This is a genomic window from Vibrio sp. 10N.247.311.12, assembly GCF_041467515.1.
In the GTDB taxonomy this organism is placed as follows: domain Bacteria; phylum Pseudomonadota; class Gammaproteobacteria; order Enterobacterales; family Vibrionaceae; genus Vibrio; species Vibrio crassostreae_C.
Map to the genome: position 1 here is coordinate 1 of NZ_JBFSUV010000034.1, position 52,487 is coordinate 52,487.

At 44.3% G+C, this 52,487-nt stretch carries 41 protein-coding genes, 2 pseudogenes and 1 riboswitch; of the genes and pseudogenes, 22 read left to right on the forward strand and 21 right to left on the reverse strand.

Annotated features, from left to right (window positions below; genetic code table 11):
• Positions 1–95: 95 nt before the first annotated feature.
• The 4 genes from AB6E30_RS15180 to AB6E30_RS15195 form a co-directional block, all read right to left on the reverse strand.
• On the reverse strand, positions 96–1,571 hold the full coding sequence (locus AB6E30_RS15180; protein WP_372056477.1) for an aerolysin family beta-barrel pore-forming toxin: 1,476 nt from the start codon (positions 1,569–1,571) through the stop codon (positions 96–98).
• Positions 1,572–2,131: 560 nt separating this feature from the next.
• A complete protein-coding gene (locus AB6E30_RS15185; protein WP_372104203.1) occupies positions 2,132–2,593 on the reverse strand; it encodes a hypothetical protein in 462 nt (153 codons plus the stop codon).
• Positions 2,590–3,402, reverse strand: coding sequence for a transcriptional regulator (locus AB6E30_RS15190; protein ID WP_372104205.1), 813 nt, complete (start codon positions 3,400–3,402; stop codon positions 2,590–2,592). The genes AB6E30_RS15185 and AB6E30_RS15190 overlap by 4 nt, the downstream gene beginning before the upstream one ends.
• Positions 3,403–3,786: 384 nt before the next feature.
• Positions 3,787–5,157: a sodium:alanine symporter family protein gene (locus tag AB6E30_RS15195; RefSeq protein ID WP_017059726.1), complete on the reverse strand. Its 1,371-nt coding sequence runs from the start codon at positions 5,155–5,157 to the stop codon at positions 3,787–3,789.
• Positions 5,158–5,285: 128 nt separating this feature from the next.
• A riboswitch (glycine riboswitch) is annotated at positions 5,286–5,405 on the reverse strand.
• A 609-nt stretch (positions 5,406–6,014) separates the two neighbouring features.
• Between AB6E30_RS15195 and AB6E30_RS15200 the strand changes: the two genes are divergently transcribed.
• Complete coding sequence (locus AB6E30_RS15200; RefSeq protein WP_017059725.1) at positions 6,015–6,749, forward strand: chromosome segregation ATPase; 735 nt, start codon at positions 6,015–6,017, stop codon at positions 6,747–6,749.
• A 322-nt stretch (positions 6,750–7,071) separates the two neighbouring features.
• Positions 7,072–7,311, forward strand: a complete 240-nt coding sequence (locus AB6E30_RS15205) for a hypothetical protein (protein WP_017063799.1) — start codon at positions 7,072–7,074, stop codon at positions 7,309–7,311.
• A gap of 143 nt (positions 7,312–7,454) precedes the next feature.
• Here the strand turns inward: AB6E30_RS15205 and AB6E30_RS15210 are convergent, their stop codons facing one another.
• The 6 genes from AB6E30_RS15210 to AB6E30_RS15235 all read right to left on the reverse strand — a co-directional run bounded on the left by AB6E30_RS15210 (position 7,455) and on the right by AB6E30_RS15235 (position 14,906).
• Positions 7,455–8,996 (reverse strand): alanine/glycine:cation symporter family protein, encoded by a 1,542-nt coding sequence (locus AB6E30_RS15210; protein ID WP_372104208.1) that lies wholly within the window; start codon positions 8,994–8,996, stop codon positions 7,455–7,457.
• A 571-nt stretch (positions 8,997–9,567) separates the two neighbouring features.
• Complete coding sequence (locus AB6E30_RS15215; protein ID WP_372104211.1) at positions 9,568–10,740, reverse strand: ABC transporter permease; 1,173 nt, start codon at positions 10,738–10,740, stop codon at positions 9,568–9,570.
• Complete coding sequence (locus AB6E30_RS15220) at positions 10,737–12,038, reverse strand: ABC transporter permease (protein ID WP_065583586.1); 1,302 nt, start codon at positions 12,036–12,038, stop codon at positions 10,737–10,739. Before AB6E30_RS15220 ends, AB6E30_RS15215 begins: the two co-directional genes overlap by 4 nt.
• Positions 12,039–12,045: 7 nt before the next feature.
• Positions 12,046–13,020 carry an HlyD family secretion protein gene (locus AB6E30_RS15225; protein WP_017070946.1) on the reverse strand — a complete coding sequence of 325 codons (975 nt, stop codon included), beginning with the start codon at positions 13,018–13,020 and terminating at the stop codon, positions 12,046–12,048.
• A 3-nt stretch (positions 13,021–13,023) separates the two neighbouring features.
• Complete coding sequence (locus AB6E30_RS15230) at positions 13,024–14,463, reverse strand: TolC family protein (protein WP_372104214.1); 1,440 nt, start codon at positions 14,461–14,463, stop codon at positions 13,024–13,026.
• 215 nt (positions 14,464–14,678) lie between these two features.
• Complete coding sequence (locus AB6E30_RS15235) at positions 14,679–14,906, reverse strand: hypothetical protein (protein ID WP_009846577.1); 228 nt, start codon at positions 14,904–14,906, stop codon at positions 14,679–14,681.
• 621 nt (positions 14,907–15,527) lie between these two features.
• On the opposite strand from AB6E30_RS15235, the gene AB6E30_RS15240 reads away from it, so the two are divergent.
• From AB6E30_RS15240 to gnd, 5 genes are all read left to right on the forward strand, one after another.
• Positions 15,528–17,180, forward strand: a complete 1,653-nt coding sequence (locus tag AB6E30_RS15240; RefSeq protein WP_372104216.1) for an ATP-binding protein — start codon at positions 15,528–15,530, stop codon at positions 17,178–17,180.
• A gap of 66 nt (positions 17,181–17,246) precedes the next feature.
• Positions 17,247–17,942: a response regulator gene (locus AB6E30_RS15245; protein ID WP_017063807.1), complete on the forward strand. Its 696-nt coding sequence runs from the start codon at positions 17,247–17,249 to the stop codon at positions 17,940–17,942.
• A 410-nt stretch (positions 17,943–18,352) separates the two neighbouring features.
• The gene (gene zwf / locus AB6E30_RS15250) at positions 18,353–19,855 is read left to right on the forward strand and encodes a glucose-6-phosphate dehydrogenase (RefSeq protein WP_017059714.1); all 1,503 of its coding nucleotides are present in this window, start codon (positions 18,353–18,355) and stop codon (positions 19,853–19,855) included.
• Entirely contained in the window at positions 19,852–20,586 is a 735-nt protein-coding gene (gene pgl, locus AB6E30_RS15255) for a 6-phosphogluconolactonase (RefSeq protein ID WP_017066266.1), read from the forward strand. Before zwf ends, pgl begins: the two co-directional genes overlap by 4 nt.
• 28 nt (positions 20,587–20,614) lie before the next feature.
• Positions 20,615–22,063: a decarboxylating NADP(+)-dependent phosphogluconate dehydrogenase gene (gene gnd, locus AB6E30_RS15260; protein WP_017059712.1), complete on the forward strand. Its 1,449-nt coding sequence runs from the start codon at positions 20,615–20,617 to the stop codon at positions 22,061–22,063.
• A 138-nt stretch (positions 22,064–22,201) separates the two neighbouring features.
• On the opposite strand, the pseudogene AB6E30_RS15265 reads toward gnd, so the two are convergent.
• A pseudogene (locus AB6E30_RS15265) lies at positions 22,202–22,408 on the reverse strand (metal-dependent phosphohydrolase); the annotation flags it as partial.
• A 239-nt stretch (positions 22,409–22,647) separates the two neighbouring features.
• On the opposite strand from AB6E30_RS15265, the gene AB6E30_RS15270 reads away from it, so the two are divergent.
• On the forward strand, positions 22,648–23,061 hold the full coding sequence (locus AB6E30_RS15270) for a VF530 family DNA-binding protein (protein WP_010438513.1): 414 nt from the start codon (positions 22,648–22,650) through the stop codon (positions 23,059–23,061).
• A 132-nt stretch (positions 23,062–23,193) separates the two neighbouring features.
• Here the strand turns inward: AB6E30_RS15270 and AB6E30_RS15275 are convergent, their stop codons facing one another.
• The 5 genes from AB6E30_RS15275 to AB6E30_RS15295 all read right to left on the reverse strand — a co-directional run bounded on the left by AB6E30_RS15275 (position 23,194) and on the right by AB6E30_RS15295 (position 27,811).
• Positions 23,194–23,385, reverse strand: coding sequence for a hypothetical protein (locus AB6E30_RS15275; RefSeq protein ID WP_102333370.1), 192 nt, complete (start codon positions 23,383–23,385; stop codon positions 23,194–23,196).
• Between the two features lie 226 nt (positions 23,386–23,611).
• Complete coding sequence (locus tag AB6E30_RS15280; RefSeq protein WP_102333369.1) at positions 23,612–24,370, reverse strand: sulfite exporter TauE/SafE family protein; 759 nt, start codon at positions 24,368–24,370, stop codon at positions 23,612–23,614.
• A 195-nt stretch (positions 24,371–24,565) separates the two neighbouring features.
• Positions 24,566–26,086: a tripartite tricarboxylate transporter permease gene (locus tag AB6E30_RS15285; RefSeq protein WP_136982895.1), complete on the reverse strand. Its 1,521-nt coding sequence runs from the start codon at positions 26,084–26,086 to the stop codon at positions 24,566–24,568.
• Between the two features lie 10 nt (positions 26,087–26,096).
• Complete coding sequence (locus AB6E30_RS15290) at positions 26,097–26,597, reverse strand: tripartite tricarboxylate transporter TctB family protein (protein WP_136982896.1); 501 nt, start codon at positions 26,595–26,597, stop codon at positions 26,097–26,099.
• A 242-nt stretch (positions 26,598–26,839) separates the two neighbouring features.
• Positions 26,840–27,811 carry a tripartite tricarboxylate transporter substrate binding protein gene (locus AB6E30_RS15295; RefSeq protein WP_136974310.1) on the reverse strand — a complete coding sequence of 324 codons (972 nt, stop codon included), beginning with the start codon at positions 27,809–27,811 and terminating at the stop codon, positions 26,840–26,842.
• 499 nt (positions 27,812–28,310) lie between these two features.
• On the opposite strand from AB6E30_RS15295, the gene AB6E30_RS15300 reads away from it, so the two are divergent.
• From AB6E30_RS15300 to AB6E30_RS15350, 11 genes are all read left to right on the forward strand, one after another.
• Positions 28,311–31,484 carry an HD domain-containing phosphohydrolase gene (locus AB6E30_RS15300; protein ID WP_136982897.1) on the forward strand — a complete coding sequence of 1,058 codons (3,174 nt, stop codon included), beginning with the start codon at positions 28,311–28,313 and terminating at the stop codon, positions 31,482–31,484.
• Positions 31,485–31,877: 393 nt separating this feature from the next.
• On the forward strand, positions 31,878–32,597 hold the full coding sequence (locus AB6E30_RS15305) for a GntR family transcriptional regulator (RefSeq protein ID WP_108152223.1): 720 nt from the start codon (positions 31,878–31,880) through the stop codon (positions 32,595–32,597).
• A gap of 96 nt (positions 32,598–32,693) precedes the next feature.
• Positions 32,694–33,590, forward strand: a complete 897-nt coding sequence (prpB, locus tag AB6E30_RS15310) for a methylisocitrate lyase (protein ID WP_017062292.1) — start codon at positions 32,694–32,696, stop codon at positions 33,588–33,590.
• Between the two features lie 146 nt (positions 33,591–33,736).
• Positions 33,737–34,939, forward strand: coding sequence for a 2-methylcitrate synthase (gene prpC / locus AB6E30_RS15315; protein ID WP_372104219.1), 1,203 nt, complete (start codon positions 33,737–33,739; stop codon positions 34,937–34,939).
• Positions 34,940–35,040: 101 nt separating this feature from the next.
• The gene (gene acnD / locus AB6E30_RS15320; RefSeq protein WP_372104222.1) at positions 35,041–37,677 is read left to right on the forward strand and encodes a Fe/S-dependent 2-methylisocitrate dehydratase AcnD; all 2,637 of its coding nucleotides are present in this window, start codon (positions 35,041–35,043) and stop codon (positions 37,675–37,677) included.
• 9 nt (positions 37,678–37,686) lie between these two features.
• The gene (gene prpF / locus AB6E30_RS15325; RefSeq protein WP_372104248.1) at positions 37,687–38,859 is read left to right on the forward strand and encodes a 2-methylaconitate cis-trans isomerase PrpF; all 1,173 of its coding nucleotides are present in this window, start codon (positions 37,687–37,689) and stop codon (positions 38,857–38,859) included.
• 118 nt (positions 38,860–38,977) lie between these two features.
• Entirely contained in the window at positions 38,978–40,882 is a 1,905-nt protein-coding gene (locus tag AB6E30_RS15330; RefSeq protein WP_372104225.1) for a propionyl-CoA synthetase, read from the forward strand.
• A 147-nt stretch (positions 40,883–41,029) separates the two neighbouring features.
• Positions 41,030–41,476: a hypothetical protein gene (locus AB6E30_RS15335; protein ID WP_050648228.1), complete on the forward strand. Its 447-nt coding sequence runs from the start codon at positions 41,030–41,032 to the stop codon at positions 41,474–41,476.
• A 236-nt stretch (positions 41,477–41,712) separates the two neighbouring features.
• Positions 41,713–42,114 (forward strand): glycine zipper domain-containing protein, encoded by a 402-nt coding sequence (locus AB6E30_RS15340; protein ID WP_017062298.1) that lies wholly within the window; start codon positions 41,713–41,715, stop codon positions 42,112–42,114.
• 215 nt (positions 42,115–42,329) lie between these two features.
• Positions 42,330–42,809 (forward strand): N-acetyltransferase family protein, encoded by a 480-nt coding sequence (locus tag AB6E30_RS15345; RefSeq protein ID WP_372104228.1) that lies wholly within the window; start codon positions 42,330–42,332, stop codon positions 42,807–42,809.
• A gap of 86 nt (positions 42,810–42,895) precedes the next feature.
• Positions 42,896–44,308, forward strand: a complete 1,413-nt coding sequence (locus tag AB6E30_RS15350) for an NUDIX domain-containing protein (RefSeq protein ID WP_372104230.1) — start codon at positions 42,896–42,898, stop codon at positions 44,306–44,308.
• A gap of 101 nt (positions 44,309–44,409) precedes the next feature.
• Here AB6E30_RS15350 and AB6E30_RS15355 read toward each other — a convergent pair whose 3' ends face one another.
• Positions 44,410–45,219 (reverse strand): Cof-type HAD-IIB family hydrolase, encoded by an 810-nt coding sequence (locus AB6E30_RS15355; RefSeq protein ID WP_102428957.1) that lies wholly within the window; start codon positions 45,217–45,219, stop codon positions 44,410–44,412.
• A gap of 184 nt (positions 45,220–45,403) precedes the next feature.
• Here AB6E30_RS15355 and queE point away from each other — a divergent pair, with 184 nt between their 5' ends.
• Together queE and queC are read left to right on the forward strand one after the other, a co-directional pair.
• Positions 45,404–46,072, forward strand: a complete 669-nt coding sequence (queE, locus tag AB6E30_RS15360; protein WP_346762947.1) for a 7-carboxy-7-deazaguanine synthase QueE — start codon at positions 45,404–45,406, stop codon at positions 46,070–46,072.
• Positions 46,073–46,130: 58 nt separating this feature from the next.
• Positions 46,131–46,826, forward strand: a complete 696-nt coding sequence (gene queC / locus AB6E30_RS15365) for a 7-cyano-7-deazaguanine synthase QueC (protein ID WP_372104233.1) — start codon at positions 46,131–46,133, stop codon at positions 46,824–46,826.
• Here queC and AB6E30_RS15370 read toward each other — a convergent pair.
• From AB6E30_RS15370 to AB6E30_RS15385, 4 genes are all read right to left on the reverse strand, one after another.
• A complete protein-coding gene (locus tag AB6E30_RS15370; RefSeq protein ID WP_372104236.1) occupies positions 46,786–48,813 on the reverse strand; it encodes a diguanylate cyclase in 2,028 nt (675 codons plus the stop codon). The genes queC and AB6E30_RS15370 overlap by 41 nt on opposite strands.
• A gap of 162 nt (positions 48,814–48,975) precedes the next feature.
• Positions 48,976–49,326, reverse strand: coding sequence for a DUF2750 domain-containing protein (locus tag AB6E30_RS15375; protein WP_372104239.1), 351 nt, complete (start codon positions 49,324–49,326; stop codon positions 48,976–48,978).
• A 135-nt stretch (positions 49,327–49,461) separates the two neighbouring features.
• Positions 49,462–50,079 (reverse strand): OmpA family protein, encoded by a 618-nt coding sequence (locus tag AB6E30_RS15380; protein ID WP_010438560.1) that lies wholly within the window; start codon positions 50,077–50,079, stop codon positions 49,462–49,464.
• The gene (locus tag AB6E30_RS15385) at positions 50,079–51,344 is read right to left on the reverse strand and encodes a TolC family outer membrane protein (RefSeq protein ID WP_010438562.1); all 1,266 of its coding nucleotides are present in this window, start codon (positions 51,342–51,344) and stop codon (positions 50,079–50,081) included. Before AB6E30_RS15385 ends, AB6E30_RS15380 begins: the two co-directional genes overlap by 1 nt.
• 443 nt (positions 51,345–51,787) lie before the next feature.
• On the opposite strand from AB6E30_RS15385, the pseudogene AB6E30_RS15390 reads away from it, so the two are divergent.
• A pseudogene (locus tag AB6E30_RS15390) lies at positions 51,788–52,487 on the forward strand (hypothetical protein); the annotation flags it as partial.

Consider the following 52,487-nt stretch of genomic DNA (forward strand, 5'->3'; position numbering starts at 1 on the left):
CTTGTACGGTGGTGTGAGAGGACGGAGGCCGTGAGGCCTCCTCCTACTCGATTAATACTGGTAGATCTTTGTACCGATCTTATTCAACAGCGCAGTTATTCAACGACGCTAATGTTCATCTCAGCACCTTCGAAACCTAAGTCACTCAACTCATCGGCATTAAAGTTGGTGGTAACTTCGATGTCGCCAATGCGCTCAGTAGATTCGTTGACGGAATCAGTACTTCTTTTGCTGCGTAGATTGTTAGTGATTGGTGTTGCTTGTCCAATTTCGATAGTACCTGCAAATTGAGATTCAGCGTAGAAATCACCAGACACGTAAGAGTGGAATGGGCGCAAGCTTCCGCCAGTCGCGTATTGCATGCTTGATAAACCAGCTTCTTTAATCGCCCAGCCCCAATCCCACCATTTTGTTTCACCTGGGATGTAACGGTGATCCCATTGGTAGCGAATGTCGGCAGATTCACTGCTGCCACGACCCATGGTGAAGGTATGAGCCTTGTATGGGCGGTTATCTGGATGGGAGTGCCACGCGTTGCCACCCCAACGAAGGAAGCCGTTGAATTCAACATCGTAGCTAATATCGGCGTTGAATCGGTACGGGTAAGAAATGCTTGAACGATACAGCTCAACTCGAATCGGTAGCTCTGAGTTTGCTGGAACCATAGGACGCGCTTGAAGTGTTACTTGCTCGCTAGTGGAGTTGCCATTTGTTTCCGCGAAGCTTTGGTTAGCCTCGAACTTAACGGTGAGCTTAGTTTCGCCAACCAAAGGCCACTTGAAGGTGTTCTCTGTTTGAACGCTCTGTGAGAACCCATAACTGTTCGTTTTCGACCAGTTTGTTGATTCGTCTACTTTTAGGTCGACCACCACTTGTTGCGCGATATTGCTGTTGTTTCTTGCCGTCGCGTAAACCGTCTTCACTAGTTCACGGTCCGACTCGACAACATCACCATGCCAAAAGTTGTCATCGTTAACGGTGTAGGCAAAATTGTCGACGGTGATTTTGGTTTTTTCATCACAGCGATACCCACTACAAGAGCCATTGTTATTTCCCTGTATCACCCAGCTGTTGCCAGAGCGCTTTATCGTCATGTCTTCGCCAACGTACTGACTGTTATTACCGCCAACCCATGCGTAACCTAGGTTGTGGGCTAAATAGCTTAATGGGCGAACAAAGTCGTTACGGTTGTTCACTAATTCATACTGAACATCGATTTCGCTGCCTTCCTGAACCGATTTGGCGGAATAGTTAGGGATTTCAGATTGGTCGTTGTTTGGGTAACAGAACGTTGACCCACTGCTTGATTGCTTAATTTCGCCATGATAACCCGGCCCCATGATTACCCAGTTTCCTTTTAACCCGGTGATCTGCCAAGTGCCCATACGAGCGACCAAAGCACTCTTCTGCTCTTCGGCTTCATAACGGTCTATAGGACGATAACCAGAGCGACATACATCTTCACCAAGTTGGTCAAACACTATTTGGTCTGGGTAAATCTTCGCATTTACACCGGTTGATAGAACAGACAACACTGCGGTTGCTAAGAGACTTCTGTTTACTGTGATCATTAACAATTCCCTCATTTGTAATTTTTCTATTTTGATAATGTTTTGTGTGCCGTGCAGTTAACAAGACAAGTTCACTTTTTCATGTTGATAAATAGATAGATACTGAAAAGGGTTGAATTAAATTGCCAAATTAATTCAATGACTTGTATTGTCATTAGTGTTTTTACGGTGAAAGAGTATGCAACTGAACGTAAATTGTTTGATGGGGCTCAAACCGTTTTTAGAAAAATGAAGGCCCATTATTCGGGCTTAGACGTCAAAATTATTTGACGTTATTTTTGGCGTTTGTATGAATGGTTAATTAGAAGAACAGGTATAACCATTCACAATACTCGTAGTTTTAAGGTGGGCAGGTAGTGAGTGACAAAGAGTAAAAATCTAACTTGAATATTTTGCTTTGCTATCGGTTTTAAAATGCAAACACTTAAAGTAAGGAAGACTGTAATAATTGTATTACTGATAAAATAATGAAAATAACCATCCGTTTTTTATGTGTAATATCGGAAAAGCTTGCTACTTGATAATAGGGCACTTGTTGCTAGTGGTTAAACTATCTCTAATTATCGTTTGGCCAGAAGTTGCGTTCGGCCTGTATTACACGTTTTAATGATGGCAAATAAATCATTCGAACTTAAGATATCAATCTTTACCGTTAATGGGTCATTGTTGATTAACAGGTAAGGCGCCAATCGGCTGTCATTCATTGTTTTATTTATTTTTTGCACAGAGACTAAGTCAATGGTGCCAGAAATAGAAAAGAAAAGTGATTGAGAAGGACGGGCTGTTCCTCTGAATCGCAGAACAAGTGGGTCGGGCATGTTGTCGTCTTGAACGGACATCAGGTGCAGCACCTTGTTGTTACTTATTTTCGTTAATCCGTCGGTACGTAATACATTGTCATCCACTATCAGGTCCACCACGCTATGTTGGTAGCGATGCTCTTCTTTTGGTTGGGGCGAAGGGATACTCCATATGCCAACCAATAAAACGAATGCAGAAATGAGCGCAACGATTGGCATCATAATTGACCTCTTTCTAGGAATAGGGCCAGTTCGGTACTGGCTTGATCTAGTTGGGTTGGCGTGTAAAAGATGTTGACGGACTGGCGTGTGGCTTTGTTCAGAATAGAGAGCTCAGAATATTCCGCTTCTTCGCTAATGTACGCCACGCAATCACATTGATACTGATCGAGAATGCTTTCTAGCTCTGGCGTCATCGCCATTTCAGGGGCTTGGAAAACTTGTATTTGACCTATCCATTGCTCTCTGAGCCGGTTAACGGGGTTGATATCGCTGAGGTTTCTCTCATTAACCTTAGCAAAAGCCAATAACGCTGATGCCAACAGTAAGCAGCCAGTGGTGAAGTAGCACAACTTGTTTCGGTTTTCAGCAGTGGGAAAGTAAGCCGACGAACTTTGTTTAGGGTTAGGCTTAGGTTCGACTGCAACAGCTGCACCGATAGCAATACCGTTATTGCCGACGGGTATCAGGTTGCTCGCATCAGCAAGGGGAGTTGTGGCTGCATTATTGATGGGGGAGTCGATTACCACGCACTCATCGATAAGGCGATAGCCCACCTTAGGAACGGTGACGATTGGGGTTTCTTTGATGCCTAATCTAACGAACCCTTGGCGCAGTAAACTTATACTTTTCGCTAGTGACGTATCCCCTATGAACTCGTTTCCCCAAGCGAAGCTAATAATATCTTGTTTGTTAACAATATCGGGTGAATTTTTATGTAATAACTCCAGGACCCGAGTTTCACGGTATCCTACTTTAATAGAACGTTCATCGTTATAAATACGGTTTTTAATCGGGTCGAATCTGATCATATAGCCAACGTTTTATTTTTATTATAATTCTCTCTACAATGTAGATGACTATAAACTGACTAATATATGAATTAAAGTCACATGTTTTATTCTTCTGGTTTTTTGTGTCGTTGAAACGAAAAGAAATTTAATATGTTTGTTACAAAACGCCTGACACCAACGCACAATCTGTTAAATATAAGTAATATCTAATTAAGTGTTGGTTTTATTAGTGTCCTTTTTAGTAGTCTACTATTCGCTTTATTAAATCGCATAGTAGTCGATTTAATATTCTTGTTATTTATAAGGGCATATGTGCTGCATAATAATTTAAGACGTTTCGCTATGTGATGAAAATAAAAAAGCCCGCAGTTGAGTGCGGGCTTGGTATTCAATCACTTCAGTTTACGCTTTAACTGCTTCACAATCATTTGAAGACGTCAACGGTTTGAAGAATAGCTTGGTTTCTTCGATAACAACGTGGCGCAGCAAGATAAGCCCGATTAGGTTCGGAATTGCCATTAGGCCGTTCACGATATCAGCCATTATCCAGATCATGTCGAGCTTTAAGAATGCACCAGAAGCCACCAACGCAATGAAGATGATCTTGTAAGGCAATACAGCTTTGGTACCTAGCAAGAACACAACACAGCGCTCACCGTAGTAGTTCCAACCTAAAATTGTTGTAAACGCAAAGAAGATTAAGCCAACAGAAACCAACATAGGTCCAAGGGTATCTGCATTCAGACCAACAGCGAATGCGTGAGTGGTCATCGCAGCGCCTGAAAGATCAGTCTGCCAAGCACCCGTTAAGATAAGCGCCAAACCTGTCATCGTACAGATGATGATGGTGTCGAAGAAGGTACCTGTCATAGAGACAAGTCCTTGTTTCACACATGAGTCTGTTTTAGCCGCTGCTGCAGCCATTGGTGCGCTACCTAGGCCAGATTCGTTCGAGAACACACCACGAGCGATACCTGATTGGATAGCAAGCATGATGCTCGCGCCAAAGAAACCACCGGTTGCTGCTGTGTTGGTAAACGCAGAAGTCACAACAAGGGTAATGGCATTCAGTAGTTGGTCGGCATTTGAAATCAGAACGCTTAAACACGCGACGACGTACATAACCGCCATAGTAGGAACAACTTTCCCTGCCACTTTAGCGATAGATTGGATACCACCAAGGGTAACCACTGCCACTAATATCGTAAGAACGACAGCAGACATCTCACGCGAAGCGCCAAATGAGATTTGAGTTGCGTCCAAGATAGCGTTGACTTGTGGGAAGGTACCGATACCGAAGCAAGCAACGCCGAGCGCGAAGACAGCGAACATTACCGCTAAGATTCTTGAGCCGACACCGTATTGCAGGTAGTACATTGGGCCGCCAACCATTTCGCCATTGCTATCGGTTCTGCGGTATTTAACGGCGAGTAGACATTCTGCGTACTTGGTCGCCATACCAAATACAGCGGCAAGCCACATCCAGAATAGGGCACCAGGGCCACCAATCTTGATTGCGGTCGCTACACCAACGATGTTACCTGTACCAATGGTTGCTGAAAGTGCAGTACACAAAGCCGCGAAACTCGATACGTCACCCGTACCAGATTTGTCTTTGCTGAACACCATTTTCAGTGCAGTTGGGAGGTGTCTAAACTGGAGTAAGCCTAAGCGAAAAGTAAAGTAGATACCTGTACCCACTAGCAGAATAAGCAGTGGTGGTCCCCAAACGAATTGGTTAATGGTTTGTAGTGTAGCTTGTAGGTGGTTCATAGATTCCCCTTAATAAATTAAAAATTTAAGGAGAAGAGGGAAGGCAGTGCAGATCTCAGGGATCGGGGGCACTACTTAATACATACGGATTTCTAGATAGAATTCTTGTGTTAATTAAGGCTGTTGCTTTCCACTCCTCTGTCCTTTTGCCTGAGAGTTTCACTTAGCGAATCACTTATAGATAAGTAACGGGCACTAAGCTTGCTCCTTCGGCGACCGATCTAACGGTTCTCTCCAGAGGTTCCTCCAACGACAGTCCTCACTTTTCTGGATTTCTCCAGCATAAAGCACCTGAAAGATTTACTTCTTCGGCGGGTCAATCTAACTAAATGTTAATGTTTAGTTAAAAACCACTCTCCTGCAGTCTTCATCGGAACAATTACCTAAATAATTAGGTAATCTGTAGGCGTATCCTAGATCATATAAAATGTGATGTCAGCTACAAAATATCTGTTTGCACAAATGTTGTTCAACTAAATGATCAAACAACGAGTCTCTGACGTAACTTGCTTATTTAAATGGTATAAAATAGAGAAACAAGGAGGAGTTATGACTCGACTAATAGCGATTGTTTTTTTATTGGCTTTGGCATTTGTACTATTTCGTTACCGGACAAACGAAAAACTGCAAAAATGGGTAGTGACAGTTATCGTTAGCAGTTTCCTTTTGTATACTGCCAGCTTGATGATTTCGGAGTTAACTCGTTAAGCCTGCCTGTAAACAGGTGGGATGAATGTGTTAGTAAAGCTTAAGTGCTTCTGGCTTGAGCGATAGGTTTAACTGAGCCTTCACAATCAGTATTGGCATTCGTGTCAGTGACCGCGTAACGTTAAATAAATTTTTGGGAGTACCCGCTAGTGAACCAGCAATCTGGACAAAGCGAACAAGATGAAGTGGTTGTTATAGAAGAACGCGATAAGCGCAGTCAGCTCTATATCGGCATTGCTGCGGTTATAGGTTTAGCACTGGGTGGCTTAATTGGTTCTACAGTTACGGCTTCTAAGTGGGAGTCCACTTACCAGGTACTCGAAACTCGTTATCAAGAACTGCATGACAGCAGAGCACAGTTGATGACATCCGTTGAAACTAAAGTGGCAAAAGTTGATACCGAAATCGATGCGAAAGTAGAAGCCGCTCTAGTGAAACAAACGGAAGAGCATCAAAAAGAGCTCCAGGAATTAGCGAAGCAGTCTTCGGTTTTAGAGAAGGCGAACTACTCGTTAGAGCAACAGCTAAATGAACAGAAGCAAACGTTAGAGCAAACTCAGCAAGACAACCAGAAACTTAATCGTCAGGCTGACATGCAATCGACTTTGTTTGAGCGTGCGCGTGAAGTTTTCCGAAAAGAATTACAGATTTCTCAAGAACTTGAAAAACTTGAGAAAGAAAGAGATCAACTCGAGCAGAATCTTGGTTCTCTTAAGAAAGCGTGTGATGTTTACTTAGATGGCACATCATGGGATGCGAAATCTGACGCGTGTGAGAAGCAAGATAACGCTAACTCTCGACTGAGTGATATAAGACAAATGATTGAAGTCCACACCATGGACCTCAAACAGATCAAAACTCTCACTGAAGAGATGGGTCTATAAGCCGAAGGCTTTACCAACCTAACGTTAGTTTTGCACTAAATATTGAAACGCCCACATCACACACGTGATGTGGGCGTTTTGCGTTTGTCGAGAGCATAGATCCGGTGCTTTCTCATTATTGATTATTTGCGTGTTTTCATTGTTTGCTTAGATATTTGTGAATAGTTACGTATATCCACAATGATATGTTACTTGTTGTCTATTAAATGACTTTGCATACATATTTTCAGCTCAGAGTCGCTGCATAATAGTGTTGTTCAGGATGAACACGCAGTCGATTGCTAGCTCGCATTTGGCTGCTTTGACGACAAGGGATGGAGTGATGCCAGAGTATCTTTGTGAGAACTGCACCATAGCTTATTGTTTCGATGATTGTCGCTCGCCATTAGCGCAAAAAGAGATGATCAAAGTAGAAGAGTTGGTTCGTCGTGTCGATGTTGAACACGATGTTGAACACGATGATGAACAGAGTGAAAAGGGTGAAAAGAGTGAGCAGGGCATTGAAGGTAGTTATTCGCCTAATCGTTCAGACATAAAAAATCCCCACAAGCCAAGCTGGTAGGGATTTTGGATAAGTTGCAGTCCTGTTCTCGCTTTCTCAAGCAAAGGGTCTTACAAAAATTTTTAGAACAGTTTCGTTTTTAGAGCTGTGTCGTTTCTTAGAATGCAGTTAGCTACTAGAGCAAAACCTCATTCCACTAAACGTTATTTCTCATACGTTTTGATTTCGCCTGATTTCACACGAGCAACAAACGATTGCAGTTCTTTCTTCACAACTGGCATCAAGAAGTACAGACCAAGAATGTTGAAGATAGACATCGCAAAGATAGCCGCATCAGAGAAGTCGATTACCGCACCAAATTGAATCGTGGCACCAATAACAACAAACACACAGAACATCACTTTGAAAATCAGCTCTGTTGTTTTGCCTTCACCAAATAGGTAAGTCCAAGCTTTAAGACCGTAGTACGACCAAGAGATCATGGTAGAAAACGCAAACATGATTACTGCGAGAGCGAGTGTGTATTTGAATACTTCTGCCGTTTCAGTAAACGATGCAGCAGTCAGCGTTACACCCGTTAAACCAGAGCCATCGAATGGACCTACGTTTAAACCAGCGATAGTGATAACCAATGCGGTCATTGTACAAATGATTACCGTATCAACGAACGGTTCTAATAGTGATACTAGACCTTCGGTGATTGGTTCTTTTGTTTTAACCGCTGAGTGAGCGATAGCTGCTGAACCTACACCTGCTTCGTTCGAGAATGTTGCACGTTTCAAGCCTTGAATTAGCGCACCAATAAATCCACCAACAACACCTTCACCAGTAAATGCACCTGTAAAGATTGCGCTGAACGCAGGGCCAACTTGATCAAGGTTAGAACCGATAACAATCAGAGCCATACCGATATACAGAGCAGCCATCCAAGGAACAACTTTTTCTGTTACCGATGCGATAGAAGGCATACCACCAACAATCACAGAGAAAACTAAAGAGGCAAGTACAAGGCCAGTGATCACACCGTATTCACTTGGTACATCAAATGCGTAAGTTAACATGGCGTGTGCTTGGTTAGCTTGGAACATGTTACCGCCGCCCAATGCGCCTAAAATACACATTAATGCGAAACCAATAGCGAGCACTTTACCTAGTCCACCTAAACCTCTTTCACCCAGGCCTTGGCTTAGGTAGTACATTGGACCGCCCGAAACAACACCTGAAGGTAGGATAGTTCGGTATTTCACACCTAAAGTACACTCACAGAACTTAGAAGCCATACCCAGAAGGCCACACAAGATCATCCAGAATGTCGCGCCAGGACCACCAATCGCAAGTGCAGCACCTACACCGGCAATGTTACCAAGCCCGACAGTACCAGAAAGCGCCGTTGTTAACGCTTGAAAGTGAGAAACCTCGCCGTCCTCTTTAGAGTTAGGAGCGGTATACTTACCTTTGATAATGTCTATCGCCATGCCGACACGTTTAAATTGAACAAAGCCAAAATAAACAGTGAAGATGATCGCAGCGAGCAACAGCCAGCCAACAATCACTGGGAAGTTAGCTTCACCAATCGGTACACTTTTAAATATCAGCCCAACGAACCATCCTGTGTAGTCGTTGAAAAACCCATCAACACTTTGACTTAAGTTGCTGATAGCTTGGTTAAATGATCCTTCTTCTGCAAATGCACTGGAACTAAACAATAATATAAACCCAAAAAATAATTCACGTATGTTTTTCATGGTTTTCCCTGTCTTTTTAATAAATTATGTGTGTTGCTGTTGTGTTTGTTTTCTATTTGATTTGTATATCTCAGTGGTTTATCTACTTCATTCGACGGCAACATAAACGGCTGTAGCTAGGTCGAAAAACGAAATAAATATAAGTACTGATCTTGCTTTGTATGGATATCCTTTTGGTATGTGCACCAATAAGACTATGGTATTCGGGCTACCAAGTCCTGCTGGTAATCCTATACATAAAAATAATACCAACAAAGAAATTTTTACAATAAATTTACAATTGTTCGGGTTTTGTCATTGTTTGGGAATAAGTCGATGCTTTTTTGGCTGAGAAAAGCATATGCAGTAGCTGTTATAGAGGCGAATGAAGGAGAATTCAGAGTGATGGGCTTTAGGGGCATAGGGGGGACATAGAGGGAACGTAGGAGAATTCGAGTATTCGATATGTTTTGGCAGTGTTTAAACATTCGAAGGCTGAAGGTGTATTCGGATCTGAGGATATTAAAAAAGCCCTTTATCAGAGCTTTTTTGATGACCGGAAAGCATGACTACTTTCCACTAGCACATAACACTAAACGGCTCGATGACTATTGTTGTTGCCAACCGTGCTTTTGCTGGATTTATGGTAGAGCTTAAGTGCCAATAACGAACCCCATAACAAAACTTGTCCCCAGAGTAATGTCCATTGAGACGCCACTTCTTGCCAAGATGCGCCCATCTGATTAAGTGCTAAGAAACCTTGGATAGCCGGTGTGCTTGGGAATAGCTGTGATAATAGAACTAACCATTCAGGCATCATTTCAACTGGCCAGATAAACCCAGACGAGAAGATCAGTGGCATTGAACTGATTAATACCACAACCGTGACTAGCTCTCTTCGTGGTACTAACTCACCAATAAAAATCCCGATCAAACAGCTGGCCAGTAAGAAGGGCAGAAGTAAGGTTAAGATCTGTGTTGTTGAGGCGATCTGGTTTATCCCATACATCGAAAAGCTAGCGCCGAAATAGTACATCGACAACAAGTAATAAATGCCGACTAAGGTACAACAGCGAGCAAGCATCAGTTTCGCTGGAGAGGTCTTACTCCAGTAGCCAAATGTCGATTGAGCGTTTTGGGTTGCACCCACTAAACCAGAAGCCATGGCTAAGGTTTGTTGCAGGATTAACACAAAGACGGCTGGAACTACGTAATCGATGTATCCCATGCGACTATTAAACGTTGGTTTCAGGTTCAAGCTGAATACACTGTAACCTTTGGCTGCCGATTCTAAAGGCACACCTTCGACTAACAAATGGCTGACCTTAACTTGCGCAGCTAACGTACCACCGGCCTTGGCAAGCCCTTCAACAATGGTTCCGTAGACCAAGAAGTAAGAAGCATCACCAGCGTAAGAAAGTGTCGGGCTCTTACCGAGCAGCAAGTCTTTATAGAAGTTTTCTGGAATGACGAGGAACCCACCAATCTCTTGGTTAAGTACGGCTTGTTTCGCATCGGCGATGGTGGAGTCTCGACGAACCAATTCGATTTGAGAGGTGGCATCCACCATACGCTCTAATTGATAGCTGCTTTGACTCTTATCCAAGTTCACAACCGAAGCTTTCAGTTGTTGAGGAACTTGGTTCGCGTAAGGCAATGGATACAAGAAGGAATAGAAGACCACACCACCAAATACCGTAAGAAGCACGACAGGGTTGCGCAATACCGCTAAGAGTTCTTGCTTGAGCAGTTGAGTAAAGCTCATCGTTTTACTCCTTGTTGTGCTGATGCTTCTGGCTGTGTTGACGGCGTTGTTTTTGCAGATATAGCTGCTTTTGTAGATGGATCTGCTTGTGCAGTTAGAGTTGATTGCGCCAAGTGTTTCTTAATTAGCAACATTACCACGAAAGCAGGAACTGCGTACCACAACATAGAAGAGAGGCTGATCAAAGACTGTGCTGCGCTCACACCATAACTAGACTGCGCCGTTTGTACTTCGATGTAATGACTCACGGGCAATAAGCTTCTCCAAATTTGAGCAGCTGTGTTCATGTCTGTTACTGGAAAGGTAATACCCATGAACGCAAAGCTTGGTGCCGTAAATGCGCCAGCGAAACTCATCGCCCTTGCTGGATCAAGTGTTAAGAAGAAAAACAAACAACCCATAATGATACAACTGATCACGGTTAGCAGTTGGGCAATAGTCAATGCCACAAAGCTGCCGTTAAATGGCCAGTCTAAGAGCACATAGAACCAAAAACTAAACGCGATACCAAACATCAAAAACAAGACAAGGTAGGGCGTTAATGTTGATGCGAGTGACTTCATAGGGGCGTTGGATAACCAAGCGTGAAGCCCACGAGCTCTAACGTTCGCCGTCAAAACCAATATCGTGCCCACCACAATCATGATCTGCCACAGTGCAGGAATAACCGCAGACACCAAGAACTGTGCATAACTGGTGTTCTTGTTGAACAGCGGCGTGATCTGGCTTTGTACCGTTACTGCTTGGCCTAATGCGGATTGCACCGTGGTATCACCGTGTGACAGCTGTTTCACGACTTCAAGTTGCGCGTTAAAAGTCCCTTGAGCCTGCAGCAAGGCAGAGTTCACCAGCTTACCGATTAAGATAAATTGGCTGTTATAGAATACAGACACTTGCGGATTCAAGCCGAGCAGAAGGTCTCGGTCGAAGTGCCTTGGTATCACAACATAACCATAGATATCACGTTCGATCATCGCTTTCGCCGCATCACTCGCAGAGCTGTATTTCTGAGTGACTTGCAGCGTTGGTGACGCATCAACAAGGCGTGTGAACTGTTGCGAGATTTGACTGTGCTCAAGGTCGACAACTGCGACCGGTAAGTCACGAGCGATCCCTTGTGAAAAAATCAGCCAGATACTGGCAGCAAGCAGCAAAGGAATCCAAGTTAGGCAAGACAACAACCATTTGTCTTTGCGGACAATCGCCCACTGCCGAAGCAAGGTATTCTTCGCTCTATGATGCTCAGTTGATTGCGAGCCTCTAGATTGCGATCCAGTATATTGAGAGTTAGCAGACATAAGTCACCTAAAGCTCAACCACTAGGCTCATGCCCATACGCAGTGTTTCGCTCGTATCGACAGGGTGCGCTTCTACTTCAAAAGTACGTAAATCGAAGCCTTGTGCTGCGTCTGTTGAGCGCCAAGTTGCGAAATCACCCATTACGGCGATGTGAGTTACTTGGAAAGTTAATGATTTATCCAGAGCCGGTAGGTACGCCTCAAACTGGCTGCCTTTCTCGAAATGCTTAAGCATGTCTTCACGAACATTGAGCACAGCCCAAGCATCCTTGGTGTCGATAACAGTCACAACAGGGAAGCCTTGTGGTGCAAGTTCTCCACTGCTCAATAGAACCTGAGAGACTTCGCCATTAAACCAGCTGTGGATCTGTGTGTCTTTTGCGTAAGCTTCAACTTCCGCTACCGCACCCGCTGCCATTAACGCTTTTTGAGCGGCGGCCACTTTGGTTTCGTCACGCGCACCTTCTTGCGCTAATTGATACATTTGGAATGCAGCGCTTTCGGTGTACTTCGCCGCTTGCCACTGTGTTTTGGCTTCATCACGCTTCTGCTCGGCAACCACACCATCGTTGTAAAGGTTGTTTACACGTTGGTAGGTTTTGTCCATCAGATCGGCAGCTGCTTTGGCTTTCAACCATTGGTCTTTAGCCGCTTGGATCTGTTGAGTACGCGCGCCATTCTCTGCTTCTTGTGCTAATGCACCAGCGGCTTTCTGACCAGCTTTTGCTTGCTCTAGCTTCGCATCAATCTCAGGGCTTAGTAGAGAGAAGATCAATTCGCCTTTTTCAACCGAATCGCCTTTGCGCACGAATATTTCATCAATTCTGCCAGGTACTTTCGATGAGATGCTGTATTGCTGCACATCGATTTGACCTTGAAGCTTAACCGGCTGAGGTTGATAAGCTTGATAGAAACTGTATCCGACCCAGCCAATAACGCCGATACCAACTAAAGATAGAAGAAGGGGCTTAATAGGTTTCATGAATTATCCTTTTGACTGGCTAACGGTGTCTGTTTTTGAGTCGAAATCAGACGGAACAGAGGAGGTTAAGTAACTGGAGTAAGCATTCATTTCGCTGGTTAGCGCTAACAGCTTGTTGAGAGAGATTAGGTATTTGAAGCGAGCAGCAGATTGCTGGGTTTTAATGCTCGCAAGATAAAGCTCGGCATCAACCACTTCTAATGAGTTAGATAACCCTTGTGTGAAGGCTTTTTTACGAAGTAATAGGTTTTCCTGAGCTAAAGACAAGCTCGAGTTTAGGCCTTGAACCTCTTCAATGGCTTGGTTTGCTTCAAGGTAAGTCTTTTGTACCAACACGGTTAAGTCTTGCTTAGCTTGTGACTTAAGGAATTGAACCTGTGATACGGCACTGTGAGCCGCAGCGACTTTGTCGGAACGGCCAGAGGTATCAAGCAGTGGCACATTCACACCAATGCCAACCAACCAATCGGGTTTCATTTCACTGGCTAGAGAGTCATCTTCATACAGGCTGTAATCACCATAAAGGTAAACCTCTGGGTAGTATTTACCTTTCTCGGCTTTAATTAAGCTGCTTGCTTGTTTCTCTTTTGCATCAAGAATCTTAAGGCCGGGGTAGGTCATGAGTGTCTGGTCAATGAACACGTCCATATGAGGCAGGTTCTTATTGATAAACAGTTGTTCAGAGGGTTCTACACTTTCATTTTGACCAAGGATTTGGGTCAACGCCAATTGCGCAATTTTAAGATCGTTCTGAGCTTTCGTGCGCTCTACAATCGCTTTATCTAAAGAAGCATCGGCTTGTAGGCGTTCTACTCGGGCGATTTGTCCTTGCTGTTCAAGCTTGATGGCGAAATCACGATGCTGAGTTAAGCTTGCTTCAACGGCTTGACGCGTTCTCACCACGTCTTCCGCTAAGATCACCGAGAAGTAATACTTACTTAAGTCTTCGTAGCGAGCTTGTTTCTCCATCAACAGTTGGCTTTGCGCTTCTTCGCTTTTACCTTCAGCCGCATTTTGCGCAGCGGTTATTCGACCACCAGTGAAGATAGGCCACACAGCACGAATGGAAGAGCTAAAGATGTCTTGTTCGGTAATCGTTGAGGTAACGCCACCAACTAGAGGGCGCAAAATCGCGGATATAGCAGGGTTTACTCCACTCAAGCTATCTGAAAACTGTTCACCATTAATCGTCACATCACTATCAAGGTGCGTGTAGTTAGCCCCTAAGGTAATAGAAGGAAGATTGAGGCTACTTGTTGAGTTCTGAAGGTGTTGATAACGTTCAACGTTGGCTTGTTGAGCCGCAAGAGAGTTGTTGTTCTCTTGGAGAATTTGCCACGCTTCAGAAAAAGTGAGCGGAGCTGCATAGCCTGGCGAAGCCATAGTGCCGAGAAGCATACTGGCGATCGCAAGGTATCGGAATTTTGGTTTGGTCATCTGCATTAAATACCAATTAGAGTATTAACTCTAATGTTAACAGGGCGATAGTCATTTGTCTTGAATAGATTGTCTCATATGAATAGAAATTCTCATAACTCGTTAATCAAGTGTAAATAAGATTGAGTGACGTGAATATCAAAGATAAATGAAACTTAAAAAGCACGCATAAGCATGCTCTTTAAGTTCAGTATAGAAGTGTTTTTACAAAATGAAGTGGCTTATTTAAAGCTAGGACAATGGTGATCGGCGCGCCATACCAATTGTCTTGAACCTTGCATTGTTTGTAATAAATCTCTACCTGACATTTGCGGGAATGCTAACAATACCTTGAGATCGAGAGGGGAGGTGCCATCTTTCTCATAGGCTCTTACGTGAGTAAAAGTCGATTGTAAGTGTTTGAACAGCATAGTCTTAGTAAGACAAATTCCAAAGTTATCGCGTTTCATTGCCTTGTTTCCTTTTCAACAATGTTTATACGTTATGTTTGTTATCCTGTTTCTATTGGACGTTGCCACTGACTGATCGATACTTCCTGCTCATCAATGTTTTATTATTGGGTGATGCTTTTATCAGTCACCTCTTCGTTGTCTGGCTAGCCGAGTTTGAAATAGCGATGGATGAATAGGGGAGAATACTTAATCCGTTTGTTCATCATTCGTAACGGCGAGCGTGCAACTTTTAGTTATAGATACGTCCAGCGAGCGAAGGGTTGTTGCTATTTTGTTAATCGAAATTTCGATTCAAAGCATGGTCTGAAAATCATGACCTATGGCTTAGCAACAATAAACTTCTTCATATGCAACCATTATAATTGTCTTTATTTTAAACAACCTAAAAAACACCTAAAAGCTTAGTGATCTAGCTCAATATTTATTCGTTTATTTTGGTTTTTAAGCTAATCAGTCCTAAAAATGAACGATTAATCGAGATGAACAACGTAAAGGATTATCAATTAACAATCTGCTCAATTATTTAGTTGAGTAGCAGTCACAAATTCACGCCCCTAGAAAGGTCATGCGATTAACTTGGTGTTAACATTGATCGTCTAACATTAGGGACGGTGGAATATGAAATGGAGCAGTATCAGTTTCCGTAAAAGGTTACTGATTATCATGACGGTCACTGGCCTCGTTGAACTTTTGATTCTTGCAGCGGCTGGTTTTTATTACATCAAACAATCTCAAGAACAAGAGATGGGTTTGAAAGCGTTAGGTGTTGCTGAATTTCTATCTGAATCGCCGCTTGTCACCAGTATTATTCAAGAAAATGGGACGTTGGACCCTAATGGCGTTCCCTACGTTCTGTCTGAAGAAACCCAAGTTAAATTTCGTAACCTTACTCAGCTCATTGGCGCGGCGTTTATCGTTGTGGGAGATGATAAAGGTATCCGCCTGATTCACCCTTATGATGACAGGCTCGGTAAACCCATGCGTGGTGGCGATAACCAAAAAGCATTGGTATTGGGCGAGTCTTATGTGTCGACAGCCAAAGGATCGCTGGGTTTTTCAGTTCGTGGTAAATCCGCGGTAAAAGACCCCCAAGGTACCGTTATTGGCGTGGTGTCAGTTGGTTACTTATTGGATTCTTTGCAAGATCGAATCGAACCTTACTTAGCCTTTTTGATTGTGATGGCGTTGCTGGTGGTTGCGGTCAACGCTTTGATTTCGAGTTATGTATCTCGCCGTTTTCAACGCGCTATTTTGGGCTTTGAGCCTGAAGAGATAGGCCGGTTGTATGTTGAGCTAGATGTAACCATGAGTACCGTGAAAGAGGGCATTCTGAGCATCGATAAGCACGGCATTTTACGTTCAATTAATAAGAGTGCCTGCGATATTTTATCGATAGACAGGGATAAAGCACTCAATCAACAGCGCCTTTCTGATGTATTGCCAGGCAGTGATTTAGAACAACTGCTATCAACCGGCGACACCGACCACGATGTTGAGTTGTATTTAAACAATAAGCGAATCATTGCTAACCGAAGCCCGATTATAGTGGCAGGTGAGGTGGTCGGGGCGGTATCGAGTTTCCGATTACGAGATGAAATCAACGATTTAACAGACCAGCTCTCACAAACCAAAGAATATGCTGATCTACTGCGTTCACAAACCCACGAGCATCAAAACAAGCTTAACACTATTAGTGGCTTGATTCAGATGGGCGAGTTGGATTCTGTTCAACAATTGATTGGTCAAGAAACCGCTCATTACCAGAGCTTAATTGAGTTCTTAAGAGAGACGGTGAAAGACCCTCTTATTGCAGGCATGCTTTTAGGCAAAACAGAGCGAGCTCGAGAGATTGGGTTAGAGCTTAAAGTGGAAGAGGGATCAAGGCTTGAAGCTCTGCCTAGCTGGTTAAACGCGGATGACGTTGTCACAATTCTTGGCAACCTGATTGATAACGCCTTTGACGCCACCATGACGGCGATTAAGCAAGAGGGTCAAATTGCGCCAGCGCGTCGGGTTATTGAAGTTTCAATCAGTGATTTTGGTAATGAAATTATCGTAGAAGTAGAAGACAAAGGGTGCGGTTTGCCGAAAGAGTTGGCGACCAAAGCACTCACCGAAAAAGGCGTATCGAGCAAAGCGAAGCAAAATCGTGGTGTGGGTTTGTATCTGATAAAGCAGCTGGCAGACCGATATCAAGGGCAGCTTGAAATGGTCGACAACCACGATTTTGGCACGCGAATGACGGTTTATCTGCCAAAAGAAGAACAATAATTAAGCACGAAACGATCTTGCGAAGATCATCGTGACGGAAAAAGCATGGTTAAAGGAAGAACATAAATGAACGCAATCACGAGAGTCATGGTCATTGAAGATGATATTGCGATTGCAGAGCTACACCATCGTTATTTAGAACAGATGGGTGGCTTTGACGTGGTCGGCATTGCCACCACACAGTCTGAAGCGCTCATGCAACTGGACATCTTAAAACCTGATTTGGTGTTATTGGACGTGTACCTGCCGGACGGGTGTGGGCTCGATATTCTTAATCACGTAAGAGGGAGCAATCAAGGCTGCGACGTTATCTTGATTACTGCTGCTCGGGATGTGGATACGCTGCAGCAGGCAATGCGTGGTGGGGTGGTCGATTATCTATTGAAACCAGTAATGTTCCCTCGTTTGGAAGCGGCACTGAAAAAGTATCAATCTCAACAACAAGAGTTTGAAAGTGTGTCGGATTTGAATCAAGGTTTGGTTGATAAGATGCTGCAAGCCAATGCCAAAGCGGACTCAGGAAAAGTATCAACCTTGCCCAAAGGAATTGATGGCGTAACGTTGGATAAGATCAGAGCCATTTTTCAGCAAGCTGATGCCGTTAATATTACCGCCGATGAAGCCGGAGAACGAATTGGTGCTAGCCGAACCACCGCCAGACGCTATTTAGAATTTTTGATTACCACTGGTGAGTTAGTCGCAGACTTAAATTACGGTACCGTAGGTCGCCCGGAGCGCTGCTACAACAAAGCGCAAAGATAAACACGACACCATCAAAATAAATATAAAGCCAGTTGAATAAGCTGGTTTTACCTTTTTCTCCCTTTCCTATTGCTCACTCCACCGACCAGATACCGTTCTTTCTTGACTACACTGTTTGAGAATGCCGATTTGCTTCTCCCTCGGGTCAAATGAACGGAACTATCGATTAGAATTTGTTCGAAATGAGTCAATATTTAATCGATTGCTTTCACAGTGGTTGATGTAAATCAAATAGTCATAGACAATACTGTCCCGAATAGAGGTGATAGCTTTCACCCTCGTTTACCAAACGCATTCTCAAATTTAATAGGCGCTTACTATTGATGTAATAGTTAAGACCTATTATCTATTTTCGTATGTCGCTGATACCTTTGGCGAATACTAAAAACCTTGTTTTTATAGGAAAGATGATGGTAATACCTGAAAACAGCAGCATCGTTATTTTTGGTGCGTCGGGAGATCTAACTTACCGCAAGTTAATTCCTGCTCTATACCACCTGTATGCTAGCAATCAACTACCAGAATCCTTTGCGATTCTTGGAGTGAGCCGTACTGAGTACAGCGATGAGTCTTACCGTGAGAAGCTGAAGAAGTCTCTTCAGGAAATGGAAAAAACTGAACCAGAGACGCTGAATGCATTTATTGAACATCTGCATTACCAAGCGATCAATACTTCAGATGTAGACGACTATGCTCGTTTAGCACAACGTCTAGACAAGCTTGAGCAAGACTACCAATTCGAAAACCATAACACATTGTTCTACTTGGCAACCCCGCCAAGCCTATACGGTGTGATTCCAGCAAACCTTGCTGCGCATGGCCTTAACGATGAATCGAACGGCTGGCGTCGTCTGATCATCGAAAAACCATTTGGTTACGACTTAGCATCAGCTCAAGCGTTGGATGAAGAGATCCATCATCACTTCCAAGAACACCAGATCTACCGTATCGACCATTACCTTGGTAAAGAGACGGTTCAAAACCTTCTAGTGCTTCGTTTCTCAAACGCGATGTTTGAACCACTGTGGAACCGTAACTTCATTGAATACGTTGAAATCACAGGTGCTGAGTTCCTTGGCGTTGAAGAGCGTGGCGGATACTACGACGGTTCTGGCGCAGTTCGCGACATGTTCCAAAACCACCTGCTGCAAGTGCTAGCGATGGTAGGTATGGAGCCGCCTGCACAAATTAACGCTGATTCTATTCGTGATGAAGTGGTTAAAGTGCTTCAGTGTCTGAAACCATTAGAAGAAGATGATCTGCGTAAAGACTTAGTATTAGGTCAGTACACAGCATCAGATGTTCGTGGTCAGCACCTACTAGGTTACCGTGAAGAGCATGGTGTAGCGGATGATTCTCGTACCGAGACTTACATCGGCTTGAAAGCTCACATCAATAACTGGCGTTGGAATGGTGTTCCTTTCTACGTACGTACAGGTAAACGCTTACCAACACGTGTGACTGAAATCGTGATTCACTTTAAGAACACGCCACACCCAGTATTTGGTCAAGATGCACCAGAGAACAAGCTGATTATCCGCATCCAACCGGATGAAGGTATTCAGATGAGCTTTGGTTTGAAAGAGCCAGGCGCAGGCTTCAAAGCAAAAGAAGTGAAAATGAACTTCTCATACTCTGACTTGCCTGAAACTCAGATGCTGACGGCTTATGAGCGTCTTCTTCTTGATGCACTGAACGGTGATGCGACTCTGTTTGCACGTACCGATGCGGTAGAAGCATGTTGGAAGTACGTTCAACCAATCTTAGACTTCAAGCAAGATCCTCAAGCACTGTTTGGCTATGCTTGTGGTACTTGGGGCCCACAGGAAGCAGATGAACTTCTGCAACGTGATGGCCGCGCATGGCGTTTCCCATGCAAAAACTTAACAGACACGGATTACTGCGAACTATGATCAATCACAAGATCTTTGCAACGCCTGAACTGGTTGTTGAAAACCTAGCAAATGAAATGAAAGCATACAGCGAGCAGGGTAAACCTGTTCACATTTCACTGTCTGGTGGCAGCACGCCAAAAATGCTTTTCAAACTTTTAGCACAGGCGCCATACGCGGAAGGTATTCAATGGAATAACCTTCACTTCTGGTGGGGCGACGAACGTTGCGTTGTACCAGACGACGCTGAAAGCAATTTCGGTGAAGCAAACGCGCTCTTATTTTCAAAACTAAAAGAGTTTACTCAAGTAAACCTTCCTGCTGAAAACATCCACCGCATCCGTGGTGAAGATGAACCAAAAGCAGAAGCAGAGCGTTTCGCAAAAGAGATGGCAGACGTAATCCCAACAGAAAACGGCACGCCTGTATTCGATTGGATTCTGCTTGGTGTTGGCGCAGACGGCCACACAGCTTCACTATTCCCAGGTGCAACCAACTACCAAGATGAGAACCTATCTGTATTAGCTTCTCACCCTGAGTCTGGTCAAATCCGTGTTTCTAAAACAGCGAAAGTTTTAGAAGCAGCAAAACGAATCAGCTACCTAGTACTGGGTGCAGGTAAAGTTGAGATCGTTAAAGAAATTCATACAACTCCTGCTTCAGAACTGCCTTACCCGGCAGCGAAAATCCAGTCTAAAACTGGCGAAACAGAGTGGTTCCTAGATTCAAATGCAGCAAGTGCTATCGCATAAGTGCGAATAGCCGCAAGGAGATAAAATAATGAAAGGTGATATCGGTGTAATTGGCCTAGCAGTAATGGGTCAGAACCTTATCCTAAACATGAACGACCACGGCTTCAAAGTTGTGGCTCATAACCGTACTGCTGCTAAAGTAGACGAGTTCCTAGAAGGCCCAGCTAAAGGTACTAACATTGTTGGTGCTTACTCTCTAGAAGAGCTAGTTGAGAAGCTAGAAGCGCCACGTAAAGTGATGCTTATGGTTCGTGCTGGTGACGTTGTAGACACGTTCATCGAAAACCTAATCCCACTTCTAGACGAAGGCGACATCATCATTGATGGTGGTAACACTAACTACCCAGACACTAACCGTCGTGTAGCGCATTGTCGTGAGAAAGGCATCCACTTCATCGGTACTGGTGTATCAGGTGGTGAAGAAGGTGCTCGTTTCGGTCCTTCAATCATGCCAGGTGGTGCGGCTGAAGCTTGGGAAGCGGTTAAGCCAATCTTCCAAGGTATCTCGGCAAAAACTGACGCTGGTGAGCCTTGCTGTGACTGGGTTGGTAACGACGGTGCTGGTCACTTCGTTAAGATGGTACACAACGGCATCGAATACGGTGACATGCAGCTTATCACTGAAGCATACCAGTTCATGAAAGATGGCCTAGGTATGTCTGCTGACGAGATGCAAGCAGTATTCGCTGACTGGAACAAGACTGAGCTAGACAGCTACCTAGTTGAAATCACTGCTGACATCCTTGGCTACAAAGATGAAGACGGTGAAGCGCTAGTTGAGAAGATCCTAGACACTGCAGGCCAAAAAGGTACGGGTAAGTGGACTGGTATCAACGCACTAGACCTAGGTATCCCACTAACACTGATCTCTGAGTCTGTATTCTCTCGTTGCCTGTCTGCTCTTAAAGACCAACGTGTTGAAGCTGAAGCTTTGTTTGAGAAGACAATCACTCCAGTTGAAGGCGACAAGCAAGAGTGGGTTGATGCACTACGTCAAGCTCTACTGGCTTCTAAGATCATCTCTTACGCTCAAGGTTTCATGCTAATGCGTGAAGCGTCGAACGAAAACGGCTGGGACCTAAACTACGGTAACGTAGCGCTAATGTGGCGTGGTGGTTGTATCATCCGTTCTGCATTCCTAGGCAACATACGTGATGCGTACGAAGCAAACCCAGACATCGCGTTCCTAGGTTCTGACGAGTACTTCAAAAACATCCTACAAGGCAGCCTAGTGGCATGGCGTAAAGTAGCAGCGAAATCTCTAGAGTCTGGTATCCCAATGCCATGTACGATTTCTGCGCTATCTTTCCTAGACGGTTACACAACTGCACGTCTACCAGCGAACCTGCTTCAAGCTCAACGTGACTACTTCGGTGCTCACACTTACGAGCGTACTGACCGTCCACGTGGTGAATTCTTCCACACAAACTGGACTGGTACAGGCGGCGATACTGCTTCTACAACTTACGACGTATAATCGTTAGTTAGAATCAGTTAAGAACCTTGTTGTTCTTATTAGCTGTAAACTAGAAAACAAAAGGATGCCAACTGGCATCCTTTTTTGTTGGTTTGCGTATTTTTAGATGGTCACTTCAAACACACAACTAATTATCGCTTAGGCGGTCATGATATGTGGTTGTACATCGTCGTTGTATTGATCTCGAATGGCCATAAAGCTGTCTAGGTTTTGTTTAGGCGCTTCAACCCACTCTGGGTCAAACATTGAACCAGTGTTTGCTTCTATATAGGCCATCACCTCATTCAGTGACCAAGCGTGTTTATAGGCTCTTTTACTCATTAACGCATCGAATACGTCTGCCAGTTAATAGCGTATGCGCTATTGCTTAACTAAAGTGTTGTTAATGATGATCTGGACGTTAAATAACCATTTTAAAATTAATTTCAAAGATAAATAGGATAACGAGTATGCTTTATGCCATCATAAAGGCATAAATAAGGGCAATGGATGTAATGCCCAAGTGATTGAGCTAGAAATGGTCAGTGATGACGGTGTTCTAGAGTAAATTCAAGGCCTTTAGTTGCCTTGAAAAAGGTAATGTTATGACTGAAGAAGAAAGAATCGAACTGCAACAAAATAACCCGCTACACGGCTTAAAGCTTGAAACCATGATCACTGAATTAGTGGATCACTATGGTTGGGAAATTTTAGATGCGGCAATGCGTATGAACTGCTTTAACACTAAGCCTACAGTGGCAAGCGCAGTTAAATACCTGAAGAAAACCGAATGGGCTCGTGAGAAGGTTGAAAACTTCTACCTTTACCGTTTCAAGCGCATGCCTAAAGCATCGGACATCGAATATCAGATGCCTCCGCGTTCACGTACATTCCGCCATGGGCTAGAGCCTCGTGAGCCAATGGAACTAACGGTTGAGTCTATCCACGCTTCTCAAGCTAAAGCTGCGTCTGCATTTAAAGAGCGCCGCGGCGGTAACGGTCGTAACTTCCGTCGTTAATAAGAAGGCGTCGCTAGAAAGAACCGTCGCTAAATAAGGCGTCGGCGATTAGCACGGCTAATTAGATAAGCGAAAAACACAAAAGGAGCCTATGAGCTCCTTTTTTAATTCGTTCGATTAAACCGTAATTGGCTAAGCTTCGCGGTTCTTTCTTTGATTCTTCCAAAGATCGGTGACATAAACGATCGCACTGACCAGTAAGAATAGCGCTGACACAGAAAACAGAGCGGGCATTTTTAAGATCCACGCGAATGTGACAGCAAGAAAAGCGACAAAGCAAATGAGTCGACTTGATGACATGACATGACCGAGTTTAGTGTTCATAACGCCTCCTAATGAAGTCTCACTTTCGACAGGAGAATTATCCTACCTTTGGCAAAATAAAGGCTAAAAAACAGTCTAAATTGTTATCAAATTTGCTAATTGAAGGACTCGTCTCACACATTTTGGCTTGGCTATTTTATAAGTAATAAAATAGCCAAATCGGTATGAGCAGGGTGGAGTCTTTTGGCTTTATCTTTTCAGTTGCAAGTCTTATTAAACCGAACGTCTAATTAGCATAGAAAAAGTAAGCGGTGATCAAAAAGCTCGCGATGATCACTGTGGTTCGAACATAGTGTTGAGGGATGCGGCGAGAGATTTTTGCTGAATAATAACCACCAACCAATGTACCCAATAATACAGCCATGCCAGACGGCCAATCAATCGAACCATTGACGATAAAAAATACGATCGCTGCGAGGGAAGCACACGCGGACACGAGCAGTTTGATGCCATTCATCACGTTGATGTTGGTGTAACCAGCCAGCGCCAAGTAGCTCAATGTCACAATGCCTAAGCCTGCATTAAAATAACCACCATAAACACACACGATCAAAAGCAATACAGCGGAAAAGAACGCCCCTGCGCTGGTGGCGTGCTTATGTTTAGCGGTTACTTTCTTTAGCCATTTGTTGAGAGTGCCACCAAAGGTAAAAAGCAGAGCGGCGAACAGTAATAACCAAGGTACGGATTGGGTAAATAGCGCTTCTGGCGTGTGTAGTAGTAAAAATGCACCAATGCCGCCGCCAATTACGCATAGCCCAACAACGAGCTTGAGTTGTTTGGTACCAGATTGAATTTCGTGGCGCAGTGCGTAAGCACCACTGATGTAACCAGCGCATGAAGCAAAGGTGTTGGTCGCGTTGGCTGCTATTGGTGGAACGCCAGCAAATAACAAAGCAGGGAAAGTGATGAAGCTGCCGCCACCCGCAATGGAGTTAAGCACACCGCCAACCACCCCTGATAAGAATAGAATCAACCAATCCATAGTTTTAGAATCCAATACGTTAACTAACTGGTTACCTTACTTGAATTTGTTATGAATATCAGCGCCATGTGTGTTGTAAAGATAGGTTTGTGAGTTTGCTACCACCTTAGAGCTGTGGTTTTTTGAAATAGCTGGTACGAAAAAAGGAGCCTGAGGCTCCCTTTATTTCGTTTTGTTTTCTAGGCTAAGCCAAGTTTATACTTCAACAGGCTTTGCTCTAAAGCTCTTGAACAGCTTAACCAGAATAGGACTAGATAGAACCAATACCGCTAAAATAGTGAAGGTCATAGTGATAGGGCGTTCCCAAAGGAAGCTGAGTTCACCATCACTGATCATCAGTGCGCGTCTCAAGTTCTCTTCCATCAAACCACCTAATATGAAGCCAAGCAGTAACGGTGCGAGCGGGAAGTTGGCCAGCCTTAACGCTATCGCCGCCATTGCCACAATTAGCATCACAAACACATCCATCGTGTTGAAAGACACCAAGTACACGCCTGTGATTGAGAAGAAAATGATCATTGGCAGTAGTACCGTTCTTGGTACCGCTAGCAGTTTAGAGATATATGGGATCAACGGTAGGTTTAAGATAACCAGCACGATGTTGCCAAAGTACATCGAGATAATCACCGACCAAAATACGTCTGGGTGTTCAACGAACAAGCGAGGACCAGGCTGAATACCGTAGGCAATCAATGCACCAAGCATAATCGCAGTTGTACCAGAGCCCGGAATACCCAGCGTTAGTAGCGGAACGAATGAACCACTTGAAGCGGCGTTGTTTGCTGATTCAGGAGCAACAAGACCACGGATACTGCCTTTTCCGAACTCTTTCTGCTTGTCTTTTGGCGCGAGGCTACGCTCCATACCGTAACTTAGGAATGCCGCAATAGTGGCACCTGCGCCCGGTAGAACACCGGTAAAGAAACCGAGAATAGAAGATCGAATTGAAACTGGTGCCACTTCTTTGAACTCTTCTTTGGTGACCTTCATGCTACCAATATCCGACATCTTTTGGCTTTCTTCCGCGCTGGTGTCTTGCTCTGGTTTTAGAATACCCATCAAGGTTTCACCCAGTGCGAATGTTGCCATCGCTAATAATAGGAAGCTAAAGCCATCCATCAGATCCGTAAGGCCAAAAGTGAACCGTTCAACGCCAACACCTTTGTCGATACCTACAGTTGATAGCATCAAACCAAGAATAGTCATCATCCACGCTTTGATTACCTGACCTGGGCCTGCAAACGCCGCTACAGCGGATAGACCTAATAGCATCAATGCAAAGTAGTCTGAAGACTGGAAGCTCAGTGACACGCTTGCTAGAGCCGGTGCGGCAATCAAAAGCATGATTGCTGACAGCGTACCGCCAGTGAAAGAAGAGTAAGCCGCGAGAGCAAGTGCTTTACCTGCTTGGCCTTTTTGAGCCATCGGGTAGCCGTCAAACGCGGTTACTACCGTTGAAGAACAACCCGGAGCATTGATTAAGATGGATGACGTCGAGCCACCAAATACAGCACCGTAGTACACACCAGCCATCAAGATTAGGCCAGAAGAAGGATCTAGGCCGTATGTAATCGGGATCATCAACGCGATTGCTGAAATTGGACCGAGTCCCGGTAGCATTCCAATAAAGGTACCAACAAAACAGCCAACAATTACCATCATGATGTTCATTGGCATCACGGCGGTAGAAAGTCCTTGTAAAATTCCGTCTAACATAATGTTATCCCTACCAAAGAGTGAAGATTAAACCAGGCTCTAGGTAGATATCTAAGCCTTGAGTTAATAAAAGAAAGAACGCGATAACGAAAGGAAACGACGCGCCAAATAAGACAGCTTTGCGGCGCTCACCCAGTAGGTAAAAGCCTGCAAGTAAGAAGAAGCTGGTTGCTAAAACAAAGCCAAGATAAGTCAGTCCAACACCGTACAGAGCCATTAACACCAAGAAGCCAATAAGCAGTTTCCAGTTCAGCGGCGTAGTGTCGCATGTGACTTTTTTATCCGGCTGTCCGGTTATAAGCAGGATCAACGACAGGCCGATGCCGATAAACGTTAATAGGGTAGGTAAAGTTCTTGCAGTGAAGGGTTCGTACTCGTCACCGGGAAACAAAGGAATTAGCGTGGTTTGATAGCCGTAGCACAAGCTCGCCAGCATAAAGATCATGGCTCCGATGCGATCCTTCGAAAGCAAAGATTCCTTACTCAGAAATTTGGTTGGTAAGTCCGACATATCCAACTCCATTTGGGGTGGTATAAAAAGTAAAAAAGCCGCACATGAGCGAGTTAATGAAGAATGTCTGGGATCACTAACCAAAGGTGAGCGAATTACATGACTTGGTTAAGTCACTTGCCTCTACAACGAATCAGCAAGCTTTAGCAATACACTACGAATAAACAAAGGAGTTTTAGTTAACTCATGTACGGCGAAACAGGAAAGAGTAAGAGGGCACAAAGACCCTCTCTGGTTGTTGGTTACTTCAAGAAACCAAGCTCACGCATTAGATCGCCCATCTGTTTTTCTTGGTCTTCTAGGAAGGCGTAAAAATCTTTGTCAGCTTTGTAGTTGTCGATCCAACCGTTACGGTCACGAACCACTTGCCACTCATCGGTTTTGTACATTTTGCCAAGAGCTTCGTTCCACTCGTCGATTTTTGCTTGGCTTGTACCCGGTGCCGCAAAGAAACCACGCCAGTTAGCAAATACTGTCTCGTTGCCGTATTCAGTCAGTGTTGGGATGTTAGGCGCAGCGTCAAGACGCTTTGGAGCCGTCACAGCAAGCACTTTTACTTGGCCGGATTTAGACATCTCTAGTACTTCACCAAGGCCCGTTGAAAGCAGCTGTGTTTCGCCAGAAAGCAGTGCCGCCATCGCTTTACCGCCAGCATCGTAGGCAATGTAACGTACTTTCTTCGCATCAAAACCTTCGCCTTTGAACGCTGCCGCTACTACAAGGTGGTCCATGCTGCCACGAGCTGAACCGCCAGCAATCTTCACTTTACGTGGGTTGGTTTCGAACTCTTTAACGACGTCTTCCCAAGTGTCGTACTTAGAATCCGCAGGAGCGACGATTGCGCCGTAATCGGCAATGGTTGCTGCTACCGGAGTTAGGTCACGGAAAGATTGAGGGAAGATACCTGTCAGTGAACGAACAACGATAGGCGTTGAGTTCACCATTAGCGTGTCTTCTTGGCGTTGTGCTGTTTCGATTAGGTGAGCAATCGCTTTACCGCCACCGCCACCAGACAGGTTTTGGAAAGAGACATTTTCTACGATGTCTGATTTCACCAATACATCACCCGTACCACGAGCTGTCATATCCCAACCACCACCAGCGCCGCCAGGGATTAGGAAGTGGATTTTTTCTACGTCAGCAGCAAAAGTGTTGAAAGAAAAGGTTGCTGCGATGATAGAAGCCGCAAGAGTAGGTTTCAGTGCCTTGAACATGGTTCACGTTCCTTATGTAGGGGATCTCTTCAATGGAGAGAAACTTATGTTTTATTTCCAGCTACTAAACAGATGAGTAGGATATTGCTTAGCAGATGAAGCTAAAGTTAACGGTGTGTTAATGAAATGTCTGTAATGCGGCGATATTGAGAATAAAGAACATTGGATTAATATTGTTCATAAAGTTCACGGTAACGTGTTTTTGTCCATTTACTGTTGAATGATATCTGGATTCTAAAATCGTAGTTATTGTCTCAGAATGATTGAATTCATTGACAAAGTTTGGATTTAACTAGCGTTTTCTACTCGAGTGCATTGGTTGTTGGTCTATATTGTTAGATGTGACTACGATAACTATTTCTGCAAAAGAGTCAGGTGTATAGAGGTGTTAGATTTTAGATGTGGAATAATGAGTTACTATAGTTGATATGCAACTTAAGCGGTATTGATTGCGCTAGGCTGTTAACTTTGGAGTTGGCGATTATTCAAGGATGAAATAATGGCATTAAAAAAAATTTCGTTACGCTTTACCGTTGGAACAATGTTCATACTCGCGACTGTGCTAACGGCTGTGGTTGCGGTCTCTCTTCAATACTACTTCAGTAAAAAAATGGCGACGGAGAATACTCTGTCAAAGTTGACGATGGTATCTCATGACCTGAGTGATTATATCGGCGCGATTGACTCTGACGCAGCCAACACCGCGCGTTTACTTGCTACAGTGAAACGATCTATCAGTAACAAAATATCGAAAGAAGAGTCGCGTAGTATTCTTTCTGAAGCCATTAAAGATAACCCTCTCTTTTATAGTATTTACATTGGCTCATCCGATGAAAATTTCTTCCAAATTATTAACCTAGAATCTGCCCCTGTCGTTAGAGAAAAAATAGGAGCACAACAAACGGATCGTTGGGTTGTGGTTGAGATTCAAAATATAGGGCAGGAGCGAGTCCGGACAACGAAATACTTTGACCAAGAGTTTTCCCTCAGAAGCTCAACTACGGAGCAGAGCAACTACTTTCCAACGACCAGGCCTTGGTATGTTGCTGCCAATGTTCTGTCGGTCGAAAAAACTCAGCCATATCTTTTTCAGCATTTACAAATTACCGGACAAACTTATTCTTTAGCGTTTGAGTCGAAAATCGAATCTGAAATTCAACATGTGATTGGTATTGATATTGTGCTGTCTTCTTTGGCTAACAAATTATCAGGTACGGCGCTTGGATTAGCAGAAGATAGTAAGGTTGAGTCTTTCTTATATTCGAAATCGGGTAACATTATTGCGTCTAACCTCAAGGTTAATAATCAGGAATCGGAGTTTGATGTATCAAAACTGATGCTATCATCTGAGCAAAAAGCCTTGGTTAATGATACTCATCCGCTTTTAGTGTCTAATCAAAATGATTGGGGGCCGATGGACTTTTCAGTGGCGGGAAGACCAGACGGCTATGCGATAGACCTTCTCAAAATGATTGGTGGTATGACTGGGATCAGGTTTGAATTTGTGAATGGTTTTTCTTGGGGAGAGCTTGTTAATAAGTTTCAAGAAGGAACTATAGATGGGCTGCAATCGGTGCAAAATTATAAAAATAATGGCATAAGCGGCCTCTACACCACTCCAATCTATGATTTACCGTTTGCTATCGTGACCAGAGAAGACGCGAAGATTATTACTAATTATGCCGAGCTTGAGGATAAAAAAGTGGCCATTTTATCTGGGTGGTCAATTATTCCTAAGCTAAGGGAAGACTTTCCGAATATTGATTTAGTTGAGTTTGAAAACCTAGAGTCCGCATTTGATTCAATTGAAAGCGGAGAGAACTTTGCATTCTTAGACGCTGAACCCGTACTCTCGTTTGCATTAGATAGGTTTTTCCAACCAGGCCTTGTTGTAAATGGGGCTCTAGAAGATCTAAAACAGAACTACTCAAATCAATTCCATTTGGTGTTGCAGAGCAAGCATAAGCAATTGCTTCCAATTATTGACAAAGCTATCGGCAGGTTAAGTGATGAACAACTTGATACCTTAGCGAAAAAGTGGCTCCATGATACCGGCTTTAATACGAATACGACGGTTCCTTATATTGAACTTTATGATTTGACTAAGGAAGCAACGGTTGAAGGCAGTATGGTAAGGGTAGAGTTGAATGGCGAGATCAAGCATCTCTATTTAAAGAAAATAGACACGGGCGAACACTACTCTGAATATTTTGCGGTATTGATTCCCGAATCTGAAATCTTTAGTACAGTCAATAAACGTCTAGCAACCTCTGTTGGTATAACGATGTTACTGATGAGTTTGACGTTGCCTATTGCTTGGGGTTTTGGTGCACCGATAGTGCGTCCTATTCGTCAATTAGAGGAGGAGACTCATAAGATCAAGATGCGTGATTATGATAGTGTCGAGCTTGTTGACACTCGAATCAAAGAAGTATGGGAGCTGTCTGTGGCAGTGAAAGGCATGGCGGCAGAGATTAAGCAGCATGAACAGACACAAGAGGCGTTTGTGGAGTCGTTTATCAAGCTTATCGCCCAAGCTATCGATGATAAATCTGCTTATACGGCAGGGCACTGTAATCGTGTACCAAAACTCGGCTTGATGTTGGCTGATGCAGTTGAGAAATCACAGTCCGATCATTTCAAAGATTTTGAGTTTAAAAATGATGATGAACGTCGTGAATTCAGAATTGCGGCTTGGCTTCACGATTGTGGCAAGATCACGATACCCGAACACATCGTCGATAAAGGTACGAAGCTAGAAGCGAACTACAACCGAATTCACGAGGTGAGAACTCGATTTGAAGTACTTTGGCGTGATGCGGAAATCACCGCTTTGAGAAAGCAACTTGAAGGTACGCTATCAACGCAGCAAATTGCAGATGAGTTTGCGACAACCAAACAACAGCTACAAGATGACTTTACTTTTATCGCGACATCGAACGTTGGTGGTGAATTCATGAGTGAAGACAAAGTCGCTCGTATTCACGCGATAGCTGAGACGACTTGGACGCGTAACTTTGATGATCAACTTGGTTTATCACCGATAGAGGCGTTGAACCGAGAACCGAGTGCAAGTTTACCTGCGACAGAGCCACTGTTAAGTGATAAACCTGAACATATAGTGAGAAGAGATAGGCCGTTAGAGTTTGACCCGAAACATAAAATCAAAATGGATGTACCTGAGCACTTATATAACCTAGGCGAAGTCTACAATCTGAGTATTGCACGCGGCACGTTGACTGCAGAAGACAGATTCAAGATAAACGAGCACATGCTTGGCACGATTAAGATGCTTGAGAATCTGCCATTCCCGAAAGAGCTAAGCCGTGTTCCTCGCTATGCTTCGACGCATCATGAAACACTCAAAGGTACGGGATATCCAAGGAAGCTGACTGGTGATGACCTTTCAATCCCAGAACGTATTCTGGTGATCTCCGATATTTTTGAGGCGTTAACTGCTGCGGATAGGCCTTATAAGAAGGCGAAGCCAATCAGTGTTGCTGTCGACATCATGTACAAAATGGCGTTGGACGAGCATCTCGATATCGAACTGTTTAGATTGTTCTTAACCAGCGGTACTCACCTGCGTTATGCAGAAGAGTATCTCAAACCGGAACAAATTGATTTCGTTGATATCAACAAATACCTAGAAGTTACTCGTCAGATAGCTTGATTAAAGGTTGGCTTGTTAGAACGGGTTCGATGAATGAAAGGCGCACATGAGTGCGCCTTTTTTTATATCTGTGTATCGGTGAGCTGGTGGATAGATACGAAGGGGGCTGCTTTTGACAAGTTTCGGCTATAAGTTGTCGACATATCGATTTCAAATGATTTTAGGGTAGATAGGGGGTTAGTGACTCTTACTCTGATTAAATCGATAAATAACAGATGGTTGAGTTGTTTGTAGTGTCCTTTTGGATTAGTTTTAATCGTCTATGAAAAATACTACCTTAGTCTAAATTGTCGACAATTGGCTTGATTGTCGACAATTCAATCGTGTATTTTATGTTCATGTTATGAAATTGTTGACAGTTAGGGTCGGCAATCAGAAGTGAGCAGCGTGAATATGAATACTGCGATAAAAGATCTCACCTTAAGTGCAAACACGAAAACACGTGTGAGCAACAAAGAAAACACCAAGTCGGAAAATCTGACAGAGTATCTCGTTGAGGCGATTGTTAACGGTGAATTAGCACCGGGCAGTAAGATCTCGGAGCCTGAACTGGCTAAACGCTTCGAGGTAAGTCGAGGTCCATTACGTGAAGCGATAATGCGTGTGGAAGGGCTAGGGCTTATTGAGCGAATTCCTCATGTCGGCGCTCGAGTTATTACTTTTTCGGCAGACAAACTGCTAGAGCTTTACGCGGTGCGAGAGGCATTGGAAGGTATGGCTGCGCGATTAGCAGCGCGACATATCACACAAGAAGAGCTTATCGGGCTTGAAGGGTTATTGTCGACACACTCAAAGCACATCGATGAAGTCGAAGGTTCTTCTTACTTTCATCAACATGGGGATTTCGATTTCCATTATCGCATTATCAAAGCGAGTCGTAACAGCAAACTCATTTCGCTGCTGTGTGACGAGCTTTATCACCTATTACGAATGTACCGCTATCAATCGCCTAGGGCTCAGTCTCGACCAAAAGAGGCGCTCGATGAACACAAATACATCCTACAAGCGATTCGTAATCGCGATGAAGAGCTAGCAGAAATGCTAATGCGACGACACATCTCGGGCAGTCGATTGCTGATAGAACAACAAATTCAATCCAAAGATCTTGATTAACTGGCGACTGGTATTTGCCAGCGGTTCTTCGCTGGCTAGAGCTAAACATCAGTAGTCATAAAGATTAGAAATTAACAATTAACAAGGAGCGTCATTATGAAGTTATCAGCAGGAGCTAAGTTCCGACAAGCTGTGCAAGACAACGATCCATTGCAGATTGTCGGCACGGTGAATCCGTATTGCGCGATGATGGCAAAGAACTTGGGGCATCAGGCGATCTATTTGTCTGGTGGAGGTATCGCCAATGCGTCTTACGGTTTGCCTGATTTAGGTATCACCACATTGAACGATGTGTTGGTAGATGTTGAACGTATTACCAACGCGTGTGATCTGCCATTGCTGGTGGATATCGATACGGGATTTGGTGGCGCATTCAATATTGCACGTACGATTCGCGCTATGGAGAAGGCAGGCGCAGCAGCAATCCATATGGAAGACCAAGTGGCCCAGAAACGCTGTGGTCATCGACCAAATAAAGCGATTGTAAGTCAGCAAGAGATGGTCGATAGAGTCAAAGCGGCAACCGATGCTAGAACCGATGAAAGCTTTGTGATTATGGCACGTACGGATGCATTGGCGGTTGAAGGCATTGATAGCGCAATTGAGCGAGCGATAGCTTGTGTTGAAGCGGGCGCAGACATGATCTTCCCTGAGGCGATGAATCAACTCGATCAATACGTGAAGTTCTCGGCAGCGCTGAAATCAGCAACGGGCAAGCACGTGCCTATTCTTGCGAACATCACTGAATTTGGCCAAACACCACTCTACAGCTGTAACGAGTTAGCCCAATCAAGTGTCGACATGGTGCTTTATCCATTGAGTGCGTTCCGTGCGATGAACAAAGCGGCGGAGAATGTTTACAAACACTTGTTAGTTGAAGGTAATCAAGAAGCTTTGTTGGATTCAATGCAAACCCGTAAAGAGCTTTACGAACACCTGAATTACCACGACTACGAGAACAAGCTTGATCAGTTGTTTTCAAGCGAAGGGTAAACCGGTTTCAATTAATCAAAAATCAACTTAATCCAATAACGTGAAATGGTTAGTCGCCATATCCAGTACCGATGATAAAGATCATCGGATACATAAACAGGCAGCACCAAAGAGTGCAGGCGACTAACACAGAAAAGGAGTTCACCATGTCTGTATCTTTGAGTGATAAAGCAGCTGTCGAAAAGGCTTCAACAGAAAACCAACAACAAAGTGAAAAAACAGCCAGCGCACCTGTAATCGGTGGTGCTGGTCTTCGTGGCCAGAGTGCGGGAACCACGGCGCTATGTACGGTCGGAAAATCAGGAACTGGTTTAACCTACCGTGGTTATGATATTACCGATCTTGCTAATCATGCTCAGTTCGAAGAAGTGGCGCATCTGTTACTAAGAGGTCATTTGCCCAGTGAAAAAGAGTTAGACGATTACAAAACGTTGTTGATTGGTTTGCGCGGCTTGCCTCAACCTTTGAAAGCAGCACTAGAGCTTATCCCTGCAGACGCTCACCCAATGGATGTGATGAGAACGGGTTGTTCGATGCTAGGTAATCTAGAGCAAGAATCTGATTTTTCAGAACAATTGCCTGCGACTGAACGAATGCTCGCGCTTTTCCCTGCGATTATTTGTTACTGGTACCGCTTTAGTCATGATGGCGTGCGCATTGACACTGAAGATCAAAGCGAAGCATGTCTGGGTGGCTACTTCTTGAAGATGTTAACGGATAAAGCGCCGAGTGAACTTCACAAGAAGGTAATGCACTGCTCGCTCACCCTGTATGCGGAACATGAGTTTAATGCTTCGACTTTTGCCGCTCGTGTGTGTGCATCAACCCTGTCTGATATCCATTCGTGTGTCACCGCAGCGATTGGTACGTTGAGGGGCCCTTTACATGGCGGTGCGAATGAAGCCGCGATGGAAATGATCCAAGATTGGCAAACCGCCGATGAAGCGGAAGCGAACATCATGAATATGCTCGCCAACAAAGACAAAATCATGGGCTTCGGTCATGCCATTTATCGTGAGAGCGACCCACGAAATGCTCTAATCAAGCGTTGGTCAAAAGAGCTTGCTCAAGAGGTGGGAGATGAACAGCTTTACGCCGTTTCAGAGCGTGTTGAAGCGGTAATGAAGCGCGAGAAAGGGCTGTTCTGTAATGCGGACTTCTTCCATGCATCGGCTTACCACTTCATGGACATCCCAACCAAATTGTTTACTCCTATCTTCGTGATGAGCCGCCTTACTGGTTGGACGGCACACGTATTCGAGCAAAGAGAAAACAATCGCATCATTCGCCCAAGCGCAGACTACACTGGGCCAGAGCATCAAGACTGGCTGCCAATCCATTTACGTTAGTCCTCTATATCGAGCCGACTTATATCTCGAGGTGACTTTTATCTTCATGTGATAAGGCCTCGAGAACCAACGAATAGAATTTAACAGATAATGGTGGATGTATGTCTGATGTAAAACTTGAAAGAAACCAAGAGCTTGATGAAAACAAGTATCGAAAGGTTCTACCGGGAACGGGCTTAGAATATTTCGACGCTTGCGAAGCGGTAGAAGCAATATCCCCAGGTGTTTACAAAACCTTGCCTTATACGTCGAGAGTATTAGCAGAGCAATTAGTAAGACGCTGTGATCCTGAAACCCTTGAAGACAGCTTAAAACAGATCATTGACCGTAAGAGCGACCTAGATTTCCCTTGGTATCCTGCTCGCGTGGTGTGTCATGACATTCTAGGTCAAACAGCCCTAGTAGATTTGGCTGGATTAAGAGACGCGATTGCCGACCAAGGCGGAGACCCTGCCAAGGTGAACCCCGTTGTCGAAACCCAACTGATTGTTGATCACTCTTTAGCTGTGGAACATGCAGGCTTTGATAGTGAAGCGTTTGATAAAAACCGAGCGATTGAAGAGCGCAGAAACGAAGACCGTTTTCACTTTATCGAATGGTGTAAAACCGCGTTTAAAAACGTGAGTGTAATTCCTGCGGGTAACGGGATCATGCACCAGATTAACTTAGAGAAGATGTCTCCGGTTATTCAATCTAAAGAAGGCATCGCGTTTCCTGATACTTGTGTTGGTACCGATAGCCACACTCCTCACGTTGATGCTCTGGGTGTCATTGCCATTGGAGTCGGCGGCTTGGAAGCTGAGACAGTGATGCTCGGTCGCCCGTCAATGATGCGTTTGCCTGATATTGTGGGCGTTAAACTGACTGGTCAACGACAAGAAGGGATAACCGCAACGGATATTGTGCTCGCAATAACGGAGTTCCTTCGCAATGAGAGAGTGGTTTCAAGCTATTTGGAATTCTTCGGTGAAGGCGCGCGTGCACTGACCATTGGTGACCGTGCGACTATATCTAACATGACGCCAGAATACGGCGCGACTGCGGGTATGTTCTATATCGATGAACAGACCATACAATACCTAAAGCTGACAGGACGCGAGCCTGAACAGGTTGAGTTAGTTGAGCTATACGCTAAGCAAACTGGCTTATGGGCCGATGATTTAGATTCCGCTCAATACGAACGTGTGCTTGAGTTTGATTTGTCTAAAGTTGAGCGCAACCTTGCAGGGCCATCCAATCCACATCGTCGTTTACCAACCAGTGAACTTGCCAAACAAGGCATCAGCCAAGCTTCTTGGAAAGAGCAACACGCTGAACAATATTCTGATGAACAAATGCCAGATGGTGCCGTGATCATTGCGGCGATTACTTCTTGTACCAATACCAGTAACCCAAGAAATGTCGTCGCCGCAGCATTGGTTGCGAAGAAGGCCAATCAGCTTGGATTAGTTCGTAAGCCATGGGTAAAAACGTCATTCGCGCCAGGCTCAAAAGTTGCCAAGCTTTATCTTGAGTCCGCCGGTTTGTTGCCTGAACTGGAAAAACTAGGCTTCGGTATCGTCGGTTATGCGTGCACAACCTGTAATGGAATGAGTGGTGCGTTGGATCCTAAAATTCAACAAGAGATCATCGACCGTGACCTATATTCAACCGCTGTGCTATCGGGGAATCGAAACTTCGATGGTCGAATTCACCCTTATGCCAAACAAGCGTTTTTAGCATCACCGCCATTGGTCGTCGCTTATGCCTTAGCTGGTACGATTCGCTTTGATATCGAAAAAGACAGCTTAGGTACAGACAGCAACGGAAAATCGATCTATTTAAGTGACTTGTGGCCGAGTGATGCAGAGATCGATGCAGTGGTCGGTGAACATGTTAAGCCTCAGCAATTCCAACAAATCTACGTGAAAATGTTCCAGCCAGACGAGGAACAGGTGACTACTGAACCGCTTTATGACTGGCGACCTCAAAGTACCTATATTCGCAGACCACCTTATTGGGAAGGAGCTCTGGCGGGAGAGCGAAGCCTATCTGGTATGAGACCTTTAGCGATTTTGGGTGACAACATCACCACAGATCACTTATCCCCTTCAAATGCGATTCTCGCTTCGAGCGCTGCGGGGGAATACCTCACCAAAATGGAAGTGCCGGAAGAGGACTTTAACTCTTACGCGACCCATCGAGGCGATCACTTAACCGCGCAACGAGCAACATTCGCCAACCCTAAGCTGTTTAACGAAATGGTGAAGGACGCTGGAGAAGTCGTGCAAGGTTCATTAGCAAGAGTTGAACCTGAAGGTCAAGTTACGCGAATGTGGGAAGCGATTGAAACCTACATGAATCGTAAACAACCCTTGATTGTCGTGGCGGGTGCCGATTATGGACAAGGTTCATCACGTGACTGGGCAGCCAAAGGTGTGCGTCTAGCGGGTGTTGAAGTGATTGTTGCTGAAGGATTTGAACGAATTCACAGAACCAACTTGGTTGGCATGGGCGTGCTGCCTTTGCAATTCAAAGCGGGGACCAATCGCAACACCTTAGAACTGGACGGCACCGAGCTTTACGACGTGTACGGTGACATTGAAGCAGGTTCTGATTTGGCTCTAGTCATCACTCGTAAAAACGGTGACACGCTGGATGTTCCTGTGACCTGCCGACTAGACACGGCAGACGAAGTGAATGTTTATAGCGCTGGTGGCGTATTGCAACGTTTCGCTAAAGACTTTCTCGCACAGTAGGAGCTTATGATGACAAATAAACAGATAAAAGTACGTGCTACCTACATGCGGGGCGGAACAAGCAAAGGCGTTTTCTTCAACTTAAGTGACTTACCTGAAGCTGCGCAAGTTGCCGGAGAAGCACGAGACGCATTACTTCTGCGCGTGATTGGCAGTCCAGACCCTTATGGCAAACAAACCGATGGCATGGGTGGCGCAACATCGAGTACTAGCAAAACTGTGATTGTTTCGAAGAGCAGCAAAGCCGATCACGATGTTGATTATCTCTTCGGTCAAGTAGCAATAGAAAAGCCGTTTGTCGATTGGAGTGGTAACTGCGGAAACCTATCTGCGGCAGTTGGCCCATTTGCTATTCATAGTGGCCTAGTCGACTCGAATCGCATTCCAGAAAACGGTGTGGTCGAGGTGCGAGTATGGCAAGTGAATATAGAGAAAACCATTATTGTTCATGTACCTATCGCTGATGGTGAAGTCCAAGAGTTGGGTGATTTTGAACTCGATGGCGTCACTTTCCCAGCTGCTGAAATCCAAGTCGATTTTCTAGACCCCGCCGATGCGAGTGGTTCAATGTTTCCAACAGGGAATGTTGTCGATTTTTTAGATGTTCCCGAATTGGGCTGCATCAAAGCGACATACATCAACGCAGGAATACCAACCATTTTTGTTGATGCTGAATCGGTTGGTTATCAAGGCACAGAGCTTCAATCGGATATCAACAGCGATTCAAAAGCCTTGGCATTATTTGAATCCATCCGAGCACATGGCGCGGTTGCGATGGGGCTGATTGATTCTTTAGAACAAGCTGAATCACGCCAACACACACCGAAAGTCGCGTTTGTTGCTAAGCCTCAAGTGTATCAAGCTTCAAGTGGTAAATCGGTATTAGCTGACGATACCGACCTTCTGGTGCGAGCTTTGTCTATGGGGCAATTGCATCACGCCATGATGGGCACCGCTGCGGTCGCCATTGCTTCAGCGGCAAGTGTGCCAGGTACGTTAGTGAACTTGGCGGCCGGTGAGGGAAGTCGTGATTTCGTGACCTTTGGCCACCCGTCAGGAACCTTAAAAGTGGGTGCTAAAGCTATTCAGACGGAAAGCGGTTGGCAAATAGAACGGGCGATTATGAGTCGTAGTGCCCGAGTGATCATGGAAGGTGCCATCCGTGTGCCTTTTCCTAAGTAAAGCGATTGTCGTGAACGGTTTAATGTTCACGAACACAACGCTGAGAAAAGAGTGCACCCAAGTGACATTGCTAAAAGCTAGTCGCTTGAACAAATGGATAAATCATGGAGGAGGCACTATGTCTGCTACGAATCGAATGAACAGAAAAACCGATTATATCACCGAGTATCAATGGGCGAGGGAAGACCCCAATTCGTTTTGGGAAACACAAGCACAAGCGATAGATTGGTTTGAACCACCAAAAACGATATTACAAACTGACGATAACGGTATTGAGCGTTGGTTTCCTGATGGGGTGATGAACACCTGCTGGTTGGCGCTTGATTACCATTGTGAAAATGGGCGAGGTGACAATACCGCACTGATTTACGACTCTCCAGTTACAGGAACTCAATCCTCGTACACTTACAATCAATTGCGTAACCAAGTGGCTAAAGTCGCTGGTATGTTAGCCACGCAAGGCGTTACCAAAGGTGATCGTGTGGTGATCTACATGCCAATGATTCCTGAAGCGGCGATGGCAATGTTGGCCTGTGCACGACTAGGTGCGGTGCATTCGGTGGTGTTTGGTGGTTTTGCCCCTCATGAGCTTGCCGTTCGAATTGAAGATGCCGAGCCCAAGGTGTTGATTACTGCATCCTGCGGTGTCGAGATAAATAAAGTCCTGCCATATAAGCCGATGGTCGATCGCGCGATCATGGACAGCCGATGGAAGCCTGAGAAAGTGGTGGTATTCCAAAGAGAGCAGTCTCTAGCCGAATTGAACAACGAACGTGATGTACTTTGGCAGCAAGCTGTTGAGGATGCTTTGCCTCACGTATGTGTGCCTGTTCTAGCGACTGACCCACTATATATCTTGTATACATCAGGGACGACGGGTAAGCCAAAAGGCGTGGTGCGCGATAATGGTGGTCATGCGGTCGCGATGAAATACTCGATGAGCACTATCTACGATATGCCGCAAGATGGTGTGTTTTGGGCGGCTTCTGATGTCGGCTGGGTAGTGGGGCATTCCTATATTGTGTATGCGCCATTGATTCATGGTTGCACAACCATCTTGTTTGAAGGAAAGCCAGTTAGAACGCCAGATCCGGGGGCATTCTGGCGTGTGTGTGAAGAGTACAACGTCGATGTGTTATTTTCTGCGCCAACGGCATTTAGAGCTATCAAGAAAGAAGATCCTGAAGGCGATTTACTCACCAAGTATGACTTATCATCGCTCAAGTCGATTTTTATGGCGGGAGAGCGTTTGGACCCGCCAACATTGGATTGGGTTGAGTCTCATACCAATAAACCGGTTATTGACCACTGGTGGCAAACCGAAACGGGTTGGGCTATTTCTGCCAATCCGACAGGGCTGGAATCTTTGCCAGTGAAAGCAGGTTCTTCAACTAAGCCTGTGCCCGGTTACCAAGTCGAGATTCTTAATGAATTGGGTGAAACGGCACAGCCTAATCAGCAAGGCTTTGTTGCACTCAAACGTCCACTACCACCCGGTTGTCTGCCAACGGTTTGGCGTAATCATGATCGATTTGAATCTGGCTATCTGAGCCAGTTCCCGGGCTATTATGTTTCTGGGGACGGTGGCTATCTCGATGAAGATGGGTATCTATTTATTATGGGTCGTATCGACGATGTGATAAACGTAGCGGGACACCGTCTGTCGACTGGAGAAATGGAAGAGATCGTGGGTGGTCACCCAGCCATTGCAGAATGTGCGGTAGTCGGGATTCACGATGACTTGAAAGGACAACTTCCTTTAGGTCTAGTTGTGTTAAAAGATGGCGTAAAAGTCGATGGCATTGAGTTGCAAAGGGAATTGGTTGGCAAGGTTCGTAATGAGATCGGCGCGGTAGCTTGTTTTAAGCAAGCCTTGGTTGTTGAGAGGTTACCTAAGACACGCTCAGGTAAGATCTTACGTAGAACGATCCGGCAGATCGCAGAAGGTGAACAATATGTGGTGCCTTCAACTATTGACGACCCTACCAGCTTAACTGAAATTGCTGAAAAGCTCGGCAAATAGACGTCGCAGTTTAGGTAATCTCACCTTCGGCTTGTTGATTTATACATAATCCGGCGTGATGGTTTACCTAAACTCCAGTTTATTCATCCGCTTATCCATTGCGTTTACTATGACTTCATTATGAATCCCACATATTGAGGTCTTTTTATGCGAGCTTACTTTTTGTTGATTGCTTTATTGGTCAGTGGTGCTGCTAGTGCCAGTATTTCAAAGGATGAAGCGAGTAGAGCGTTGTTAGAACCTTTGAGTCATCCCAAGGTATTTAAATGTGTATCAAAGACTGGCGTCGATCTCTATCAAGCGGTTTTTGATATTGGTGTGGGATATGAAGCCGACCCTATTAACTCGAAGATGATCGTTAATTCAAGGAAAGGCCGCTACGAATATCAAATCTTAGGCGCAGTAAGGTCTGAAAGAGCTGGTGAAATTGTCGTGTTAACTCGCCATGTGGGAGACGGTGTTAAAGTTGCGGCTATGATTGATGACGAAAATGGCAAGATACTGGGGATCGGCGATAAAAATCATTATCGAGATTGTGGTGTTAGGCCACCACCTAGCGTAGCAAACATGCAAAACTTTTGGTCTAAAGGCTAAGAGATATGTGAAAGGCAAGAATTATAGAGAAAGCGCGATTGAGGCGACCTTATTGGTCGCCTTTTTTGTTGGTGAGGATAAAGCGAGCTCAAAGCTATATATCATTAATCAGTTATGCGATGGCTGAATAATACATAGCTGAACATGATGTATCGTCTAAACGTGGCTTTATTTATCTCATTAACGGCTCTGCTTAAGATGGTTCTACTCAAAACGAAGAACTAAGCGAGACTCCTATGAAATTCACTAAACCTTTTCTTTTAGCGACACTGATTGTGACTCTTTCTGGTTGCGCATCACCAGCAATGGATAACGAAAATGAGAATGCCGCACGTAATCGTGGTGCGGTAGGTGGTGCTTTATTAGGAGCAACAGCCGGCGCTCTAACTGGAGATGCGAGTTTAGCCGTTAAGGGCGCTGCATTAGGTGGTGTGACCGGTGGTGTTGCGGGTTCAATGAAAGATACGGACGATGCAAGAAACGCACAACGAACCCAAGTTACTGCTGATGGTCTAGCGCAAGACAATCGCACTGATGCAGAAAAGCGAGTTGCGGAAGTAGAGGCGGAAATTAAGCTTATTGAACTGGAACAACAGCTTGCTGATCTCAAAGAAGAGAAAGAAGATAACGGTGCATAAAGCTGAAGCTACAGCAAAAGCCACAGCAAAAACCATAGCTTCGATATTCGTTTAATTCAAAATCATTCAAACAGAATGGCCACGTAATGTGGCCGTTTTTGTATCTAAAATACACACTTCAAACAATGAATTAATTCAATAACTTGTATAGATACTCACGGCAAGTAAACTAGACTCAGTTTAGATATTAATTTGGTTTGAGAAGCGCAATAGTCATGAATGTCACCTTAAGGGCCGCAAAGCACGCGGATTTGGAACAACTTAACGAGTTAATGTTCGATCTCCACCATTATCACCACCTTGCTAGCCCAGAGCACTTTAAAACGGCAGAAGAGATTGAGCAGGAAAAAAGCATTGCACGATACTTGGATGACCCTGAATGTTTGGTTTATGTGGCATTAAAAGGTGAGCTCATTGTTGGCTTTATCTCTGGGCATTTTTGTGAGCTTATCTCAACGGTCAGCAAACCAGTGCCGATGGGAAGTGTCGATGAACTGTTTGTCTTGCCTGATTATCGAAAAGAATCGATTGCTGAAAAGTTGTTTAACAAAGTTGAAAGTACTTTTGATGATTATGGGGTTGAACAAGTCTTTGTAGAAGTTTGGGACTTTAACTTGCCTGCCAAGGACTTCTATCAAAAAATGGGGTTCACACCTCACATTCAATGGATGAGGAAGGCTTTGCACAAAACGTAGACAGCGATTTTGTGTGGCTTTGATTACAATAGTTCAACTGCAAAAGCAGTCTTCAATATTCTTCTATTATTTTTTAGGTAAACTCGTTGGTTATTCGATATTTATTAGTTTTCATACTGTCTCTTTTGAGTACTACTTCCGCTTGGGCAAACGACACTTTGCCCGATCATATCGCGGGCGCCTTGTGTGTAGTACGTGCTGATAACCAAATCGTGTTGGTTGATGAGTTGATCACAGGTCAATTGTCTCTACCGGGAGGCACTGTTGTTTCAGGTGAGCCGCCAGCAGTCGCGGCGCAACGTGAAACGTGGGAAGAGGCGGGTTTGTCGGTAACGGTCGGTGATGTGCTAGGTTATACCGACAGTGCCGTCGTGTTTGATTGTATTTCTGACTCGGAAGTGATCAGCTACAAGGCTCGGAATGAGTTAGGTGGCTTTGAGCTGCCGATTTGGTTTGCGCCTCATTATGGCGTGGAAGTCAGCCGAGCGATGTTACTTCCTCCTACTGAATTACAAGATCACCAATACCGCTACCCAGAACAGTGGTCTGAGATTAACGAGCTGTTTTTATCTGCGACAGATCAACCGGTGACGTATGTGGCTGAGCTGGTGGGCGCGGCACCCAAAGTCCATCAAGTTGAATTAAATTGGATTGTATCGCTTCAAAACGCGTTCGATAAGATGCCAAGCGTATTTGCGAATACTGTGCTTTTGACTGACTTGTTGGCCAAGCCATGGGTCTTCATTGTGATATTGCCGTTAATTGCTTGGTACTTTGGCCGTAACTTCGCGTTGAAGTTTGGCTTCACTTTGATCTCGGTGACACTACTTACTTTAATCGCGCACCAAGGTTTTGGTTTTCCACGTCCACACGCTTACTTGCCAACATTGAAACTGGTGATGAGCAGTGGGTATAGTTTTCCAAGTCTGTTGGCTGCCTTGTGGGTCAGTTTAACCTTGTTAGTTTTTTGGAAACTAAAGCGCCTCTTGGAGCAAAAATCGATTCTGATAGTGCTCGCTGGCCTGCTGTGGATCATGCTATTTAAGTCTTATTCAGGCAGTGCGTTTTTTAGTGATGTATTAATGGGTGGTGTATTAGGCGCTTTAACGACGTGGCATATCGTGAGATTAGACGCGAAACCGGATGTTGATATTAGCGCCTTATTGAGTTCTAAAGGTGTTTGGTGGGCATTGTGCTTACTGTCGATTGTTCTGACGGTGATATGGCCACTGCCAACATTCTCATTCTGGGTGGCGATTTTGATGACGATTGCATGCTTAGTAACGTTAACGGATTCGAAGCCTTTGGTCGGCCAGTTCTCATTCAAGATTGTATTTGGAGTGATGGCGATGTTGTTAGCGGGGAATCTGCTGATTAGCTGGGCAGGAAGTTTCGTCTCATTCAGTGGCATCGCTTCATTTATCGTTGAGACCTTACGTTTCCCAATCTTGATTCTATTTGGTGTAGTGGCGTTTCGTCTGCCATGGAAAAGAGAGTAGGCGAACCGACTAATATAAAATCAAAAAAGGCTGTGCAGTGCACAGCCTTTGTCATTTCTGCAACAAGCAAAAAGTAATTCTTATTAGAACCTGTTGAGCGTTTATGAGTTGAAGATAAACTTCTCAATCGCGACCGCTACACCATGGTCGTCGTTGCTAGCTGTGATGTGATCCGCCAGTTTCTTGGTTTCTTCCATTGCGTTTTCCATTGCAATGCCAAGGCCTGCGTATTCAAGCATATGGTGATCGTTTTCAGCATCACCCATGCAGATGACTTCTTCCGCTTTAATACCTAAGTGTTTCGCTATCGCTTCAATACCGACACCCTTGTTTGATTTCGGGTTTAGGAACTCTAAGAAGAATGGTGCACTTTGTACGATAGTAAACTGAGTCTTAAGCTCTTGTGGCAACTTACCGATGATTTCAGTCAGCTTGCTTGGTTCAGCGACAATCATAGTTTTGATGATTTCGTGGTCATCTTCTAGTTGAGAAAAGTCGAACTCGGTTATATCTAAGCAATTAATACGCGCTTCAATACCAGTGTACTCATTGTTCTCAGGTGTGATTAAGCCGTGGATCTTGCTGAAAGCATGGACATAACCACCAAGCTGTTGAGCGAGGGCAGCAATCTCTTTTGCGGCTTTGCCGTTGCTGATCTCACTGTGAATGATCTCTTTTGTCGATACGTTCTGAACCATAGAGCCGTTGTAGAAGAGTACAAAGTCATCTTCGCCGTCAATCGAAAGCTCATCTAATTTGCTTTGCATGCCTTCTAAAGGGCGACCAGAAGCGAGAACTACTTTCACACCTGCAGCTCGTGCTTTGGCGATTGCGTCTTTGTTCTCTTGAGAAATCACTTTTTCACTGTTGAGTAGTGTGCCATCCATATCAAGAGCAATCAGTTTGTACATGTTGTTCCTTACTAAAAAATTAAAAGCTAACGAAATCTATGGGCGAAAGGATAAGGGAACTTGAAAGTTCAGGCTAGGGCTTTGATCAACTCATTTATCAGTACTCATTTGTTTGACCAAAAGGGGGAAGTGCTTTAAGGTCTGCGGTTGATTAATTTCATCAAATGATTGAGCTGAGGGAAAGTTGTACAAGATTAATGAAATGTTTGAAACCATTCAGGGTGAGGGCGTGTTTACTGGCGTTCCCGCTGTTTTTGTTCGTCTGCAAATTTGCCCAGTGGGCTGTTCTTGGTGTGATACCAAGCAGACCTGGGAAGCGTTGCCAGAAGAGGAAACCAGCCTTGGCGATATTATGGTTAAGACAGAAGATTCACCTACTTGGTCAGCAATCGATGCTCAAGGAATCGTGAATGAATATATCAAGCAAGGTTACACTGCTAAGCACATTGTGATTACTGGTGGTGAGCCATGCATTTATGATCTTGTTCCTCTTACTGAAGCGTTTGAGCAGCACGGTTGTCGCTGTCAGATTGAGACTAGCGGAACATCAGAAGTTAAAGCCACACCGGACACTTGGGTTACGGTGTCACCGAAGGTGGCGATGAAAGCGAAACTGGAAATCTTAGATAGCGCCTTGCAACGTGCTAACGAAATTAAGCATCCAGTAGGTACAAGCAAAGACATCGAACAACTTGACGGTTTATTGGAGCGAGCAGCAGTTCCTAACGACACTGTTATCGCTCTGCAACCAATCAGCCAAAAAGACCGCGCTACTCAGCTTTGTATTGATACCTGCATTGAGCGCAATTGGCGCTTATCAATACAAACTCACAAATATTTGAGCATCGCATAGGTTGTATTTTTACTGGGCAAGATAAGTCGCTAGTAGAAGGTTCTCGTAAGGATTTAAGATGAAAAAAGCAGTGGTAGTATTCAGTGGTGGTCAAGACTCAACAACGTGTCTTGTTCAAGCATTAAAAAAGTATGATGAAGTTCATGCGATTACGTTTGATTATGGTCAGCGCCATAGACTCGAGATTGAAGTTGCTGAGTCATTGTCGAAAGAGCTTGGTGTGAAAGCGCACAAAGTGATGGATGTGACTCTGTTGAATGAACTGGCTATCAGCTCTTTGACTCGTGACGATATTCCTGTGTCTCATGAGCTGCAAGAGAATGGGCTGCCGAATTCATTCGTTCCTGGTCGTAATATTCTATTTCTGACTCTAGCGGGTATTTACGCTTACCAAATCGGTGCTGAAACCGTGATTACAGGTGTGTGTGAAACAGACTTTTCTGGTTACCCTGATTGTCGTAATGACTTTGTGAAGGCGATGAACTCTGCACTTGTACAAGGTATGGACAAGCAGCTTGATATCAAAACACCGCTAATGTGGTTAAACAAGGCTGAGACATGGGCGCTAGCAGACCAGTACTCAGCACTTGAACTTGTTAGAAACAAAACACTGACTTGTTACAACGGCATTGTTGGTGATGGCTGTGGCGATTGTCCGGCATGTGAACTGCGTAAAGTTGGCCTTAACGATTACCTCGGTGATCGCGAAAGCATCATGGCTGAGTTGGTTCGCAAACAGGCTGAGAATAAATAATTTCAGGTAAATCAATCGGTTCGTTATATGCATCAATAATGCAGTTTCGGCCGTTGCTTTTGGCTTGATAGAGTGCTTGGTCGAGCACTGAATACAAGTCATCAAAGTCACTTAATGCGTTTGAGGTTGCTAGATAAGCAAAACTCGCGGTCACATTAAGTGACTTTTTGCTTTCTGATAAAAAGACAGTGCTTGAAATGGCGTAGTGCAACTCTTCAACGCGTTCTCGTACCTCTGCTGGTGGGGTATCGGTTAACATGATGACAAATTCTTCACCCCCTAAGCGACCAAACAATTCACCATTCACTAAGTGTTTTCTAATTTGATCACTAATATGGACCAGTGCCCGATCACCAGTAGGGTGCCCATACTCATCATTAATCTTCTTAAACTTATCTAGATCGAGCAGCACGAGCACATGCTGTTTGTCCGTCCCTTTACAGCGTTTCACTCTTTTGATTCTTCGAATTATCTCAGTTCGGCTATATGCTTTCGTTAAGCCATCAATTGCTGCTTTTGCGCGAACCGTTTTGTTTATCAATACCGTGAAGCTTGCAGCGCAAAGCAACAGAATAACAACGATGTTGTACATCCATCTTTGATGTTCCATTTTTTCAATTTGAACGCGGTCGAGTTTCGTCTGATGTGTCAGGAAAGAGCTTTCTAGTTCTTGTTCATATTTGGCGTGCGTCAGGCCGAGCGCTTCGAGTGCGAGTCGATTGTCGATATCTCTAGCTTCCATTTGTATTGACGAGTATCGCTGGTAGAAATAGAAAGCTTGTTGGTAATCGCTGAGTGATTGATGAATATCAGAAAGCTGAAGAAGTGACTGCGCGATGTATTTATGCCTTGTGACTTGTTCAGCTAATTCTAGCGCTTGTTGAGCATAGTTGAGTGCTTCCGTTGGCAGTTTCTGTTCTTCGAACATATCGCTGATCGCCAAGTAAGCATTGATGCGAATGACATCATTGCTCAGTTCGCTCGAAGCTGAAAGAGACTCAATTAGGTAGGTTCTCGCCACATCATAGTTTTTCGTTTGAGTGTACGCTTTTCCTAAGCCAAGACTTGTGAGTGCAATACCGTAGCTATGCGACGTTGAGCTCAGCAGTGTTCTTGCTGTCTGAAAGTGGTGAATTGCTAGTTCACTTTGCTCTTGGTTAAGGTAGAGATCCGCAAGGCTGTGATGCACTTGTGCTTTCATTAAATCTGAAGCGTTTACTCTGAGAATGAGAGCTTGCTCTAGATACTCCGCCGATTTTTCATATTGCTTTAATTCTTTGAGCAAGTTACCCACATCGTTGTAAACCCCTGAAATATCATGCCCTTGTGGAAACACGTTTATTAGTGATAGGTAGGTGTCTAGTGCAGCTTGATAGTCACTGCGGAAATGATGATTGTTCGCGATGACTCGATAAGTCCCGAATTTTGGTAATACAGGGTCAGCGATGTCATGTAAATCTGACTGAAGGGCAGAGCAGTAATAGTTCGCTTGATGGTATTTAGCTTGCTCGTTAAGCGATCGGCATAGCTGGTACTTTAGTAAGGCTTTACCAGTTAAATCACTGCGAGATTGCATTTTCGCCAAAAGTCTTAGAAAGCCTTGTTGTGCTTGTTCATATTGGCCTTTGCCGTCTTTCCTCAGAGCAGAAATAAACGCTGTTTCTATCGCTTGGTAGTCATTGTCGTTTGAAGCGATTCCGTAGAACGGCTGATCTCGGTGGCTCATGTATTGATACAGAAGAGACGCAAGGTAAAGCTTATCTCCATAAACCGTTGAGCCGATGTAGCGTGTTTGCAGCATGTTTAATGCGCGCTCAGGAGAGTGGTTTAAAGTAGAGAGATAAAGCGCGTTCCAATCAGCATTTGGAGTAGAGCTTAGATTGGAGGTATAGACTGGTGAATTGTGGTCACGATCTGATGTTGATACTTGGCTATAAGAACAAAAGCTAATGAATAGTAGAAAGGTAACAAAAACGAAGTGATTCACAAGAGACGATCAATCAGATAAAGAACAATATTCTATTATTAGTTTGATGTTGCTTCAAATTTTGAATGGTGCGACTACGTGGTTATGCGAGGTAGGTCTCTAATTTATTGATACTAATCAGAGGTATATCGGTCGCGCGAATCGTGCGACCGATATCGGAAATTAGATGTATAATTTCGCTAGGTCAGAAGGCTCAAGTTCTTTGCCTTCTAATGTTGCATTCCAGTTAGTACCAACAAGAACGCCGTCTTCAGCAAGAGTCAGTAACCAATCTTCTACAAAGATATCTAGTGGAATTTCTAATACTTCGAAGTCAGCCCACTCTTCAACGTTGTGAGTTTGAGCATCTTCTTTTGAAGACCAGAATGGCATCACTTCGCTGTTTTCGAATTCACTTGAGTCACATGCTAGCCAACCTTCTTCGTTACGAAGGCCCCATACAAGTTTAGTTTCTTGTGTTTCAGAAACGAAAAGTTCTAGATTTACTTGAGTATCAGCGGTTAGTTTGCTCATGGATTAATTCTCTATGTTGATAACGTGACAAGATTAACATTATAGACGGCTTAGGTATATGCTATTTAAGGAATTATAAGCGTACTGAAACGCTACCTAAAGATAACGTTTCAGATGAGGCATAACTAAGAGTGGTTACTTTCCAATTTTTGTAAAAATATGCCATTCTTCTTTGATGTTGCCTTTGAATCCGGCGACAGAAGCGACAACTTTTCTATTGAGCGCATGGTTGATTTTGGTTCCCTCTTCATTAGAAACGGTATCCCCGTAGCCAACGATTGTCACTCTAGATGGTTGTATACCATTACTTATTAGGGCTCGCCTTACATTTGATGCTCGTTCTTTCGATAAGTCTAAGTTGTGAGCCGCGTTTCCGACTTTACTCGCGTAGCCTTGTAGACGAATGGTTGTGCTTTCATACCGCTTTAAAAACGCGGCCATTTGACGAATTTGGCCAAGAAAAACAGGATTGATTTCTGTTGAATTGTTGGCAAATAAGATGTGAAGTTCTTTCTGTTCCGTTGACTCGAAATAAGAGCCGCAGCCGTCATTATCGATTTCAGCGCCAATCTGTGTATCAACACATAAATCACGGGCGTTGATAACACCATCATTGTCGTCGTCTTCTAGATCGTAACTTTGTACGCTCTCTGGGAGCGCTCGATACTCGAACTCTTCATCGTTTGTTTCAGCTAAAATGTTGGCAGAAGCAACCAATAGACAGAGTGGAAATACAGCTTTTAGCAGCTTCATTAATATTCTACCTTTTCATTCCATTCTTGGGGGATATCGACACGTAAACCTGTCAGTAAATTACCGGTTGCGTTCATGACCCGGTATTTAGCATATTGTTCATCGTACTTGGCATCTAAATAGCCTTTACGAGCTTCAAAGAGCTCATTTTCAGTGTTAAGTAAATCGAGAAGTGTTCGTTTACCGATGCGGTATTGCTTCTCGTAAGAGATAACCGTATCTGATGCTGAGTCTACGTGATCTGATAAGAACTCTTTCTGTTGTACGGTTAAATCAAGTGCGCTCCATGACAAGCGTAGGCTCTCTTCTACATTACGATATGTACTTTCACGCAGATCTTTGGCCTTATTTAATTGGTAAGCAGCACTTTCAGCGCGGTCTTGATCAGCGCCGCCGTTATACAAGTTATATCTCAAGCGGACCATTGCGGAAAATTCGTCACTACTCCCTTCGTTGCCACCTGCGTCATCACGCCAGGTTTGCGCGGCTTCGAAAGAAACAGTCGGATAATTTGAACTTTTAGACTGTTTATATTGGAATTTAGCGGAGTCCACATCGGCTTGTGCAATTTTAATAACAGGATGTTGGTTGAAAGCTTTCGCAAGAGCGCCATCTACGGTGTAAGGAATTGCTCCAGTGTCTGCTCGCGGAAACACTAACCCCAAAGGTGACTGTCCAACAATACGTTTAAATTGAGTATGCGTATCAAACAAATTATTTTGTGCTGCGAGCAAGTTACCATGAGCTTTCGCAATACGAGCTTCTACTTGGGACATATCTGCTGTAGAGCCAATGCCAGATTCGACACGTTTTCGAATATCTCTATAGATATCCTTGTGTGTTGCCAGGTTGTTTTCAGACAGGGTGAGGACTTCATAAGCTTTCACTGCATCAAGGTATACTTTGGTGACCTCGAGAGCGATATCTTGGGCGTTGGAGAGTAATTGGTAACGAACAGATTCTGCATCAGCCGCGGTACGATCAATATCGTTGGAAGTATTTGCTCCATCCCAAATTAACTGAGTCAAAGTAATCGTCGCTTCTTTACGCGTCAGATCTGTTGAATTTGTATTGGTCACTAGATCGGTATGCTCATAACCAATCCCACCATCTAGATCTATACTTGGACGATAAGCACCGCCAGAAGCATCGTTAACGTAACGTTTACTTACGTACTCATTATAAGCACTTTTAATTTCAGGATTGCTTTCCAACGTAAAAGCGACGGCTTGCTCAAGAGTTTGTGCCGCAGCTGGAAAGGTCATTGCTATAGCTAGCCCTAAGGTCGTCGTTTGAATCCTATTCAATTTGCATCTCTCCAAAATGAGTCACACCTGAGTCTTAATTTTGCACGATGATATACAAAATTCAGATGAACCGCCAAAAAAATTACGATCGCTACAACTGGCGCTCGCAAATGGTTGTAAATTTGTTAACCGATCACTGTGCGTATTGTGATGTTTTAATGCACTTAGAACACCTATTAATATGTCAATTATTTTTCGTTAGCACAATAACTTATATCAAATTTAAGAGCGCTTTAAGTATTGATGAGTGTGACCATTGTCATCATGGTGTATATGACCTTGTTAAAATATGCATTCATAACTATGAATTATATGGTGTTAGGTGTTATATTTTGTCTAATATTATAAATACAATGTCACTATTTTGACGTTTTGATTGAAAATGGGTTTTAGGGGTTTATATGGACATGACAGTATTGAATGTGAGCGGTGCATTAGCACTTGGCCAGCGCATTGTTATTTCGGTAGATGGTACAATTAAAGTCCTAGAAGACGGCCAGCCATTGCAATCGGGGGATGTCATTCTTGAATCCCAGAGCGAAAACTCTGAATCTCCAATTTCAGTCAAGCGTTTTTCGCCTGAAGATGGCGGTGAAGTTGAACTAGACCAAGACATTGCAAATATCTTTGCGGCTTTAGAAGAAGGTCAGGATCCGACGGAGCTAGGCGAAGAATTTGCAACGGCAGCTGGTGAAAGTGGTTCAAGCCTAGTAAGTAGCGGGACTATTGAGCGCGACGGTGAAGAAACCATTCCAGGTACTGAATTTGTAACGACGGGCTTTGAAGCGCTGGGAATGTCTCGTACTCAAAGCTTGAGTCTTCTTGATGCTTTCCGTTCGGTTGACCAACCGGATAGCCTAGGCACAGACAGCGAGACCATAGTTGACACAACAGCTCCAGATGCGCCAACACTGACACTGGATACGGACTCTGGCTCAGCGGCGGATGACTTCTTAACCAACGACGGTAGCTTCACAGTCGGTGGCACCGAAGATGGCGCGACAGTCGAATATCTCGTTGATGGAAACTGGACGACAACGGCTCCAGTACCAACGGAAGGTGACAACACGATCGCCGTTCGTCAAACCGATGCAGCGGGAA

What these genes read in the sequence shown, in the direction of transcription:
- AB6E30_RS15180 (WP_372056477.1), bottom strand. Translation starts at nt 1,571, where the DNA reads ATGATCACAGTAAACAGAAGTCTCTTAGCAACCGCAGTGTTGTCTGTT.
- AB6E30_RS15185 (WP_372104203.1), bottom strand. Translation starts at nt 2,593, where the DNA reads ATGATGCCAATCGTTGCGCTCATTTCTGCATTCGTTTTATTGGTTGGC.
- AB6E30_RS15190 (WP_372104205.1), bottom strand. Translation starts at nt 3,402, where the DNA reads ATGATCAGATTCGACCCGATTAAAAACCGTATTTATAACGATGAACGT.
- AB6E30_RS15195 (WP_017059726.1), bottom strand. Translation starts at nt 5,157, where the DNA reads ATGAACCACCTACAAGCTACACTACAAACCATTAACCAATTCGTTTGG.
- AB6E30_RS15205 (WP_017063799.1), top strand. Translation starts at nt 7,072, where the DNA reads ATGCCAGAGTATCTTTGTGAGAACTGCACCATAGCTTATTGTTTCGAT.
- AB6E30_RS15210 (WP_372104208.1), bottom strand. Translation starts at nt 8,996, where the DNA reads ATGAAAAACATACGTGAATTATTTTTTGGGTTTATATTATTGTTTAGT.
- AB6E30_RS15215 (WP_372104211.1), bottom strand. Translation starts at nt 10,740, where the DNA reads ATGAGCTTTACTCAACTGCTCAAGCAAGAACTCTTAGCGGTATTGCGC.
- AB6E30_RS15220 (WP_065583586.1), bottom strand. Translation starts at nt 12,038, where the DNA reads ATGTCTGCTAACTCTCAATATACTGGATCGCAATCTAGAGGCTCGCAA.
- AB6E30_RS15225 (WP_017070946.1), bottom strand. Translation starts at nt 13,020, where the DNA reads ATGAAACCTATTAAGCCCCTTCTTCTATCTTTAGTTGGTATCGGCGTT.
- AB6E30_RS15230 (WP_372104214.1), bottom strand. Translation starts at nt 14,463, where the DNA reads ATGCAGATGACCAAACCAAAATTCCGATACCTTGCGATCGCCAGTATG.
- AB6E30_RS15235 (WP_009846577.1), bottom strand. Translation starts at nt 14,906, where the DNA reads ATGAAACGCGATAACTTTGGAATTTGTCTTACTAAGACTATGCTGTTC.
- AB6E30_RS15240 (WP_372104216.1), top strand. Translation starts at nt 15,528, where the DNA reads ATGAAATGGAGCAGTATCAGTTTCCGTAAAAGGTTACTGATTATCATG.
- AB6E30_RS15245 (WP_017063807.1), top strand. Translation starts at nt 17,247, where the DNA reads ATGAACGCAATCACGAGAGTCATGGTCATTGAAGATGATATTGCGATT.
- zwf (WP_017059714.1), top strand. Translation starts at nt 18,353, where the DNA reads ATGGTAATACCTGAAAACAGCAGCATCGTTATTTTTGGTGCGTCGGGA.
- pgl (WP_017066266.1), top strand. Translation starts at nt 19,852, where the DNA reads ATGATCAATCACAAGATCTTTGCAACGCCTGAACTGGTTGTTGAAAAC.
- gnd (WP_017059712.1), top strand. Translation starts at nt 20,615, where the DNA reads ATGAAAGGTGATATCGGTGTAATTGGCCTAGCAGTAATGGGTCAGAAC.
- AB6E30_RS15270 (WP_010438513.1), top strand. Translation starts at nt 22,648, where the DNA reads ATGACTGAAGAAGAAAGAATCGAACTGCAACAAAATAACCCGCTACAC.
- AB6E30_RS15275 (WP_102333370.1), bottom strand. Translation starts at nt 23,385, where the DNA reads ATGAACACTAAACTCGGTCATGTCATGTCATCAAGTCGACTCATTTGC.
- AB6E30_RS15280 (WP_102333369.1), bottom strand. Translation starts at nt 24,370, where the DNA reads ATGGATTGGTTGATTCTATTCTTATCAGGGGTGGTTGGCGGTGTGCTT.
- AB6E30_RS15285 (WP_136982895.1), bottom strand. Translation starts at nt 26,086, where the DNA reads ATGTTAGACGGAATTTTACAAGGACTTTCTACCGCCGTGATGCCAATG.
- AB6E30_RS15290 (WP_136982896.1), bottom strand. Translation starts at nt 26,597, where the DNA reads ATGTCGGACTTACCAACCAAATTTCTGAGTAAGGAATCTTTGCTTTCG.
- AB6E30_RS15295 (WP_136974310.1), bottom strand. Translation starts at nt 27,811, where the DNA reads ATGTTCAAGGCACTGAAACCTACTCTTGCGGCTTCTATCATCGCAGCA.
- AB6E30_RS15300 (WP_136982897.1), top strand. Translation starts at nt 28,311, where the DNA reads ATGGCATTAAAAAAAATTTCGTTACGCTTTACCGTTGGAACAATGTTC.
- AB6E30_RS15305 (WP_108152223.1), top strand. Translation starts at nt 31,878, where the DNA reads ATGAATACTGCGATAAAAGATCTCACCTTAAGTGCAAACACGAAAACA.
- prpB (WP_017062292.1), top strand. Translation starts at nt 32,694, where the DNA reads ATGAAGTTATCAGCAGGAGCTAAGTTCCGACAAGCTGTGCAAGACAAC.
- prpC (WP_372104219.1), top strand. Translation starts at nt 33,737, where the DNA reads ATGTCTGTATCTTTGAGTGATAAAGCAGCTGTCGAAAAGGCTTCAACA.
- acnD (WP_372104222.1), top strand. Translation starts at nt 35,041, where the DNA reads ATGTCTGATGTAAAACTTGAAAGAAACCAAGAGCTTGATGAAAACAAG.
- prpF (WP_372104248.1), top strand. Translation starts at nt 37,687, where the DNA reads ATGACAAATAAACAGATAAAAGTACGTGCTACCTACATGCGGGGCGGA.
- AB6E30_RS15330 (WP_372104225.1), top strand. Translation starts at nt 38,978, where the DNA reads ATGTCTGCTACGAATCGAATGAACAGAAAAACCGATTATATCACCGAG.
- AB6E30_RS15335 (WP_050648228.1), top strand. Translation starts at nt 41,030, where the DNA reads ATGCGAGCTTACTTTTTGTTGATTGCTTTATTGGTCAGTGGTGCTGCT.
- AB6E30_RS15340 (WP_017062298.1), top strand. Translation starts at nt 41,713, where the DNA reads ATGAAATTCACTAAACCTTTTCTTTTAGCGACACTGATTGTGACTCTT.
- AB6E30_RS15345 (WP_372104228.1), top strand. Translation starts at nt 42,330, where the DNA reads ATGAATGTCACCTTAAGGGCCGCAAAGCACGCGGATTTGGAACAACTT.
- AB6E30_RS15355 (WP_102428957.1), bottom strand. Translation starts at nt 45,219, where the DNA reads ATGTACAAACTGATTGCTCTTGATATGGATGGCACACTACTCAACAGT.
- queC (WP_372104233.1), top strand. Translation starts at nt 46,131, where the DNA reads ATGAAAAAAGCAGTGGTAGTATTCAGTGGTGGTCAAGACTCAACAACG.
- AB6E30_RS15375 (WP_372104239.1), bottom strand. Translation starts at nt 49,326, where the DNA reads ATGAGCAAACTAACCGCTGATACTCAAGTAAATCTAGAACTTTTCGTT.
- AB6E30_RS15380 (WP_010438560.1), bottom strand. Translation starts at nt 50,079, where the DNA reads ATGAAGCTGCTAAAAGCTGTATTTCCACTCTGTCTATTGGTTGCTTCT.
- AB6E30_RS15385 (WP_010438562.1), bottom strand. Translation starts at nt 51,344, where the DNA reads ATGACCTTTCCAGCTGCGGCACAAACTCTTGAGCAAGCCGTCGCTTTT.